At 70.6% G+C, this 43950-nt stretch carries 36 protein-coding genes and 1 pseudogene; 23 read left to right on the top strand and 14 right to left on the bottom strand.

What is annotated here, in order from left to right:
* A pseudogene (locus DVH02_RS07640) lies at window positions 1–247 on the bottom strand (bi-functional transferase/deacetylase); the annotation flags it as partial.
* Window positions 248–376: 129 nt separating this feature from the next.
* Between DVH02_RS07640 and DVH02_RS07635 the strand changes: the two are divergent.
* From DVH02_RS07635 to DVH02_RS07625, 3 genes are all read left to right on the top strand, one after another.
* On the top strand, window positions 377–2650 hold the full coding sequence (locus tag DVH02_RS07635) for a bifunctional polysaccharide deacetylase/glycosyltransferase family 2 protein (protein WP_199566200.1): 2274 nt from the start codon (window positions 377–379) through the stop codon (window positions 2648–2650).
* 83 nt (window positions 2651–2733) lie between these two features.
* Window positions 2734–3825, top strand: coding sequence for an acyltransferase family protein (locus tag DVH02_RS07630; RefSeq protein ID WP_267899052.1), 1092 nt, complete (start codon window positions 2734–2736; stop codon window positions 3823–3825).
* Window positions 3826–3863: 38 nt separating this feature from the next.
* On the top strand, window positions 3864–4556 hold the full coding sequence (locus tag DVH02_RS07625; RefSeq protein WP_114622936.1) for a demethylmenaquinone methyltransferase: 693 nt from the start codon (window positions 3864–3866) through the stop codon (window positions 4554–4556).
* Between the two features lie 103 nt (window positions 4557–4659).
* Here DVH02_RS07625 and DVH02_RS07620 read toward each other — a convergent pair whose 3' ends face one another.
* The gene (locus DVH02_RS07620) at window positions 4660–5190 is read right to left on the bottom strand and encodes a flagellar hook-length control protein (protein WP_114622935.1); all 531 of its coding nucleotides are present in this window, start codon (window positions 5188–5190) and stop codon (window positions 4660–4662) included.
* Window positions 5191–5464: 274 nt separating this feature from the next.
* Window positions 5465–5986 carry a GNAT family N-acetyltransferase gene (locus tag DVH02_RS07615; protein WP_114622943.1) on the bottom strand — a complete coding sequence of 174 codons (522 nt, stop codon included), beginning with the start codon at window positions 5984–5986 and terminating at the stop codon, window positions 5465–5467.
* Between the two features lie 107 nt (window positions 5987–6093).
* On the opposite strand from DVH02_RS07615, the gene DVH02_RS07610 reads away from it, so the two are divergent.
* The gene (locus DVH02_RS07610) at window positions 6094–7380 is read left to right on the top strand and encodes a geranylgeranyl reductase family protein (protein WP_114622934.1); all 1287 of its coding nucleotides are present in this window, start codon (window positions 6094–6096) and stop codon (window positions 7378–7380) included.
* Window positions 7381–7425: 45 nt separating this feature from the next.
* Here DVH02_RS07610 and DVH02_RS07605 read toward each other — a convergent pair whose 3' ends face one another.
* Window positions 7426–7977 carry a glycoside hydrolase family 25 protein gene (locus DVH02_RS07605; RefSeq protein ID WP_114622933.1) on the bottom strand — a complete coding sequence of 184 codons (552 nt, stop codon included), beginning with the start codon at window positions 7975–7977 and terminating at the stop codon, window positions 7426–7428.
* A 316-nt stretch (window positions 7978–8293) separates the two neighbouring features.
* Window positions 8294–9169, bottom strand: a complete 876-nt coding sequence (locus tag DVH02_RS07600; RefSeq protein ID WP_114622932.1) for a C40 family peptidase — start codon at window positions 9167–9169, stop codon at window positions 8294–8296.
* 718 nt (window positions 9170–9887) lie between these two features.
* On the opposite strand from DVH02_RS07600, the gene DVH02_RS07595 reads away from it, so the two are divergent.
* The 14 genes from DVH02_RS07595 to nuoN are packed head-to-tail and all read left to right on the top strand — an operon-like array spanning window position 9888 to window position 25891.
* On the top strand, window positions 9888–10247 hold the full coding sequence (locus DVH02_RS07595; RefSeq protein WP_114622931.1) for an NADH-quinone oxidoreductase subunit A: 360 nt from the start codon (window positions 9888–9890) through the stop codon (window positions 10245–10247).
* A 17-nt stretch (window positions 10248–10264) separates the two neighbouring features.
* On the top strand, window positions 10265–10819 hold the full coding sequence (locus tag DVH02_RS07590; protein ID WP_114622930.1) for a NuoB/complex I 20 kDa subunit family protein: 555 nt from the start codon (window positions 10265–10267) through the stop codon (window positions 10817–10819).
* Window positions 10816–11538, top strand: a complete 723-nt coding sequence (locus DVH02_RS07585; protein WP_114622929.1) for an NADH-quinone oxidoreductase subunit C — start codon at window positions 10816–10818, stop codon at window positions 11536–11538. The genes DVH02_RS07590 and DVH02_RS07585 overlap by 4 nt, the downstream gene beginning before the upstream one ends.
* Window positions 11538–12902, top strand: a complete 1365-nt coding sequence (locus tag DVH02_RS07580; RefSeq protein WP_114622928.1) for an NADH-quinone oxidoreductase subunit D — start codon at window positions 11538–11540, stop codon at window positions 12900–12902. The genes DVH02_RS07585 and DVH02_RS07580 overlap by 1 nt, the downstream gene beginning before the upstream one ends.
* A 35-nt stretch (window positions 12903–12937) precedes the next feature.
* Window positions 12938–13750 carry an NADH-quinone oxidoreductase subunit NuoE gene (gene nuoE / locus DVH02_RS07575; protein WP_114622942.1) on the top strand — a complete coding sequence of 271 codons (813 nt, stop codon included), beginning with the start codon at window positions 12938–12940 and terminating at the stop codon, window positions 13748–13750.
* A gap of 5 nt (window positions 13751–13755) precedes the next feature.
* Entirely contained in the window at window positions 13756–15111 is a 1356-nt protein-coding gene (nuoF, locus tag DVH02_RS07570; RefSeq protein ID WP_114622941.1) for an NADH-quinone oxidoreductase subunit NuoF, read from the top strand.
* The gene (locus DVH02_RS07565; RefSeq protein WP_114622927.1) at window positions 15108–17618 is read left to right on the top strand and encodes an NADH-quinone oxidoreductase subunit G; all 2511 of its coding nucleotides are present in this window, start codon (window positions 15108–15110) and stop codon (window positions 17616–17618) included. The genes nuoF and DVH02_RS07565 overlap by 4 nt, the downstream gene beginning before the upstream one ends.
* Window positions 17615–19015, top strand: coding sequence for an NADH-quinone oxidoreductase subunit NuoH (gene nuoH, locus DVH02_RS07560; protein ID WP_114622926.1), 1401 nt, complete (start codon window positions 17615–17617; stop codon window positions 19013–19015). Before DVH02_RS07565 ends, nuoH begins: the two co-directional genes overlap by 4 nt.
* A 28-nt stretch (window positions 19016–19043) precedes the next feature.
* The gene (gene nuoI, locus DVH02_RS07555; protein ID WP_114622925.1) at window positions 19044–19625 is read left to right on the top strand and encodes an NADH-quinone oxidoreductase subunit NuoI; all 582 of its coding nucleotides are present in this window, start codon (window positions 19044–19046) and stop codon (window positions 19623–19625) included.
* A complete protein-coding gene (locus DVH02_RS07550) occupies window positions 19622–20452 on the top strand; it encodes an NADH-quinone oxidoreductase subunit J (protein WP_114622924.1) in 831 nt (276 codons plus the stop codon). The genes nuoI and DVH02_RS07550 overlap by 4 nt, the downstream gene beginning before the upstream one ends.
* Window positions 20449–20748, top strand: a complete 300-nt coding sequence (nuoK, locus tag DVH02_RS07545) for an NADH-quinone oxidoreductase subunit NuoK (RefSeq protein ID WP_114622923.1) — start codon at window positions 20449–20451, stop codon at window positions 20746–20748. The genes DVH02_RS07550 and nuoK overlap by 4 nt, the downstream gene beginning before the upstream one ends.
* Window positions 20749–20762: 14 nt before the next feature.
* Window positions 20763–22658 carry an NADH-quinone oxidoreductase subunit L gene (gene nuoL, locus DVH02_RS07540; RefSeq protein ID WP_114622922.1) on the top strand — a complete coding sequence of 632 codons (1896 nt, stop codon included), beginning with the start codon at window positions 20763–20765 and terminating at the stop codon, window positions 22656–22658.
* 6 nt (window positions 22659–22664) lie between these two features.
* Window positions 22665–24242 (top strand): NADH-quinone oxidoreductase subunit M, encoded by a 1578-nt coding sequence (locus DVH02_RS07535; RefSeq protein WP_114622921.1) that lies wholly within the window; start codon window positions 22665–22667, stop codon window positions 24240–24242.
* Window positions 24239–25891, top strand: coding sequence for an NADH-quinone oxidoreductase subunit NuoN (gene nuoN / locus DVH02_RS07530; RefSeq protein ID WP_114622920.1), 1653 nt, complete (start codon window positions 24239–24241; stop codon window positions 25889–25891). The genes DVH02_RS07535 and nuoN overlap by 4 nt, the downstream gene beginning before the upstream one ends.
* Before the next feature lie 71 nt (window positions 25892–25962).
* Here nuoN and fahA read toward each other — a convergent pair whose 3' ends face one another.
* From fahA to DVH02_RS07515, 3 genes are all read right to left on the bottom strand, one after another.
* Window positions 25963–27186: a fumarylacetoacetase gene (fahA, locus tag DVH02_RS07525; RefSeq protein ID WP_114622919.1), complete on the bottom strand. Its 1224-nt coding sequence runs from the start codon at window positions 27184–27186 to the stop codon at window positions 25963–25965.
* 248 nt (window positions 27187–27434) lie between these two features.
* Window positions 27435–29438, bottom strand: a complete 2004-nt coding sequence (locus DVH02_RS07520; protein ID WP_114622918.1) for a CocE/NonD family hydrolase — start codon at window positions 29436–29438, stop codon at window positions 27435–27437.
* Between the two features lie 97 nt (window positions 29439–29535).
* Window positions 29536–31020 (bottom strand): peptide MFS transporter, encoded by a 1485-nt coding sequence (locus DVH02_RS07515; protein ID WP_114622940.1) that lies wholly within the window; start codon window positions 31018–31020, stop codon window positions 29536–29538.
* A 176-nt stretch (window positions 31021–31196) separates the two neighbouring features.
* Here DVH02_RS07515 and DVH02_RS07510 point away from each other — a divergent pair, with 176 nt between their 5' ends.
* From DVH02_RS07510 to DVH02_RS07495, 4 genes are all read left to right on the top strand, one after another.
* Complete coding sequence (locus DVH02_RS07510; protein WP_114622917.1) at window positions 31197–32207, top strand: polyprenyl synthetase family protein; 1011 nt, start codon at window positions 31197–31199, stop codon at window positions 32205–32207.
* Window positions 32208–32537: 330 nt separating this feature from the next.
* Window positions 32538–33869 (top strand): LolA family protein, encoded by a 1332-nt coding sequence (locus tag DVH02_RS07505; protein WP_114622916.1) that lies wholly within the window; start codon window positions 32538–32540, stop codon window positions 33867–33869.
* A gap of 125 nt (window positions 33870–33994) precedes the next feature.
* A complete protein-coding gene (locus tag DVH02_RS07500) occupies window positions 33995–35044 on the top strand; it encodes an ABC transporter ATP-binding protein (RefSeq protein ID WP_114622915.1) in 1050 nt (349 codons plus the stop codon).
* Window positions 35031–35930: an ABC transporter permease gene (locus DVH02_RS07495; protein ID WP_114622914.1), complete on the top strand. Its 900-nt coding sequence runs from the start codon at window positions 35031–35033 to the stop codon at window positions 35928–35930. Before DVH02_RS07500 ends, DVH02_RS07495 begins: the two co-directional genes overlap by 14 nt.
* Window positions 35931–36029: 99 nt before the next feature.
* Here the strand turns inward: DVH02_RS07495 and DVH02_RS07490 are convergent, their stop codons facing one another.
* The 3 genes from DVH02_RS07490 to DVH02_RS07480 form a co-directional block, all read right to left on the bottom strand.
* Complete coding sequence (locus tag DVH02_RS07490) at window positions 36030–36962, bottom strand: M28 family metallopeptidase (protein ID WP_114622913.1); 933 nt, start codon at window positions 36960–36962, stop codon at window positions 36030–36032.
* 237 nt (window positions 36963–37199) lie between these two features.
* Entirely contained in the window at window positions 37200–38222 is a 1023-nt protein-coding gene (gene rarD / locus DVH02_RS07485) for an EamA family transporter RarD (RefSeq protein ID WP_114622912.1), read from the bottom strand.
* 139 nt (window positions 38223–38361) lie between these two features.
* Complete coding sequence (locus DVH02_RS07480; RefSeq protein ID WP_114622911.1) at window positions 38362–39222, bottom strand: SDR family oxidoreductase; 861 nt, start codon at window positions 39220–39222, stop codon at window positions 38362–38364.
* 112 nt (window positions 39223–39334) lie between these two features.
* On the opposite strand from DVH02_RS07480, the gene DVH02_RS07475 reads away from it, so the two are divergent.
* Window positions 39335–39709, top strand: coding sequence for a winged helix-turn-helix transcriptional regulator (locus tag DVH02_RS07475; protein WP_114622910.1), 375 nt, complete (start codon window positions 39335–39337; stop codon window positions 39707–39709).
* A gap of 49 nt (window positions 39710–39758) precedes the next feature.
* Here the strand turns inward: DVH02_RS07475 and DVH02_RS07470 are convergent, their stop codons facing one another.
* The 3 genes from DVH02_RS07470 to DVH02_RS07460 form a co-directional block, all read right to left on the bottom strand.
* Window positions 39759–40835, bottom strand: a complete 1077-nt coding sequence (locus DVH02_RS07470) for a 2-oxoacid:ferredoxin oxidoreductase subunit beta (protein WP_114622909.1) — start codon at window positions 40833–40835, stop codon at window positions 39759–39761.
* Window positions 40828–42804 carry a 2-oxoacid:acceptor oxidoreductase subunit alpha gene (locus tag DVH02_RS07465; RefSeq protein ID WP_114622908.1) on the bottom strand — a complete coding sequence of 659 codons (1977 nt, stop codon included), beginning with the start codon at window positions 42802–42804 and terminating at the stop codon, window positions 40828–40830. Before DVH02_RS07465 ends, DVH02_RS07470 begins: the two co-directional genes overlap by 8 nt.
* A gap of 345 nt (window positions 42805–43149) precedes the next feature.
* Complete coding sequence (locus DVH02_RS07460; protein ID WP_114622939.1) at window positions 43150–43809, bottom strand: response regulator transcription factor; 660 nt, start codon at window positions 43807–43809, stop codon at window positions 43150–43152.
* Window positions 43810–43950 lie beyond the last annotated feature (141 nt).

Genomic DNA, 43950 nt, shown 5'->3' with positions numbered 1-43950 from the left:
GCACGATGGTCTTGTCGGCCACGGACCCGGTGCGGGCCCGGCCGTTGTCGAAAGTGAGGAAGGGCCCGCCGTCGGCGACGGACTCGGGCACCTCGCTGCCGCTGGCGTCGGACCGTACGCGCTGGTCACCGCCGACCTCGGAGCGCAGATAGCCGTCGAGCAGCAACACGCTGACCAGGCCGACGAGGAGCAGCAGGGCGACGATCACGCGCGGCCTGGGTACCGCCTGCCTGCGGACGCGCTCCATGCGGCCGGGCGTGGCGTGACGGCGGCAACTGATCCCATGACGCAGCCCCGCCCCGCCAAGTCCCGCCCCGCCAAGTCCCACCCCGCCAAGTCCCCTCACGCCACGCGCCGTCACGCCACGCCCGGCCGCATGGAGCGCGTCCGCAGGCAGGCGGTACCCAGGCCGCGCGTGATCGTCGCCCTGCTGCTCCTCGTCGGCCTGGTCAGCGTGTTGCTGCTCGACGGCTATCTGCGCTCCGAGGTCGGCGGTGACCAGCGCGTACGGTCCGACGCCAGCGGCAGCGAGGTGCCCGAGTCCGTCGCCGACGGCGGGCCCTTCCTCACTTTCGACAACGGCCGGGCCCGCACCGGGTCCGTGGCCGACAAGACCATCGTGCTGACCTTCGACGACGGGCCCGATCCCACGTACACCGCGAAGGTCCTCAAGATCCTCGACGACCACGACGTGCCCGGTACGTTCTTCCTGATCGGCTCCATGATCTCCCGCTATCCGGGAGTGGTGAGGCGGATGGTCGCGGACGGCAACGAGGTCGGCGTCCACACCTTCACCCACGTCGATCTCTCGTATCAGAGCGCCTCGCGCGTCAAACGGGAGATAGCCCAGACGCAATTGGCGCTGGCGGGGGCCGCCGGGATCACGACGACGCTGTTCCGCGCCCCGTACTCCTCCACGAACGACGCGATCGACAACGAGAGCTGGCCGGTCTACAAGAGGCTCGGCGCGATGGGGTACACGAGCGTCTTCATCGACACCGACAGCGAGGACTGGCAGCTTCCGGGGGTCGACAAGATCATCAAGTGGGCGACCCCGAAGAAGGGCAAGGGCGCCGCCGTGCTCTTCCACGACGCGGGCGGCAACCGCGACGAGACGCTGGTGGCGCTGGACCGCTACATCAAGAAGATGAAGGCGAAGGGGTACACCTTCACCACCGTCAGCGGAGCCCAGCGGCAGAGCGAGGCTCAGGGCGACGGACAGGCCGACGGGCAGGGACAGAGCGACGGAGAGGGCGAGGGACAGGGCCAGGTACAGGGCCGGGACCGGCCGCAGGGCCGGGGACAGGCCCCGGGGCCCGGCCAGGACGCCCTGACCGGCAACCCCGAACAGGCCGCCCACCACAAGGCCACCGGCACCACCCTCTGGGAGGGGCGTGCCCTGCTCGCCGCCGTCGCCGTCGCCGAGTGGTGCGTACCCGGTCTCGCCGCCGGTCTCGCGGTCGTCGGAGTCGCCGTGATGGCCAGGTTCGGGCTGATGCTCCTGCTCGCCCGCCGCCACTACCGGCAGCGCAACAGACGGCGCTTCTCGTGGGGGCCGCCGGTGTACGAACCGGTGAGCGTGATCGTCCCCGCGTACAACGAGAAGGAGTGCATCGCCAACACCCTCAACTCCCTCGCCGCCAGCACGCACCCGATCGAGATCGTCGTCGTCGACGACGGCTCCACCGACGGCACCGCCGAGATCGCGGAGTCCCTGGGCCTGCCGAACGTCCGGGTGATCCGCCAGGAGAACGCCGGGAAGTCGGCCGCGCTCAACAACGGCGTACGGCAGGCCAGGTACGACATCGTCGTGATGATGGACGGCGACACCGTCTTCGAGCCCGACACCGTACGCCTGCTCGTCCAGCCCTTCGGCGACCCGGAGGTCGGCGCGGTCGCGGGCAACGCCAAGGTCGGCAACCGGGACACGCTGATCGGCGCCTGGCAGCACATCGAGTACGTGATGGGCTTCAACCTGGACCGCCGGATGTACGACCTGCTGCGCTGCATGCCCACCATCCCCGGCGCGATCGGCGCCTTCCGCCGGGAGGCCGTCCTCGCGGTCGGCGGGATGAGCGAGGACACCCTCGCCGAGGACACCGACATCACCATCGCCCTGCACCGGGCCGGTTGGCGCGTCGTCTACGCGGAGCACGCGCGCGCGTGGACGGAGGCGCCCGCGAGCGTCGGGCAGCTGTGGCGCCAGCGTTACCGCTGGAGCTACGGCACGATGCAGGCGCTGTGGAAGCACCGGGGGTCGGTCCTCGACAAGGGGCCCTCGGGGCGGTTCGGCCGGGTGGGGATGCCGCTGGTGGTGCTCTTCCAGGTGGTGACGCCCGTCTTCGCGCCCCTCATCGACGTGTTCACGGTCTACGCGATGATCTTCGTGGACTTCCGGGCGTCGCTGCTGGCGTGGCTCGCCGTGCTGCTGGTGCAACTGCTCTGCGCGGCCTACGCGTTCCGGCTGGACCGGGAGAAGTACCGGTATCTGCTGATGCTGCCGTTGCAGCAGGTCGCCTACCGCCAGCTGATGTATCTCGTGCTGATCCACTCGTCGGTCACGGCGCTCACCGGCGGCCGGCTGCGCTGGCAGAAGCTCAAGCGCACGGGCGAGGTCGGCACGCCGCGCGCGGGGACGGGGGCGGCCTGATGGCGGGCGCGCACCGCAGGGCCGCGCACCGCAGGGCCGCGCCGTCGGGGGCGCCGTCGGGGGCGCCGTCGGCAGTGCGACCGGTGGCGTCCTCGGGAACGTCCTCCGCCGCGCCGTTCGGAGCGCCGTCCGGAGCGCCGTCCGTCGCGCCGTCCGGCGCCGGACGTGACCGGTACTTCGACGCGCTGCGCGCCTTCGCGCTGGTCCGCGTCGTCGCGTACCACACCTTCGAGTGGCCCTGGCTGGGGTTCGTCTTCCCGTCCATGGGGGTGATGTTCGCCCTCGCCGGATCGCTGATGGCGCGCTCCCTGGAGCGGCCCGCCGCCCGGGTCGTGCGGTCCCGGCTGCGGCGGCTGCTGGTCCCGTTGTGGGTGTTCGGGGCCGTCCTGGGCGTGGCCATGGCGAAGCACGGCTGGCTGCCGGGCGCCGACGCCCTCTACTGGGTGCTGCCCGTCGGGGACCCGCCGGGCGACGCGTGGGGCGAGCAGGCGTGGGCGGTGCTCTGGTACCTGCGGACGTATCTGTGGTTCGTGCTGCTCTCGCCCGTCCTGCTGCGGGTGCTGAGGCTCGCGCCGCTGCCCGTGCTGCTGCTCTCCCTCGTCCCCGTCGTGCTCTTCGAGACGGTGTGGAGCGTGCCGGACGGGCGGCTGGGCTCCGCGCTCAGCGATCTGTCGGTCTTCCTGTTCTGCTGGCTGCTCGGGTTCGCGCACCGCGACGGCGTGCTCGACCGGCTGCGTCCGGCCGCCGTGCTCGCGGCGGCGGCGCCGCTGATGGCGGCCGGCGCGTGGTGGGCCTTCGGCCACCGGGTGGACGGGACGTACGACCTGGACGACATCCCGCTCGCGCAGGCGCTCTGGTCGGCGGGGTTCGTGCTGCCGCTGCTGCGGTTCCGGCCGGACTTCGGGTGGCTGGCGCGGCGGCCGGTGGCCGACCGGATCGTCTCGGTCTTCAACGCGCGCGCGGTGACGGTCTACCTCTGGCACGAGGTGGCGCTGATGGCGAGTGTGCCGCTGATCGACCTGATGTGGGACGTTCCCGCCTTCGAGCGGGATCTGCCGCTCGACAGCATGTGGTTCCAGTTCGGCATCGCCTGGGTGCTGATCGCGCTCGCCGTCGCGCTCTTCGGCTGGGTGGAGGACGTCGCCGCGAAACGGCGGCCGAGGCTGCTGCCCTGAACGCGGGCGACGGGTCGCGCACTGCCACAATGGAGTGCGTGACCCGAGCCTCCCTGGACAAGCAGCCGCACGAAGTCGCCTCGATGTTCGACGACGTGGCGGCGAACTACGACCTGACCAACGACGTGCTCTCGCTCGGCCAGGACCGCCGGTGGCGCAAGGAGGTCGCCAGGGCGGTGAACGCGCGCCCGGCGGAGAAGGTCCTCGACCTGGCGGCGGGCACCGCCACCTCCTCGATGAGCTTCGCCGCCACCGGCGCGTACGTCGTGCCCTGCGACTTCTCGCTCGGCATGCTGCGCGAGGGCAAGAAGCGGCACTCCTGGATGCCGTTCACGGCCGGGGACGCGACGAAGCTGCCGTTCGCCGACGGGGTCTTCGACGCGGTGACGATCTCCTTCGGGCTGCGCAACGTCCAGGACACGGACCTCGCGCTGCGCGAGCTGTACCGGGTGACGAAGCCGGGCGGGCGGGTCGTGATCTGCGAGTTCTCGCATCCGACCTGGGCGCCGTTCCGTACCGTCTACGAGGAGTACCTGATGCGGGCGCTGCCGCCGACCGCGCGCGCCGTCTCCTCCAACCCCGACGCGTACGTCTATCTCGCCGAGTCGATCCGCGCCTGGCCCGACCAGCCGGGTCTCGCGGCGCGGCTCCAGGGCGCGGGCTGGTCCAAGGTGGCCTGGCGCGACCTGACGGGCGGGATCGTGGCGCTGCACCGGGGCGTACGCGCCTGACGCCGCGCGCTCGCCGTCCGTGCCGTCCGTGCCGTTCCTCCGCCGTCCCCCGCGGGGGCGTGCGGTACGCGCGTGACGCACGTACCGCACGCCCGTCGCCGGGTCAGCTCCAGGGGTTGGCGTTCGTGTCGTTGATGGCGGTCCAGAAGCGGGTGTTCTCCGGCAGGTAGCCGTGGGCCCAGAACGCCCAGCCGCCCGAGCCCTCCAGGTTCGCGCCGTAGCGGCCGTCGTGGAACTCGGCCGTCCGCCAGCCCTCTCCGTAGTACTGCGCGCACAGGGCGTCGGCGACGGCCCGGCTGGTGAGGGCGGTGCCCTGGACGGGCGGGGTCGCCGCGACCGTGCCGCGCGCCCAGCCGATGTAGAAGGTCGGGGTGATGCCGGCCGGGACGGGGGCGTTGGTGATTCTCAGGCACAGCACCGGCAGCGAGGCGGTGGCTGGGGTGTCACCGTTGTAGGCGTCGGTCACCGAGTCGGATCCGACGTGGACGGTGCCGTCGCTTCCCTTGCCGGCCACGGTCCAGGTCATCCCGGCGTGGTCGGCCGTGACGGCCGCCTGGGCGGAGGCGATCGGGGACAGGAGAGTGAGCGAAGCGGCGGCGAGGGCGGCAGCGCCTCGGGCCAGGATCTTCTTCAAGGAAACCACTCCTTCGGTGGGACCGGCCCGGAGTGGGCCGGTGCCCGGACAGCATCCGAGGAAGTGGGAGATCCCTTCCGCGTGTTCGCTCGACTTGGCCGCAAATGACAGAGGCATGCCCGAGGGGCAGTTCTTGCGGGCCGGTTCCCGGGTGTGCTGGGAGGGGTGTGCCGGTACGGATGTGCCGGTACGGGGGCGCCGGTGTGGGGGCGCCGGTACGGGGGCGCCGAGGAGCGCACCCCCGTACCGGCACCCCCGGGAACCGGGCGTCAGCTCACAGCTCCAGCCGGAAGCAGAGTGCCCGCTGCTCCGTCTCGTACTTCGGCGAGGTGAACGGATAGGTCTCGGTCAGCTCCATGCCCAGCCGCCGCGCCACCGCCGCCGAGCGCTCGTTGCGCGAGTTGACCATCGCCACGACCCGCTCGACGCCCGCCGCCCGTGCTCGCTCGACGGTGGTCCTTGCGGCGGCCGTCGCGTAGCCCCGGCCCCAGTGCGCGCGCCCCAGCCGCCAGCCGATCTCGATCTCGCCGACCGGCCCGAAGGTCTCGTGCGGCCAGGGCTGCGCGCCGGTGAAGCCGATGACCTCGCCGTGCTCGTCCAGCACCGTCCAGAGGCAGAAGCCGCGCTCCGCGTCGTGTCTGCGCTGGCGCGCGGTCAGCTCCGCGTACACCGACCGCTCGGCCGGGGCGCCGCCGTGGAACTCCATCACCTCGCGGTCGTTGAAGACGTGGTGCCAGTGGAACGCGTCCTCGTCCGTCGGCACGCGGAGCCGCAGCACGGGGAGCGGCTTGGTCATGTGGTCCACGAGGGCAGCCCTTCACTGGAGAGATCGGTACGCACCCATAGACTGCACATGTCGAGTGCCAGTCGGTACACCATTTCGAGTCTTCGGGAGAACCCGCTGTGACCGAGCCCCTCTCCGAGAACACCGCGGATGTGATTGTCGTCGGCGCGGGGCCGGCCGGCTCGACCACCGCGTACTACCTGGCCAAGGCGGGTCTGGACGTCCTGCTGCTGGAGAAGACGGCGTTCCCGCGCGAGAAGGTCTGCGGCGACGGCCTGACGCCGCGCGCCACCAAGCAGCTGGTCTCGATGGGGATCGACATCTCCGAGGAGGCCGGCTGGCTGCGCAACAAGGGCCTGCGGATCATCGGCGGCGGCGTACGGCTGCAACTGGACTGGCCCGACCTCGCCACCTATCCGGACTACGGACTGGTCCGCAAGCGCGACGACTTCGACGAACAGCTCGCGCGGCAGGCGCAGAAGGCCGGCGCGCGGCTGCACGAGCGCTGCAACGTCGGCGCCCCGATCCTGGACGGGCGCACCGGCCGGATCACCGGAGTGCACGCCAAGCTCGGCGAGGAGAAGACCCCGGTCACCTTCCACGCCCCGCTGGTCGTCGCCGCCGACGGCAACTCGACACGGCTGTCGCTCGCCATGGGGCTGCACCGGCGCGAGGACCGGCCGATGGGCGTGGCCGTGCGCACGTACTTCACCTCGCCCCGCCACGACGACGACTACCTGGAGTCGTGGCTGGAGCTGTGGGACCGGCGCGGTCCCGGCGAGGACAAGCTGCTGCCCGGCTACGGGTGGATCTTCGGCATGGGCGACGGTACGTCCAACGTCGGACTGGGCATCCTCAACTCCTCCTCCGCGTACAAGGAGCTGGACTGGCGCGAGGTGCTCAAGGCGTGGTGCGCGTCGATGCCGGAGGAGTGGGGGTACGTCCCCGACAACATGACGATGCCGATCCGGGGCGCCGCGCTGCCGATGGCCTTCAACCGGCAGCCGCACTACACCAAGGGCCTGCTGCTGGTCGGTGACGCGGGAGGCATGGTCAACCCGTTCAACGGCGAGGGCATCGCCTATGCCATGGAGTCGGGGCAGATCGCGGCGGACGTGATCGTCCAGGCCCATGCCCGCGCCACCCCCGCCCAGCGCGAACTGGCCCTGCTGCACTATCCGAAGGTGCTCAAGGAGACCTACGGCGGCTATTACACGATGGGCCGTGCCTTCGTGAAGCTGATCGGCAACCCGAAGATCATGAAGATCGCGACCGAGCGCGGGCTGACCCATCCGCTGCTGATGAAGTTCACCCTGAAGATGCTGGCGAACCTGACCGACCCGACGGGCGGCGACGCGATGGACCGTGTGATCAACGGGCTGTCGAAGGTGGCTCCGAAGGCCTGAGCGGCCGGTGGGGCGGTGAGCGGGGCGGCGCGCGGGCACGGTCCCTCAGCCCTTCTTCGCCCAGCCGCGCAGCGCGGCCCGGTCGGCGAACGCTCCGATGTTCGTGTCGACCGGGCTGTCGGTGTACTGGTGGAACTTCCACGCGGCCTTGATGCGGGGCTTCCCCGCGGTTACGTAGTCCGCGATCCACAGGGCGTCGCCCGCGTTGCTCGTCGTGTCGCGGTGCAGCCAGTAGTACTGGCCGCAGTAGAGACCGACGCGGTGGGTGGCGCCGCGCAGCCGCTTCACCTCGGCGAGGAAGGCGTCCTTCTGGGCGTTGGAGACGCCGTCGTCCTCCCAGTCGGCGAACAGCGGGTCGTGCTCGATGCTGGCGCACTTCTCCACGAAGTACTTCGCCTGCGCCTTCATGTCGCCGGGCCGCAGGAAGTGGTAGAAGCCGACGACGAGTCCCGCGGCGCGGGCGTGCGCTGCCTGGGCGGTCATGCGGGGGTTGATGTACGACGTGCCCTCGGTGGCCTTGACGAAGACGAAGTCGAGGCCGGCCGTGCTGTAGGTGGCGCTTTGGTGGGACGAGACGTCGATGCCTTTGGTGGTCATGTGGGGGGTTCCTCCCGGGCGTCGAGATCGCCCTTGGTGCGAGGCGTGATCCAAGGCGGTGCTGACTCACTACTACGCGCGAGCGATCTGATCCGTTCACCGCCGTCCCGTTGGACGGCTGTACCTCTCATACCCACGTGGGGCGTCCCGGCGCGCTTCTGTCCGGTGTCCGCCATTCGTGTCGCGTACGTCTCGAACGCGGGTACGGCCGCGGCGCGTACGGCGTCGGGTGCCGTCCCGGGTACGACTGAGGCCCGTACCCCCCGAGCAGCGGGGTACGGGCCTCAGGTCTGATGCCGCGCGGTCGCGGTGCGCGTCAGAGGACGCGGACGGCGCCGCTCGGCGGGTCGTAGTCCAGCGACGCCTGCACGACGCCCTTGCTGGGGTTCTGCGCGCCGACGAACTGGCCGTCGCCGATGTAGATGGCCGTGTGGTAGGCGCTGCCCGCACCGCCCCAGTAGAGGATGTCGCCGGGCTGGAGGTTGCTGAGGGAGACCTGCGTGCCGGCCGTCGACTGCGACTGCGAGACACGCGGGAGGTTCACACCGATCTGGTTGTACGCGGCCTGGACGAGACCCGAGCAGTCCCACGCGTTGGGGCCGGTGGAGCCCATGATGTACGCGTCGCCCACGTGCGACTGCACGAAGGCCACGACGGCGGCGGCCGAGCCGGTGGCGGTCGAGGTGGTCGGGGCCGAGGCGGCGGTGGTGCCGGTGCTCGAACCCGAGGAGCTGGAGCCCGAGCTGTAGTTCGAGCCCGAGTCGGCGGCGGCCAGCGTGGTGCGCTGGGCGTCGCGCGAGGCGCGCTCGGCCTCGGCCGCGGCCTTGGCGCGGGCCTCCGCGGCGGCCTTCTTCTTCTTTTCGGCCTCGGCCTTGCGCTCCGCCTCGGCGTGCGCCGTCTTGGCGGCCTTCGTGGCCTTGGTGATGGCGGCGCTCTCCTGGGCCCGCAGGTCCAGGTTGTTGGCGACTCGCTGGGTGGCGTCGGCGGACTTGGCGAAGTCGCTCGCGAGTCCGGAGGTGAGGGTCGGCATCTCGATGGTCTGGGTCACCGGCTCGGCGTTGGCCGGTCCGGCGGCACCGGCCACCGCGATCGTGCTGAGAACGCCACCGGCGACTCCGGCACGGAGAACGGTGACCTTGGGCGCACTCCGGCGGGGTTTCCGGTGGCTGGGTATGTGAGCGGTGTGGGACATGAGTACACGGCTATCAGGCCGGACCCGGTTCTCGTCAAGAAACGTGGGTTGCGCCACAGTTACGTTCGGAATCTGTGAATCCGCTGAGCGGAGACCCTTATTGACGCCGTAACGGTCAAAACGGGCATGGGCGATCAAGGGCTTGATCATGGTCTTTCCGTTAAAGGTCCGAATTGCCCGCCGCTTACCACCCCTTCGAACTCATGGCCAAGCCCGCTTCTCCGGGGGGTGGGGGTGAGTGGCACAGGTCACAGAAGGGTCACTGTTCGGGAGGTGTCGTGATCACGGCACTCGCTCGTGAACGCGTGCACGTGTCCACTTCTGTCCCCGCCCTCCCCTCGTGCGGGTGAGTGCGGCGCCATATCACTCACAAGTGTCTCATTGCCAATTTGTTTGTAGGTTGCATCTCTTGATAGAGCGCCAAGGCTCCGACCAGCGGTAACGAGCCCGAATGTCACATCTGGTGATCACGTGGCGGCTTCGCGTACGAAGATCACCGCTCATCCGACTTCATGATCCTTCGTCAGGTGGTGGAGATCACAAAGACGTTGCTGTACCCCGTGTCGCAGATCACAGACCACTCGGCATAGGATGCGGGGCAGTCGGGCTTGTGAACTGCCTCACATGTACGCGATCTTCAGCGATCCGTGCCGGGGCGGCGACGTGAACCGCCCGGTGCGATCCAACGGTCAAGGACGACTGGAAGGAGCTGAGGGGCGTGAATGCCTACGCACCCATCCTCGTGCTCGGCGCCCTGGGGGCCGGGTTTGCGATCTTCTCCGTGGTCATGGCCACGCTTATCGGCCCAAAACGCTACAACCGGGCGAAAATTGATGCGTACGAGTGTGGCATCGAGCCCACGCCGACGCCCGCCGGGGGCGGCCGATTCCCCATCAAGTACTACCTGACGGCGATGCTCTTCATCATTTTCGATATCGAGGTCGTCTTCCTTTACCCCTGGGCGGTCACCTTCGACTCCCTGGGCATTTTCGGGCTCGTGGAGATGCTCCTCTTCGTGCTCACCGTCTTCGTCGCCTACGCGTATGTGTGGCGGCGCGGCGGTCTGGAATGGGACTAAGGCGCTGAGGGGAACCCATGGGACTCGAAGAGAAGCTGCCGAGCGGCTTTCTGCTGACCACCGTCGAACAGGCATCCGGCTGGGTGCGGAAGTCGTCCATGTTCCCCGCGACCTTCGGCCTCGCCTGCTGCGCCATCGAGATGATGACGACCGGCGCCGGCCGTTACGACCTGGCGCGGTTCGGCATGGAGGTCTTCCGCGGCTCGCCGCGCCAGGCCGATCTGATGATCGTGGCCGGACGGGTGAGCCAGAAGATGGCGCCGGTGCTGCGACAGGTCTATGACCAGATGCCCAACCCCAAGTGGGTCATCTCCATGGGGGTTTGTGCGTCATCAGGCGGAATGTTCAACAATTACGCGATTGTGCAGGGTGTGGATCATGTCGTCCCGGTTGACATCTATTTGCCCGGCTGCCCGCCCCGACCGGAGATGCTGATGGACGCCATTCTCAAGCTCCACGAGAAGGTCCAGGGATCCAAGCTCGGGGTCAACGCGCAGGAGGCGGCCCGCGAGGCGGAGGAAGCCGCCCTCAACGCGCTGCCGTTGATCGAGATGAAAGGGCTTCTCCGGTGAGCGACGAACAGCGACCCGGCGACGGCGTTCCCGTCCCGCGCGACGACACCGGCGAGCCCATCCGCGTCCAGAAGGGCATGTTCGGCGCCAAGAACGGCGCCGACACCTCGGGCTACGGCGGTCTGGTCAGGACCGTGACGCTCCCGGGCGCGACCCCCCGGCCCTACGGCGGCCCCGGCGGATCCTTCGACGAGATCGCCGACGAACTCGAAGGCGCGCTGGAGGAACAGGGCCTGCCGCCCGGCAGCGCCATCGAGAAGACGGTCGTCGACCGCGGCGAACTCACCTTCCACGTCGCCCGCGAGCACCTCCTCCAGGTCGCCCGCACCCTGCGCGACGACCCGGCGCTGCGCTTCGAGCTGTGTACGGGCGTCTCGGGCGTCCACTACCCCGGCGACGAGGGCCGCGAGCTGCACGCCGTCTACCACCTGCGCTCGCTCACCCACGGCCGGCTGATCCGGGTCGAGGTCTCCGCGCCGGACGCCGACCGGCACGTGCCGTCCCTGGTCCCGGTCTATCCGACCAACGACTGGCACGAGCGCGAGACATACGACTTCTTCGGCCTGATCTTCGACGGCCACCCCGCACTGACCCGGATCCTCATGCCGGACGACTGGCAGGGCTTCCCGCAGCGCAAGGACTACCCGCTCGGCGGCATCGCCGTCGAGTACAAGGGCGCCCAGATCCCGGCTCCGGACCAGCGGAGGTCGTACTCCTGATGTCTGCACCCCACGCACCCCAAGGCGAGGCACCCGGCGACACGTTCCCCGAGGACGCCACCCCCAGGGAGACCACCGAGGGCACCGTGTACACGGTCACCGGCGGCGACTGGGACGAGGTCGTCCAGTCCGCCGCCAAGGCCGACGACGAACGCATCGTCGTCAACATGGGCCCCCAGCACCCCTCCACCCACGGCGTGCTGCGGCTGATCCTGGAGATCGACGGCGAGACCGTCACCGAGGCCCGCTGCGGTATCGGCTATCTGCACACCGGTATCGAGAAGAACCTCGAATTCCGCAACTGGACGCAGGGCACCACCTTCGTCACGCGCATGGACTACCTGACGTCGTTCTTCAACGAGACGGCGTACTGCCTGGGCGTCGAGAAGCTGCTCGGCATCGAGGACACCGTCCCCGACCGGGCCACCCTCATCCGCGTCCTGCTGATGGAGCTGAACCGGCTCTCCTCGCACCTCGTCTGCATCGCCACCGGCGGTATGGAGCTGGGCGCGACGACGATCATGATCTACGGCTTCCGCGATCGTGAACTGATTCTCGACGCCTACGAGCTGATCACCGGACTGCGGATGAACCACGCGTTCATCCGCCCCGGCGGACTCGCCCAGGACCTGCCGCCCGGCGCCACCGACCAGCTGCGCGAGCTGCTGAAGACGCTGCGCAGGAACCTGCCGGAGTACGACAAGCTCGCCACCGGCAACCCCATCTTCAAGGCCCGTATGCAGGACGTCGGCCACCTCGACCTGACCGGCTGCATGGCACTCGGCGCCACCGGCCCGGTCCTGCGCTCCGCCGGGCTCCCGCACGACCTGCGCAGGAGCGACCCGTACTGCGGCTACGAGACGTTCGACTTCGACGTCCCGACCGCCGACACCTGCGACGCGTACGGCCGCTTCCTCATCCGGCTCGAAGAGATGCGCCAGTCGCTGCGGATCGTGGAGCAGTGCCTCGACCGGCTGGAGCCGGGCCCCGTGATGGTCGCCGACAAGAAGATCGCCTGGCCCGCGCAGCTCGCGCTCGGCCCCGACGGGCTCGGCAACTCGCTCGACCACATCAAGAACATCATGGGCACGTCCATGGAGGCCCTGATCCATCACTTCAAGCTGGTGACGGAGGGCTTCCGGGTCCCGGCCGGCCAGGCGTACGCGGCCGTGGAGTCGCCCAAGGGCGAACTCGGCGCGCACGTCGTCTCCGACGGCGGCACCCGCCCCTACCGGGTCCACTTCCGCGATCCGTCCTTCACCAATCTCCAGTCCATGGCGGCGATGTGCGAGGGCGGCCAGGTCGCCGACGTCATCGTGGCCGTGGCGTCCATCGACCCCGTGATGGGAGGCGTCGACCGGTGACAGCCACACCGCCCAACTCCGAGGTCAGCCTGGGCATGCCCCAGCTGCCCGCCCCGGACTACCCGGCCGATGTGCGCGCCCGGCTGGAGACCGACGCGAAGGAGATCATCGCCCGGTACCCGGACAGCCGCTCCGCGCTGCTCCCGCTGCTGCACCTGACGCAGTCGGAGGAGGGCTTCGTCTCCCGTACGGGGATGGCCTTCTGCGCCGGGCTGCTCGGCCTGACCACCGCCGAGGTCACCGCCGTCGCCACGTTCTACTCCATGTACCGGCGCCGGCCCGGCGGCGACTACCAGGTCGGCGTCTGCACCAACACGCTCTGCGCGGTGATGGGCGGCGACGCCATCTTCGACACGCTGAAGGAGCACCTCGGCGTCGGCAACGGCGAGACGACCGAGGACGGCGGCATCACGCTCGAACACATCGAGTGCAACGCCGCCTGCGACTTCGCCCCCGTGGTGATGGTCAACTGGGAGTTCTTCGACAACCAGACCCCGCAGAGCGCCAAGCGGCTCGTCGACGACCTGCGCGACGGCCGCACCGTCGAGCCCACCCGGGGCGCGCCGCTGTGCACGTACAAGAAGACCGCGCGGATACTGGCCGGCTTCCCCGACGAGCGCCCCGGCGCCGTCGAGGCCACCGGCGGCGCCGGGCCCGCCTCGCTGGTCGGGCTGCGCCTCGCCAAGGGCGAGGCCCCGCAGCGGGTGGTCCGTCCCCGGGACGGCGCGTACCCGAGGGACGAACCGCGCCCCGGTGCCGAGCACCTCAGCTCGCACGACGCGCCGCAGCAGACGTCGGCCTCCGACCCGGACCACCCGGCCGGACCCGCCGCCGAGGAGGGGGAGTGACGACCATGGCGACTCAGCTCGGCGAGAACGGAACCAGCCCGGAGAAGCTCCTCGCCCCGGTCCTGTCGGCCTTCTGGGACCAGCCCGAGTCCTGGACCCTGGCCACCTACGAACGGCACGACGGCTACCAGGGCCTGCGCAAGGCCCTCGCCATGGCGCCCGACGACCTCATCGCGTACGTCAAGGACGCCGGACTGCGCGGCAGGGGCGGCGCGGGCTTCCCCACCGGGATGAAGTGGCAGTTCATCCCGCAGGGCGACGGCAAGCCGCACTATCTCGTCGTCAACGCCGACGAGTCGGAGCCGGGAACCTGCAAGGACATCCCCCTTCTCTTCGCCAACCCGCACGCCCTCATCGAGGGCATCGTGATCGCCTGCTACGCGATCCGCTCGCAGCAGGCGTTCATCTATCTGCGCGGCGAGGTCGTCCCCGTCCTGCGCAGGCTGCACGAGGCGGTGCGCGAGGCGTACGCGGCGGGCTACCTCGGCACGAACATCCTCGGCAGCGGACTCGACCTCGACGTCGTCGTGCACGCGGGCGCGGGCGCGTACATCTGCGGCGAGGAGACCGCGCTGCTGGACTCGCTGGAGGGCCGTCGCGGACAGCCCAGGCTGCGACCGCCCTTCCCGGCGGTGGCGGGTCTGTACGCCTGCCCCACCGTGGTGAACAACGTGGAGTCCATCGCGTCGGTTCCCTCGATCCTCAACCGGGGCAAGGACTGGTTCAAGTCGATGGGCAGCGAGAAGTCCCCCGGCTTCACGCTGTACTCGCTCAGCGGCCATGTCACCAGCCCCGGCCAGTACGAGGCCCCGCTCGGCATCACCCTGCGCCAGCTCCTCGACATGAGCGGCGGCATCCGGGCCGGCCACCGCCTCAAGTTCTGGACCCCTGGCGGCTCCTCCACACCGATGTTCACCGAGGAGCACCTCGACGTCCCGCTGGACTACGAGGGCGTGGGCGCCGCCGGTTCGATGCTCGGCACCAAGGCGCTCCAGTGCTTCGACGAGACGACCTGCGTCGTACGGGCCGTCACCCGCTGGACCGAGTTCTACGCCCACGAGTCCTGCGGCAAGTGCACACCGTGCCGCGAAGGCACCTACTGGCTGGTCCAGCTGCTGCGCGACATCGAGGCGGGCAAGGGGCGGATGTCGGACATCGACAAGCTCAACGACATCGCCGACACCATCAACGGCAAGTCGTTCTGCGCGCTCGGTGACGGCGCCGCCTCGCCGATCTTCTCCTCGCTCAAGCACTTCCGCGCGGAGTACGAGGAGCACGTCACCGGCAAGGGCTGCCCCCTCGACCCCGCCAAGTCCACCGCGTGGGCTGACCAGAACCCGCACCCGGAGGTGAACGCATGACAGTCACCGCATCCGCCCCCGCGGGCGGTGGCGAGGCGGCGGTCCCGCCCCAGGACCTCGTCTCGCTGACCATCGACGGCGTGGAGATCTCCGTCCCCAAGGGAACGCTGGTGATCCGCGCCGCCGAACTGCTCGGCATCGAGATCCCGCGCTTCTGTGACCATCCGCTGCTCGACCCGGCCGGCGCCTGCCGCCAGTGCATCGTCGAAGTCGAGGGCCAGCGCAAGCCGATGGCCTCCTGCACGATCACCTGCACCGACGGCATGGTCGTCAAGTCGCAGCTGACCTCACCGGTCGCCGAGAAGGCCCAGCGCGGGGTGATGGAGCTGCTGCTCATCAACCACCCGCTGGACTGCCCGGTCTGCGACAAGGGCGGCGAGTGCCCGCTGCAGAACCAGGCGATGCAGGTCGGCTCCGCCGACTCCCGCTTCGAGGGCAAGAAGCGCACGTTCGCCAAGCCGGTGCCGATCTCCACGCAGGTGCTGCTGGACCGTGAGCGCTGCGTGCTGTGCGCGCGCTGCACCCGCTTCTCCAACCAGGTCGCGGGCGACCCGATGATCGAGCTGATCGAGCGCGGCGCGCTCCAGCAGGTCGGCACCGGCGAGGGCGACCCGTTCGAGTCGTACTTCTCCGGGAACACCATCCAGATCTGTCCGGTCGGCGCGCTCACCTCGGCGGCGTACCGCTTCCGCTCCCGCCCCTTCGACCTGGTGTCCTCGCCGAGCGTGTGCGAGCACTGCGCGGGCGGCTGCGCGACCCGTACCGACCACCGGCGCGGCAAGGTCATGCGGCGGATGGCGGCCGACGACCCCGAGGTCAACGAGGAGTGGATGTGCGACAAGGGGCGGTTCGGCTTCCGCTACGCGCAGAAGCCCGACCGGCTCACCACCCCGCTCGTACGGAACGCGGACGGGGTCCTCGCCCCGGCCAGCTGGCCCGAGGCGCTGGAGGCCGCCGCGCGCGGGCTGAGTGCCGCGCGCGGCCGGGCCGGAGTGCTCACCGGCGGCCGGCTCACCGTCGAGGACGCCTACGCGTACGCCAAGTTCGCGCGGGTCGCCCTCGACACCAACGACATCGACTTCCGGGCCCGCGTGCACAGCGGCGAGGAGGCCGACTTCCTGGCCGCGCATGTCGCGGGCAGGGGCCGCGATCTGGACGGTACGGGGATCACGTACACCGCGCTGGAGAAGGCACCCGCGGTCCTGCTCGCCGGATTCGAGTCCGAGGAGGAGGCGCCCGGCGTCTTCCTGCGGCTGCGCAAGGCGCACCGCAAGCGCGGCCAGCGCACCTTCTCGCTCGCGCCGTTCGCCACCCGGGGCCTGGAGAAGGCGGGCGGCACGCTGCTGCCCGCCGCGCCCGGCACCGAGACCGAGTGGCTGGACGCGCTGGCCGGGCGGACGGGGCTCGACGCGGACGGTGAGCGGGCCGCCGCGGCGCTGCGCGAGCCCGGCGCGGTGATCGTCGTCGGCGAGCGGCTGGCGGCCGTGCCCGGCGGGCTGACCGCCGCCGCGCGCGCGGCCACCGCGACCGGCGCCCGGCTGGTGTGGATCCCGCGCCGGGCGGGTGAGCGCGGCGCCCTGGAGGCGGGCGCGCTCCCCTCGGTGCTGCCCGGCGGGCGCCCGGCGACCGACCCGCGCGCCCGTGAGGAGACCGCGGCGGTCTGGGGCGTACGCGAACTGCCGCACCGGTACGGGCGCGACACCGGCCAGATCGTGGAGGCCGCCGCCACCGGCGAGCTGAGCGCCCTGCTCGTCGCGGGCGTCGAGGTCACCGACCTGCCCGACCCGGCTGCCGCGCGGGCCGCGCTGGACGCGGTCGGCTTCCTCGTCTCGCTGGAGCTGCGGCCCAGCGAGGTCACGGAGCGGGCCGATGTGGTCCTGCCGGTCGCGGCCGTCGCGGAGAAGCCCGGCACCTTCCTCAACTGGGAGGGCAGGGCCCGGCTGTTCGAGGCTTCGCTGAAGCCCGAGCAGATGACCCGGCGCCTCGCACCGAGCGACGCGCGCGTGCTGCACATGCTGGCGGACGCGCTGGACACCCATCTGGGCCTGCCGGACCTGCGCGCCGCACGCGGTGAGCTGGACCGGCTCGGCGGCTGGGACGGGCCGCGCGCCACCGAGCCGCGGGAGTCGGCCCGGCCGGTCCCGCGCGCCGCCACCGGCGAGGCGGTCCTCGCCGGCCACCGGCTCCTGCTCGACCTGGGCCGGCTCCAGGAGGGCGACGACGCGCTGGCGGGCACACGCCACGCGGCGGTCGCCCGGCTCTCGGCCGCGACGGCCGAGGAGACCGGCGTCAAGGACGGCGACGAACTCGCCGTCAGCGGACCGGCGGGCGCGGTCACCTTCCCGTTGCGGGTGACGGTGATGCCCGACCGGGTGGTCTGGCTGCCGCTGAACTCCACGGGCTCGGGCGTCCTCGCGGACACCGGAGCCGCCCCCGGCACCCTGGTCCGGATCGCCCCAGCAGGCTCGGCCGCCCCGGCCGACGCGACACCGGAGGTGCGCGCATGACCGCCCTCGACCGACTCGCCGCGGCGCAGCCGACCGTACTGGCCGCCGAGGACCTGTCGATGTTCGGCCGGGACCCGTGGTGGCTCGTGGTCGTCAAGGCCGTGTTCTGCTTCGCGTTCCTGCTGGTGACCGTGCTCTTCTCGATCGTGTGGGAGCGCAAGGTCGTCGCCTGGATGCAACTGCGCATCGGCCCCAACCGGCACGGCCCCTGGGGCATGCTCCAGTCGCTCGCCGACGGCGCCAAGCTGATGTTCAAGGAAGACGTCATCGTCAAGCGCGCGGACAAGGTGGTCTACGTCCTCGCGCCGATCGTCGCCGCGATCCCCGCGTTCATGGCGATCGCCGTGATCCCGTTCGGCCCGTCGGGCAACGAGGTCTCGATCTTCGGCCAGCGCACCACGATGCAACTCACCGACCTGCCCATCGCGATGCTGTACATCCTCGCGGTGGCCTCGGTCGGCATCTACGGCATCGTCCTGGCGGGCTGGTCCTCGGGGTCCACGTATCCGCTGCTCGGCGGATTGCGCTCCTGCGCGCAGATGATCTCGTACGAGATCGCCATGGGCGCCGCGTTCGCCTCCGTCTTCCTCTACTCCGGGTCGATGTCGACCTCGGCGATCGTGGAGGCGCAGGCGGACCGCTGGTACGTGCTGCTGCTGCCCGTCTCCTTCGTCATCTACATCATCACGATGGTCGGCGAGACCAACCGCAACCCGTTCGACATGCCGGAGTCCGAGGGTGACCTCGTCGGCGGCTTCAACACCGAGTACTCGTCGATCAAGTTCGCGATGTTCATGCTCGCCGAGTACATCAACATGGTCACCGTGTCGGCCGTCGCCATCACGCTCTTCCTGGGCGGCTGGCGCGCGCCGTGGCCGATCTCCACCTTCTGGGAGGGCGCGAACCACGGCTGGTGGCCGATGCTCTGGTTCGTCCTCAAGGTCCAGCTGCTGCTGTTCTTCTTCATCTGGCTGCGCGGCACACTGCCGCGCGTGCGCTACGACCAGCTGATGAAGCTCGGCTGGAAGGTGCTGATCCCGGTCTCGCTGGTCTGGCTGATGCTCGTCGCGACCGTACGGGTGCTGCGCAACGAGAACTACGGCTTCCAGCAGATCCTGCTGTACGTCGCCGGGGCGATCATCACGCTCCTGCTGCTCTCCTTCGTCGTGGACATCTTCCGCGACCGCAAGGACAAGGCCGCGGCGGAGAACGAGCCGGAGCCACCCGCCTTCGACCCGATGGCCGGTGGGTTCCCGGTGCCTCCGCTGCCCGGCCAGACGCTGCCGCCCGTACCGCGCAGGCAGCCCCGCCGTGAGCGGGAGCTGATTGTCAGTGGCGGGGGCAATACTGTGAGTGACGGATCCGAGAGTGACGGAAAGGAGGCTGACAGTGTCTGACTCTTCGCATGAGTCCCATGAGGGAGACGTGCCACGTCCCCCTCGCAATCCGGTGGCCGGCTTCGGGCTGACCTTCAAGGCCATGTTCAAGAAGCGGCTGACCGAGCAGTATCCGGAGCAGCAGAAGGTGACGGCGCCGCGCTTCCACGGCCGCCACCAGCTGAACCGGCACCCGGACGGCCTGGAGAAGTGCATCGGCTGCGAGCTGTGCGCCTGGGCCTGCCCGGCGGACGCGATCTACGTGGAGGGCGCGGACAACCAGGAGGAGGAGCGCTACTCCCCGGGCGAGCGCTACGGCCGCGTCTACCAGATCAATTACGCGCGCTGCATCTTCTGCGGGCTGTGCATCGAGGCGTGCCCCACCCGGGCGCTGACGATGACCAATGAGTTCGAGCTGGCCGACAGCTCCCGCGAGAGCCTCATCTATACGAAGGAGCAGCTCCTCGCGGGACTTGACGAGGGCATGGTCGAGTCGCCGCACTCGATCTTCCCTGGCATGGACGAGCAGGACTACTACCGGGGCCTGGTCACCGAGGCCGCGCCGGGGACGGTGCCCCAGGCCGCCGTCTCCAAGGGCGAGAAGCCGCAGGACGAGGGGGCCGAGGCATGAACTCCCTCGCCGCTTCCGCCACGCTCGCGGCTTCCGCCACCTCGACCGGTGAGGCCGTCCAGTTCTGGATCCTCGGCACGGTCGCCGTGGTCGGCGCGCTCTGCACGATCCTGATGAAGAAGGCGGTGCACAGCGCGCTCTGTCTGGCCGCGACGATGATCGTCCTCGCGATCTTCTACCTGGCCAACGGGGCGTACTTCCTGGGCATCGTCCAGGTCGTCGTCTACACCGGCGCGATCATGATGCTGTTCCTGTTCGTGGTGATGCTGGTCGGTGTCTCCGCCGCGGACTCCCTCACGGAGACGCTCAAGGGCCAGCGCTGGTGGGCCGCCGCCTGCGGGCTCGGCTTCGGCATCCTGCTGATCGCCGGTATCGGCAACGCGTCGCTGCACTCGTTCACGGGTCTCGGCCAGGCCAACGCCGGGGGCAATGTACAGGGCCTGGCCGCGCTGATCTTCACGAAGTACGTGTTCGCCTTCGAGATCACCGGCGCGCTGCTGATCACCGCGGCCGTCGGGGCGATGCTGCTCACCCACCGCGAGCGCACCGAACGCGCGCTGACGCAGCGGGAGATGGCCGAGGCCCGGGTCCGCGCGGGCGTCCAGCTGCCGCCGCTGCCCGCCCCCGGCGTCTACGCCCGGCACAACGCGGTGGACATCCCCGGCCTGCTGCCGGACGGCACCACGTCCGACCTGACGGTCAACAGGACGCTGAAGGACCGGGGCCAGATCCGCGACGTGTCCGCCGAGGCCATCGCCGACATCAAGGCGCTGGAGCAGCGTTCCGCCGACCGGCTCGGCCGGGACGAGGAGGAGGCGAAGCGATGAATCCGGTCAACTACCTCTATCTCGCGTCCCTGCTGTTCACCATCGGCGCGGCCGGTGTGCTGATCAGGCGCAACGCGATCGTGGTGTTCATGTGCATCGAGCTGATGCTCAACGCCTGCAATCTCGCGTTCGTGACCTTCGCCCGCATGCACGGCAACCTCGACGGCCAGATCATCGCCTTCTTCACGATGGTCGTCGCCGCCGCGGAGGTCGTGGTCGGGCTCGCGATCATCGTGTCGCTGTTCCGTTCCCGCCACTCGGCCTCGGTCGACGACGCCAGCCTGATGAAGCTCTGAGGGGTCGCTGAATCGTGGAGAACTTGATTGCGCTGCTCGTCGCGGCGCCTCTGATCGGAGCGGCGGTCCTGCTGTGCGGCGGGCGCCGGCTCGACCGCGCGGGCCACTGGCTCGGTACCCTGCTGGCCGCCGCGTCCTTCGTGATCGGCGTGGTGCTCTTCAGCGACATGCTCGGCAGGAGCGCGGACGACCGCTCGCTGCACCAGCACCTGTTCAGCTGGGTCCCCGTCGAGGGGTTCCGGGCGGACATCGCCTTCCAGCTCGACCAGCTGTCGATGACCTTCGTCCTGCTGATCACCGGTGTGGGCACGCTGATCCACCTCTACTCCATCGGGTACATGGAGCACGACGAGCGGCGCCGCCGCTTCTTCGGCTATCTCAACCTGTTCCTGGCGGCGATGCTGATCCTGGTCCTCGCCGACAACTACCTCCTGCTGTACCTGGGCTGGGAGGGCGTCGGGCTCGCCTCGTACCTGCTCATCGGGTTCTGGCAGCACAAGCCCAGCGCGGCCACGGCCGCGAAGAAGGCGTTCCTCGTCAACCGTGTCGGTGACATGGGCCTTTCGATCGCCATCATGCTGATGTTCACCACCTTCGGGACGTTCGCCTTCGGACCGGTGTTCGCCGCCACGGGGGACGCGTCCGAGGGCAAGCTGACGGCGATCGGCCTGATGCTGCTGCTGGCCGCCTGCGGCAAGTCCGCGCAGGTGCCGCTCCAGTCGTGGCTCGGCGACGCGATGGAGGGCCCGACCCCCGTCTCGGCCCTGATCCACGCGGCGACGATGGTGACGGCGGGCGTCTATCTGATCACCCGGTCGAGCGCCGTCTTCAACGCGGCCCCCGACGCCCAGCTGGTGGTCGTGGTGGTCGGCGCGGTGACGCTGCTGTTCGGTGCGATCGTCGGTTGCGCCAAGGACGACATCAAGAAGGCCCTCGCCGGTTCGACGATGTCGCAGATCGGCTACATGATCCTCGCGGCGGGCCTCGGCCCGATCGGCTACGTCTTCGCGATCATGCACCTGGTGACGCACGGCTTCTTCAAGGCCGGGCTCTTCCTCGGCGCCGGTTCGGTCATGCACGGCATGAACGACGAGGTGGACATGCGCAAGTACGGCGGTCTGCGCACGTACATGCCGGTCACCTTCGTCACCTTCGGCCTCGGCTATCTGGCGATCATCGGCTTCCCCGGACTGTCCGGCTTCTTCTCCAAGGACAAGATCATCGAGGCGGCCTTCGCCAAGGGCGGCACGGAGGGCTGGATCCTCGGCGCCGTCACGCTGCTCGGCGCCGGGATCACCGCTTTCTACATGACGCGCGTGATGCTGATGACCTTCTTCGGCGAGAAGCGCTGGCAGCCCGACGCGAAGGGCGACGCCCCGCATCCGCACGAGTCCCCCCGGTCCATGACCATCCCCATGATCGTCCTGGCGGTCGGCTCGGTGTTCGCCGGCGGGTTCTTCTCCCTCGGTGACCGCTTCCTGCACTGGCTGGAGCCCGTCACCGGACACGACCACGGGGACGCGCCGCTCAGCGCGGGCGTCATCACCGGCGCCACCATGGTCGTCCTGGTGATCGGCGTCGCCGTCGCCTGGCTGATGTACGGACGCGCGTCCGTGCCGGTCGCCCCGCCGCGCGGCTCGCTCCTCACCCGCGCCGCCCGCCGCGACCTCCTCCAGGACGACTTCAACCACGTCGTCCTGGTGCGCGGCGGCGAGCACCTCACCCGCTCGCTCGTCTACATGGACCACACCCTGGTCGACGGAGTGGTCAACGGCACCGCGGCCTCGTTCGGCGGGCTCTCCGGCCGGCTGCGCAAGCTGCAGAACGGCTACGCCCGCACCTATGCGGTCTCGATGTTCGGAGGTACGGCAGTGCTCATCGCCGCGACCCTGCTGATGAGGGCGGTGTAACCGGATATGTCGTTCCCTCTCCTGACCGCGACGGCGGTCCTGCCCGCGGTCGGCGCGATCGCCACGGCGGCCGTCCCGGCCGCCCGGCGCACCGCCGCCAAGTGGCTGGCGCTGCTCTTCTCGCTGGCCACGCTCGCGCTGGCCGTTCTCGTCCTGGTCCGCTTCGAACCCGGCGGCGCCCGCTACCAGCTCACCGAGTCCCACGCCTGGATCGCGGACTTCGGCGTCCGCTACGAGCTGGGCGTGGACGGCATCGGGGTCGCGCTGCTCGCGCTGACCGCGCTGCTGATCCCGTTCGTGATCCTGGCCGGCTGGCACGACGCCGACCCGCTCGAAGACGCCAGGCCCAACCGCCGCTGGCGTCCGACGCAGGGCTTCTTCGCGCTGATCCTGATGGTCGAGGCGATGGTGATCCTCTCCTTCGAGGCCACCGACGTCTTCCTCTTCTACATCCTGTTCGAAGCCATGCTCATCCCGATGTACTTCCTCATCGGCGGGTTCGGCGACCGCGCCCATGCGGGGGGTGACGAGGCGGCGGCCACCCAACGTTCGTACGCGGCCGTCAAGTTCCTCCTCTACAACCTGGTCGGCGGGCTCATCATGCTGGCCGCCGTCATCGGCCTCTACGTCGTCGCCGGGACCTTCTCGCTCTCCGAGATCGTGGCGGCGCGGGCCGACGGCTCGCTGTCCATGGCGACCGGCACCGAGCGGTGGCTCTTCCTGGGCTTCTTCTTCGCGTTCGCCGTGAAGGCGCCGCTCTGGCCGCTGCACACCTGGCTGCCCAACGCCATGGGCGAGGCCACCGCGCCCGTCGCCGTACTGATCACCGCCGTGGTCGACAAGGTCGGCACGTTCGCGATGCTCCGCTTCTGCCTCGGGCTCTTCCCCGAAGCCTCCACGTGGGCCACGCCCGCGATCCTCGTCCTGGCGCTGATCAGCATCGTCTACGGGGCGCTGCTCGCGGTCGGCCAGCGCGACATCAAGCGGCTGATCGCCTACGCGTCGATCTCGCACTTCGGCTTCATCATCATGGGCATCTTCGCGATGACCAGCCAGGGCCAGTCGGGCGCCACGCTCTACATGGTCAACCACGGGATCTCGACGGCCGCGCTGATGCTGGTCGCCGGATTCCTGATCTCGCGGCGCGGCTCGCGGCTCATCGCCGACTACGGCGGGGTGCAGAAGGTGGCCCCGGTCCTCGCCGGGACCTTCCTGATCGGCGGCCTCGCCACGCTCTCCCTGCCGGGACTCTCCCCGTTCGTGAGTGAGTTCCTGGTCCTGGTCGGGACGTTCAGCCGCTATCCGGTGGTCGGCGTCATCGCCACCGTGGGCATCGTCCTCGCCGCGCTCTACGTCCTCGTCCTCTACCAGCGCACGATGACCGGGCCGGTGAAGGACGCGGTCAGGACCATGCCGGATCTGCGGATCCGGGAGCTGGTGGTGGTCACCCCGCTGATCGCGCTGCTTCTCTTCCTCGGCGTCTACCCGAAGCCGCTGACCGAGATCGTCAACCCGGCGGTGGAGCACACGATGTCCGACGTCCAGAAGACCGATCCCAAGCCCGAGGTGGAGGCCGCTCCATGAGTGCGACTGTCGTCCACAGCCTGTGGACAACCGCGGCGGCCGACCGAGTCGCCACGATCCCGGCTCCCAAGATCGAGTACGCGCAGCTGTCCCCGGTGCTCATCGTGCTGGGCGCCGCGGTCCTCGGCATCCTGATCGAGGCGTTCGTGCCCCGCAAGGGGCGCTACCACACCCAGCTGTTCCTCTCCCTGGTCGCGCTGGCCGCCTCGTTCGCGGCGGTGGTCGCCCTCGCCGCCGACGGATACGGCACGACGAGGAAGCACATCGCGGCGATGGGCGCCATCGCGGTCGACGGACCGGCGCTCTTCCTCCAGGGCACCATCCTGCTCGCCTCGGTCGTCGCCGTGTTCACCTTCGCCGAGCGCGGGCTCGACCCGGAGAGTCACGGCAAGCGTGTCGACTCCTTCGCCGCGCAGCCCGCGTCCGTGCCGGGCAGCGACAGCGAAAAGGCCGCGGTCAGGGCCGGGTTCACCACCACGGAGGTGTTCCCGCTCGCGCTGTTCGCGGTCGCGGGCATGCTCGTCTTCCCGGCGGCCAACGACCTGCTGACGCTCTTCATCGCGCTGGAGGTCTTCTCCCTCCCGCTCTACCTGCTGTGCGCGCTGGCCCGCCGCAAGCGGCTGCTGTCCCAGGAGGCGGCGGTCAAGTACTTCCTCCTCGGCTCCTTCTCCTCGGCGTTCCTCCTCTTCGGTATCGCCCTGCTCTACGGGTACGCCGGCTCCGTGTCGTACGCGCGCATCGCCGAGGTCGTCGACGGCACCGTGCAGAACGTCAGCCCGGCCCTCGCCGACACCATGGGCAACGACGCGCTGCTGCTCATCGGCGGCGCGATGGTCCTGATGGGGCTGCTCTTCAAGGTCGGCGCGGTGCCGTTCCACATGTGGACGCCCGACGTCTACCAGGGCGCGCCCACCCCGGTCACCGGCTTCATGGCCGCCGCGACCAAGGTCGCCGCGTTCGGCGCGCTGCTGCGCCTGCTGTACGTCGTGCTGCCGGGGCTGCGCTGGGACTGGCGGCCGGTGATGTGGGGCGTCGTCATCGTCACCATGCTGGGCGGCGCGATCGTCGCCATCACCCAGACCGACATCAAGCGGCTCCTCGCGTACTCCTCCATCGCGCACGCGGGCTTCATCCTGGCCGGTGTGATCGCCGGGACGGCCGACGGCATCTCGTCCGTCCTCTTCTATCTGGCGGCCTACTCGTTCGTCACGATCGGCGCGTTCGCGGTGGTCACGCTGGTGCGCGACGCGGGCGGCGAGGCGACGCACCTGTCCAAGTGGGCCGGGCTCGGGCGGCGTTCGCCGCTGGTGGCCGCGGTCTTCGCGGTCTATCTGCTCGCCTTCGCCGGTATCCCGCTGACCTCGGGCTTCTCGGGCAAGTTCGCCGTCTTCAAGGCGGCGGCGGAGAGCGGCGCGGGCGCGCTGGTGGTGGTCGGTGTGATCGCCTCGGCGATCGCCGCGTTCTTCTACATCCGCGTCATCGTGCTGATGTTCTTCAGCGAGCCCAAGCCCGAGGGCCCGACCGTCGCGGTGCCCTCACCGCTGACCATGACGGCCATCGCCGTGGGTGTCCTCGTCACCCTGGTCCTGGGCGTGGCCCCGCAGTACTTCCTGGACCTGGCGGGCCAGGCGGGGGTCTTCGTGCGGTAGCGGCGCGGCGGCGCGCGTGGCGGGGCCCGGCACTCCAGGTGCCGGGCCCCGCCGGTTGTACGGGGCCGGGTTCACGCGGCGGCGATCCGACCCGTCACCTCGCCCAGGCCGACCCGGGTGCCGTCCGGGCCCGGGGCCCAGGCCGTCAGGGTCACCACGTCGCCGTCCGCCAGGAACGCCCTTTTCCCGGAGCCCAGTTCCAGCGGTTCTGTGCCGTTCCAGGTCAGCTCCAGCAGCGAGCCGCGCTGCGCGCGGTCGGCGCCGCTGACGGTGCCCGACGCGAAGAGGTCGCCCGTGCGCAGGGAGGCGCCGTTGACCGTCATATGGGCCAGTTGCTGGGCGGCCGTCCAGTACATCGTGGAGAACGGCGGCTCGGAGATCACCTCGCCGTTGAGCGCGACGGAGATCCGCAGGTCGAAGCCGCCCGGCTCCTCGTCGTCCGCGTCGTCCAGATAGGGCAGCAGCGGCTCCGTACGGGCCGGGGGAGCGACCCGGGCCGCGTCCAGGGCCTCCAGCGGAGTCACCCACGCGGAGACGGACGTCGCGAAGGACTTGCCCAGGAACGGGCCGAGCGGCACGTACTCCCACGCCTGGATGTCCCGCGCCGACCAGTCGTTGAGCAGCGACAGACCGAAGACGTGGTCGCGGAACGAGGTGAGCGGCACCGGGTCGCCCTGCCGGGACGGTGTGCCGACGACGAAGCCGACCTCCGCCTCGATGTCCAGCTTCACCGAGGGCCCGAAGGCGGGCGCCGCGTCGGTGGGCGCCCTGCGCTGCCCGGACGGGCGCCGTACCTCCGTACCGGAGACCACGACCGTGCCGGCCCTGCCGTGGTAACCGATCGGCAGATGCTTCCAGTTGGGGGTCAGCGCCGCTCCGTCGGGGCGGAAGATCCGGCCCACGTTGGTGGCGTGGTGTTCGCTCGCGTAGAAGTCGACGTAGTCCGCGACCTCGTACGGCAGATGCAGCGTCACCGTGTCGAGCGGGTACAGGAGCGGTTCTATGGCGGGCCGGTGCGCGGGCACCGTGACCCACGCGGTCAGGGCGCGGCGCACATCACGCCAGGCCGTACGCCCCGCGCCCATCAGGGGGTCGAGGCTCGGCCGGTCGAGCAGCGCCGAGTACGGGGAGCCCAGGGCATGTGCCGCCGCTCCCGCGTCCAGTACGTGGTCGCCGATGCGGACCCCGAGCCGGCGGCGGTCGGGCTCTGCGGGGGTGGAGAACACTCCGTACGGGAGGTTGTGCGGGCCGAAGGGGTCGCCTTCGGCCGGTTCGAGCGGGCTCTGCTCGGGCATGGGGTACTGCCTCGCTTTCCGGATCGATGCAGGACACGTTACGTCGGTGTTGCCCTGTGGCGGCAGTGATAAAAAGCCCGCATTGCCCGAACGGACGCGGGTGTTCCGGACGGCCGGGAGGAGCTACCGGCGGTAGTACCGGCGGCGGCCCCTCCTCGGCCCCTCCTCGGCCCCTCCTCAGCTCCTCCCCGGCGCCTTCCCGTCTCCTCACCGGTGTCTCCCGGCCGGTCCCGGTCCCCCTGCGCGTCTCAGCCCGCCGTGCGCGGAATCCTCTTCTCCCAGGTCCGGTGGAAGACCACCTCGTCGCCGTCGTGGCAGACCACCTCGTTGGTGGTGAGGAAGGACTCGGCGTCGCAGCTGATCTCGGAGCGCGTCCGCACCCGGGTGTCCCACCCCAGTTCGGGCCGGTGCAGCCGGATCGTCCAGTCCGAGCGGGTGTGCGCCGACAGCGGGTCGCTCTCCTGGATCGTGTACGTCTCCAGCGCGTCCTCGGTGAACTCGAGCCCGTCCGGGTAGACGCGGGAGCCGCCGTAGCGCGGGTCGACCTCCAGCCGCCAGGTGCCCTGCGCGACGTCGCGCACCACCAGCCGCTCGGGCCGCTCCTCGTCCAGCGTCGCCGGGAAGACCACGCCCAGCGGCTCCGCCTGCTCGGCGGGCTCGAAGGTGAGCGGGCGCGGCTCAGCGACCGGTGCCCGTACGGGCAGTTCGAGCGAGCTGCCCGCCGGGTCCAGTGTGAAGCCCGCCGACTCCGCGCGCGGCCAGATCCACGGCCAGTACGCGGACGAGACGGCGAGCCGGATGCGGTGGCCGGGCGGGAAGGTGTGCCCGATGCCGTTGAGTTCGAAGGTGACGTCCTCGGTCGCGCCCTCGGGCCACGGTTCTGCCCGGTCCCGGCCGTTCCTGGCCGAGAGGTTGAGCACGCCGCGCGTGACCAGGGTGGAGGAGCCGTCCGGCGCGACGTCGCACAGCCGGGCGATGGCCTGTCCCGCCGGGACGTCCAGCCGCAGCCGCAGCGTGACCCGGGGCCGCCCGAGGATCTCGATGCGTTCGCCCGTGACCTGGAAGTCGAAACAGGCCGACTTGGCGTCCTCGTCCCGCTGGTCGGGCGGCAGGTCCGCGTCGTTGCCGAACGGGAAGAAGCGGCCCGCGTCCAGCCCCGTGTGGTGCGGCGAGTCGACGACGACCGGCTCGCCCCTGAAGGCGTACGGCACGACGGTGACATGGGGCGAGGGCCAGGCGGTGTCGCCGACCCAGCGGCCCGGCAGCTCGGGGTAGCCGGTCGCGGGCGGGTGCGAGGCGCTGATCCAGGAGCGCAGCAGCGGCTCCTCCATGATCCCGGTCTCGGCGCCCTTGAGGTGGTGGTCCCACCAGCGCAGCGTCTCCTGGAGGAAGCCGATGGCGGGCCCCGGCGGCAGGCCCCGGTCCGGGTACTGGTGCGACCAGGGCCCGATCAGCCCCCGTACCCGGCCCGGTTCCAGCCGCTCGACCAGCCGCAGCACGGTGTCGCGGTACGGGTCGTGCCAGCCGCCCACCGCGAGGACGGCCGCCTTGATCGCGCCGTAGTCCTCGCAGACGCTGCCGTGTTTCCAGTACGCGTCCCTGGTCTGGTGGTCCAGCCAGGTGTGGATGAACGGATCGACGGCTTCGAGGCGTTCGAGCCACATCGCGCGCCAGCCGGCCCCCGCGTACAGCGGGTCGGGCGGGCGGGAGACGAAGGCCAGCATGGTGGCCGCCCAGGCGTGCATGTCGACGGCGAGGACCGAGCCGCCCATGTAGTGGACGTCGTTGTCGTACCGGTCGTCGGTGGAGCAGACGGTGACGACCGCCTTCAGCGCCTCGGGTGCGAGCGCGGCGAGCTGGAGCGAGTTGAAGCCGCCCCAGGAGATGCCGAACATGCCCACCTTGCCGCTGGACCAGGGCTGTGCGGCGAGCCAGTTGACGACCTCGACGCCGTCGGCCAGCTCGGTCGCGTCGTACTCGTCGCCCGGCAGCCCCTCGCTGTTGCCGTGCCCGCGTACGTCGACGCGTACGGAGGCGTAGCCGTGGCCCGCGTACCAGGGGTGGCGCTGCCAGTCGCGCGGCGCCGTCCAGTCGCTCAGCCGGTAGGGCAGGTATTCGAGCAGGACGGGGACGGGCTCGTCGGTGACCGGGCGCCAGATCCGGGCGTAGAGGCGGGTGCCGTCGGAGAGCGGGACGCGTACGTCCTCGCGGGTCGTCCCGTACGGGAAGTCGGTGCGGACGGTGGGGGACATGCCGGTCACCTCGGACGGAGTCGGGGGCGGTGGAACGGGGGCGGCGGGCGGCGGGGGCGGCACGGCCCGGGGTGCGACAGGAAGCGGATCAGGCCGTTCAGCGGACGGGGTGCATCGTGCGGCGCATCCAGGGCGCCGCGGCGATCACGGCGAGTCCGGCCACGACGGCGATGGCGCCGTTGACGCCGAAGTACGCGGGCTGCGAGACCTGGCCGTACAGCTTCACCGTCTGGGCCTGGATGCCGTTGGCGAGCGCCAGCGAGAGGAACCAGAGCGCCAGGGTCTGGCTGGCGAACGCCTTCGGCGCGAGCTTGGTGGAGGCGGACAGACCGGAGGTCTCCACCAGGATGTCGCCGAGGCCGAGCAGCAGATACGAGCCGACGATCCACCAGGCGGCCATCCGGTAGTCGCTCCCGCCGTGCCCTGAGGTGGGCAGGACCATGAGCAGGAACGACAGCCCGCCGAGGATCACCCCGATCGCAATCTTGTTCGAGGCGTGCGGCTGGTTGCGGCCCATCCGCACCCAGACCGCCGCGACGACGGGCGCGAGCGCCACCTCGAAGGCGCCCAGGGCGGACGCGTACCAGCCGGCCGGGAAGGTGAAGCCCAGGATCGAGGTGTCGGCGTTGGTGGAGGCGAGCAGGATCATCGTCGAGTACGCCTGGAAGAGGATGAAATTGAAGAAGACGGACGCCAGGAACAGCACCACGTACGGGCGCAGCCTGCCGCGCTCCTCCGCGCTCACCCGGGGGCTCTTGAACATCACGGCGAAGTACACGACCGGCGCGAGCACCGAGATCACGGTGAGCACGTCGGCGAAGCGGGCGATCGTGAGCCACCCGGCCAGCGAGAGCGTCACCGCGACGACGGCGACGACGGCCGCGCCCGCGGCCATCAGCCGGACGGCGCGGCGCATCGGCTCCGGCGCGAGGGCGAACTCGGCGGCGTGTCTGCGCCCGGCCAGGTGACGGCGGCCCGCCACGTACTGGATCAGTCCGAGCGTCATTCCCGCGGCGGCGGCCGAGAACGCCCAGTGCCAGCTGACGTGGTCGCCGAGCCAGCCGGTGACCAGCGGCCCCAGGAAGGCGCCGATGTTGATCGCCATGTAGTAGAGGGCGAAACCGGCGTCCCTGCGCTCGTCCTCCGTACGGTAGAGCTTGCCGACCATGGCGGAGACGTTCGGTTTGAGCAGTCCCGTACCGGCGCTGATCAGGCCGAGGCCCACCCAGGTCATGGCCGCCGCGGGGACGGCCATCGCGTAGTGCCCGAGCGCGATGAGGACGCCGCCCCAGAGCACCGCGCGGTACGAGCCGAGGATCCGGTCGGCCAGCCAGCCGCCCGCCACCGAGAGCAGATAGACGAGGGTCCCGTACGCGGCGGAGATCGAGGCGGCGGTGCCGGGCTCCATCCCGAGGCCGCCGTTCCTGGCGGTGGCGACGAAGAAGAGGACCAGGATCGCCTGCATCCCGAGGAACGAGAAGCGCTCCCAGACCTCCAGGCCCGAGAGGGTCAGCAGTCCCCGGGGGTGGCCGAGGAAGGCGCGATCGTCGCGAGGGGGCGGGGTGTCCTCGCCGGCGTGCATGTCGGTCGTGGTTCCGGACAAAACGGCTACTCCTGATCGTATGGCCGATCTCGAACATACCGGCGGTGCCGGGAAGCCGCCCATGGTGATCGAAAGGGGACCGGATACGCTGACTTGAGTGGTGACAGCGACACATCGACAATCCGTGTGATCGTCAGCAGACAGGAGTACCTCTCGTGACCGTCGTCGGGCCGTTCGGGCTGAGCGTGCGGGACCAGGCTCTTGAGGCCGATGTCCAGACCGGATTGGCGGCCGTCGAGGCGGGGCTGCTCGATGCCACCAAGAGCGACGTGCCCTTCATCACGGAGGCCGCCCAGCATCTGGTGCGGGCCGGAGGCAAGCGTTTCCGGCCCCTGTTGGTCATGCTCGCGTCACAATTCGGCGATCCTTACGCGCCCGGTGTCGTCCCGGCGGCCGTGGTGGTCGAGCTGACGCATCTCGCGACGCTCTACCACGACGACGTGATGGACGAGGCGGACGTCCGCCGCGGGGTGCCCAGCGCCAACGCCCGCTGGGACAACTCCGTCGCGGTCCTCACCGGCGACTTCCTCTTCGCCCGCGCCTCGCACATCCTGTCCGACCTGGGCCCCGAGGCCGTACGGGTCCAGGCGGAGGCGTTCGAGCGGCTGGTGACGGGCCAGATCCTGGAGACGGTGGGGCCGCGCGACGGCCGCGACCCGGTCGACCACTACCTCGACGTCATCGGCGGCAAGACGGGCTCGCTGATCGCGGTCTCCGGCCGCTTCGGCGCGATGACCTCCGGCGCGGACGAGTCGGTCGTCGACATCCTCACCCAGTACGGGGAGCGGCTCGGGGTCGCCTTCCAGCTCGCCGACGACGTCCTCGACATCGCCAGCGACTCGCACGAGTCGGGCAAGACCCCCGGCACCGATCTGCGCGAGGGCATCCCGACGCTGCCGGTGCTGCTGCTGCGCGCCCAGGCCGAGGCGCACGGCCGCCCCGAGGACCTGGAACTCGTCGCGATGCTGGACGGGGACCTGGCGGACGACGCCCGGCTCGCCGAGGCCCTGGAGGGGCTGCGCGCCCACCCGGCGCTGGAGCAGGCGCGCCGCGACACCGTGCGGTACGCGGAGGAGGCGCGGGCGACCCTGACGCCGCTGCCCGAGGGGTACGCGAAGTCGGCGCTGGTGGAGCTGTGCGACGCGGTGGTCCACCGCGCGGGCTGAGCGTCCTGGTCGCCGCCGGTCGCGGGTGGGCCGGATCGCGCCGGTCGCGGGTGGGCCGGTCGCCCGCAGGTCTCGGGTGGGGCCGGGAGTCCCCCGGTCGGCCGTGTGCCGCGCCGCGTTCGGGGCATCCCCTAAGGGATGCCCGGTGGGCATCTCATCGTCACGTCATCCCATAGGGGTACGGGAAGTTGCTCCCGGGGGCTGACGCTTCGGCCGTGCCGATTTGGTCCTATGGACAACACCACTCCTGACCAATTCGGGTGAGAATGGCGGCAAGGGGTGGACGAGTGCAACGGACGGAAGGCCGCCGACCACGGAGGTAGGGCACACATGGCACCGAACGACAACACGCGGATCACCGAGACCGAGGGTGAGCCGAGCGCGTTCCGCCGCAAGGCGACGCGTTACGCGCTTCCCGTCGCGGTGGCGGGGGTGGCCGCGGCGACCATCGGGCTCGTACCGGCACTCGCCGCGGCCGGTGGCAGCGGACCCCAGCTGGCGGACATCAGCGCGCAGCAGCTCATCGAGAAGATCGCCGCGTCGGACACCCAGCAGCTCTCGGGGTCCCTCAAGATCACCACGGATCTGGGACTGCCCGCGCTGAGCGGTCTCGACAGCGTGGCCGGCGCGCTCGGCGACTCCGCGGGCGCGGGCGACGGATCCACCGCGGACCCGGGCACCAAGCTGATGGAACTCGCCTCCGGCTCCCACACCCTGCGGGTCGCGGCCGACGGCGCCGACAAGCAGCGCCTCTCCATCGTGGAGGGCGCCGCGGAGTACAGCCTCATCCGCAACGGCGACGAGGTGTGGGCGTACGACAGCGGCTCCAACCAGGCGTACCACGCGACGGAGAAGGACGCGGGCGGGCACGGCGGGAGCGAGGGCACGAAGGGCGAGGGCGCCCAGGGCGCCAAGGACCTGGACGTGACGCCTTCTGAGCTGGCCGCGCAGGTGCTGAAGGCGGCCGGCGACACGACCTCCGTGACGGTCGACGGGACGGCGCGGGTCGCCGGGCACGACGCGTACCGGCTGCTCGTCAAGCCGAAGCAGAGCGGTTCGACGGTCGGTTCCGTCACGATCGCGGTCGACGCGAAGACCGGCACTCCGCTCAAGTTCACGCTCGCCTCCAGCGGCGGCGGCAAGCCGATTGTCGATGTGGGCTTCACCAAGGTCGACTTCGCCAAGCCGGACGCCTCCACCTTCGACTTCACCCCGCCCAAGGGCACGAAGGTGACGCGGGCCGATGAGAGCGACGCGGCGCACGGCAAGGACGCGAAGAACGAGGCGAGCGGCGCGGACCAGGGCGAGGGCCGCTTCGGCGGGCTGCTGGGCGAGCTGAGCGGAGCCGACGACTCCGGCGACGTGAAGACGATCGGCAAGGGCTGGAGCACGGTCTACGAGCTGACGTCCCCGAAGGACGAGAGCGGCGCGGCGGGCAAGGGCTCCGAAGCCGCCGGGTCCGGCGCCTCGAAGCAGGACGACCTGCCCGCCGAGGCAGAGGGCCTGATCGGCTCCCTGGGCTCCAAGGTCACCGGGAAGTTCGGCTCGGGCATGGTCTTCGAGACCCGGATCGTCAACGCGCTGATGACGGACGACGGAAAGGTCTACGTCGGCGCGGTCACCAAGGACGCGCTGCTCAAGGCCGCGAACCAGGCGAACTGACGCCACGGCCGACCGCCCCGCCGCGCGTGTCGCGCGGCGGGGCGGAACGCTGACCGGGGCCGGTCCGTTCTTGGGGTGACCGGGCGCGTGGCGCCCGGGAGGCGGAGAGCGAGGAGGCGCGGGAGATGACGGATTCCCCCGGTTCGGACGGCGCGGGGCCGGTCGGCGGCGAGGCCGTCGACGGCGCCGGGCCGGCCGACAGCACCGGGCCGGTTGACAGCACCGGGCCGGTTGACGGCGCCGGGCCGGTCATCGAGACGCGCGGCCTCACCAAGCGCTTCCGGGGCGGACAGCTCGCCGTGGACCGCCTCGACCTGACGGTGCCCGCCGGGAGCGTCTTCGGCTTCCTGGGGCCCAACGGGTCCGGCAAGACCACCACCATCCGGATGCTGCTGGGCCTCATCGAGCCGACCGCAGGCTCCGCCGCGCTGCTCGGCCGCCCGGTGCCACGCGCGGCCCGCGCCGTGCTGCCCCAGGTGGGGGCCCTGATCGAGGGGCCCGCGCTGTACGGCTATCTGACCGGCCGGGACAACCTCGTACGGTACGACGCGGCCGACCCGAGCGCCGACCCCCGTACCCGTGGCGCCCGGGTCGCCGCGGCCCTGGACCGGGTCGGGCTGGGCGCGGCGGCGGGAAAGCGGGCGCGGGCGTACTCCCTCGGCATGAAGCAGCGGCTCGGGCTGGCCTCGGCCCTGCTCAGACCGCGTCGGCTGCTGGTGCTCGACGAGCCGACGAACGGGCTCGACCCGCAGGGCATGCGGGAGATCAGATCGCTGGTGCGGGAGCTGGCGGCGGACGGCACGACCGTCTTCCTCTCCTCCCACCTCCTGGACGAGATCGAGCAGGTCTGCACGCATGTCGCGGTGATGACCGGCGGTCGGCTGATCACCCAGGGCACGGTCGCCGGGCTGGCGGCCGGGGTCCGGGGCAGGCTCGGCGTCACCACCCCCGATCCGGGCGAGGCCGCGCGGGTGCTGAAGGAGCGCGGCGCCACCGACGTGGTGGTGACGGAGTCCCGGCTGACCTGCGAGGCCCCGCCGGACGCGGATCTCGCGGAGCTGAACGCCGCGCTGGTGCTGGCCGGGGTACGGGTGCGGGCCTTCGGCCCGGAGCGCGCCTCGCTGGAGGACGCGTTCGTCGCGCTGACGGGGGAGGGCTTCGATGTCGCGGGCTGAACCGACGGGGCGGGCACCCGCGGCCCCCGCCGCCCGCGCGCCTCGGCCGTGGTGGACGCTGGGGCTGCTCCGCTCCGAGCTGGCCCTCACCTTCGGGCGGGCGCGGACCCTGGCCCTGCTGGGGGTGCTCGCCGCCGTACCCGTCCTCATCGGTGTCGCCGTGAAGACCGAGACGGGTGGGGGCGGCGGGGTGAGCGACGCGGGCGCGGCGCACGGGCCCGCCTTCCTCACGCAGCTCACCAACAACGGGCTGTTCCTCGTCTTCGCCGCGCTCGCCGCGACGCTGCCCGTCTTCCTCCCGATGGCCGTGGGCGTGGTCGCGGGCGACGCGATCGCCGGTGAGGCCCACGGCGGCACCCTGCGCTACCTGCTGGTGGCACCGGCGGGCCGGACCCGGCTGCTCCTCGTCAAGTACGCGGCCACGATGGTCTTCTGCCTGGTCGCGACGGCGGTCGTGGCGGTCTCGGCGCTCGTCGTCGGCGCGCTGCTCTTCCCGCTCGGTGACGTCACCACGATCTCGGGCACCCGGATCTCGTTCGGGGACGGGCTGATACGGGCCCTGCTGATCGCGCTGGTCGTCGCCGCCTCACTGATCGGTCTCGCCGCGCTCGGGCTGTTCGTCTCCACGCTGACCAACAGCGGGATCGCGGCCATGGCGGCGACGGTCGGGCTGCTGATCACGGTGCAGATCCTGGACACGGTCCCGCAGCTGCACGCGATACAGCCGTACCTCTTCTCGCACTACTGGCTGTCCTTCGCCGACCTGCTGCGCGCGCCGTTCTACTGGGACGACATCGTCAAGAACCTGGAGATCCAGGCGCTGTACGCGGCGGTGTTCGGCTCGGCGGCCTGGGCGCGGTTCACGACACGGGACATCACGGCCTGAGACGGCCGCCGCGTCCGGCCCCGGACCCGTACGCCGACGCGGCACCGGTCCGTACCGCGGCCCGGTGTCCGCCGGGCGGTACGGGCCGATGCCGACGGCTCAGCTGGCGCCGGACAGCGACCACACGGCGTACGCGATGGCGTCGCTGTTGCGGTCGAGCGCGGTGTCGTCGATGTTCGCCGTGGTGTCGCACGAGCGGTGGTAGCAGGCGTCGAAGGCCCTCCCGGAGGTGCCGCCCCACTTCTGCGCCTGCGCGGCCGTCTTGATGTAGTCGGCGCCGCTGAACAGCCCGCCCACCGGGATGCCCACGTTCTTGAACGGGGCGTGGTCCGAGCGGCCGTCGCCCTCGGTCTCGATCTCCGTCGGGATGCCGAGGCCCGCGTAGTAGCTCTTGAAGGTCTGCTCGATGGTGGGGTCGTCGTCGTAGACGAAGTAGCCGGGGTTGGGGGAGCCGATCATGTCGAAGTTGAGATAGCCGCTGATCTTCGCCCGGTCCGCGGTCGGCAGGTTGTTGACGTAGTACCGGGAGCCGACCAGGCCCAGCTCCTCCGCGCCCCACCAGGCGAACCGGAGGTGCTTGGTCGGCTTGAGCTGCGCCCGCGAGACGGCGAGCGCCGTCTCCAGCACGGCGGCGGAGCCCGAACCGTTGTCGTTGATCCCCGCGCCCGCCGTCACCGAGTCAAGATGCGACCCGGACATGACAACGCTGTTCGTGTCGCCGCCCGGCCAGTCCGCGATCAGGTTGTAGCCGGTGGATCCGCTGGAGGTGAACTGCTGCACGGTGGTGGTGAACCCGGCCGCGTCCAGCTTGCCCTTCACGTAGTTGACGGAGGCCAGATAACCGGCCCGGCCGTGGGCACGGTTGCCGCCGTTGGCCGCGGCTATGGACGACAGCTGGGTCAGATGGGCCTTGACGTTGGCGAGGGGTATGTCGGGCGCGGCGAGGGTGGTGGTGGCGGACGCGCTCGGCGCGGTGGTGGCGATCAGCCCCGCGAGCGCGAGACCGACGACTGCGGGAACGGAGAACTTCATGGGGGGCTCCGGATTCCGAACGGGCAGGAGATGGGGGGCGGAACGTGCGGGACGCCTCGCCGCGGAAGCGGCGTGAGGCGCTGGAGCTGCTGGAGCTGCTCGCGCTGGTGGTGCGCTGCGCGTGGTGAATGGTGGGGGAGAGCCTGACGTACCGTCAAGAGCGGGAATCGGTCAGGGGTGTCCGCTGAGCGGAGAGGGGCCCGGTACGGGGAGCGGGGAGCGGGACCGGTCCCGGCCTCAGGCGCGTGCGTCCGGTGATGTCGGCGTCGGCGCCGCCGTCGATGCCGACGCCGCCGACGGCGCCTCCGCCTCGGCCTCCGCCTCGGCCTCCGCCCGCTGCCCGGCCTCCGTCTTCAGCCGCTGTGCCTCGGCCCGGTTGCGGTGCGCCGTGCGTAGCGCGTCCCAGGTCAGGAGGGACAGCGCCAGCCACACCAGCGCGAACCCGGCCCAGCGCTCGACCGGCATCTCCTCGTGGAAGTACGTGATGCCCAGCAGGAACTGGAAGACCGGCGCCAGGTACTGGAGCAGCCCGAGCAGCGAGAGCGGCACCCGGATGGCCGCCGCGCCGAAGCAGATCAGCGGCAGCGCCGTGATCAGGCCCGTGCCGGCGAGCAGGGCGAGATGGCCCGCGCCCCGGGAGCCGATGGTGGCCCCGCCGGTCGCGCTCAGCCACACCAGATAGCCGAGGGCGGGCAGGAACAGCACCGCCGTCTCGGCGGCCAGCGACTCCAGACCGCCGAGGTTGATCTTCTTCTTGACCAGTCCGTACGTCGCGAACGAGAAGGCGAGGATCAGCGAGATCCACGGCGGTCGCCCGTAGCCGACCGCGAGGACCAGCACGGCGCCGACGGCGATGCCGACCGCCGCCCACTGGGCCGCCCGCAGCCGCTCCTTGAGCAGCAGCACGCCCATGGCGATGGTCACCAGCGGGTTGATGAAGTAGCCGAGGGACGCCTCCAGGACCCGGCCGGAGTTGACCGCCCAGATGTAGACGCCCCAGTTGACGGTGATCGTGGAGGCGGCCACCGCGATCAGGGCCAGCTTGCGCGGCTGCCGCAGCAGCTCCCGTATCCACGCCCAGCGGCGCAGCACCAGCAGTGTGATCACGACGACGCCCAGGGACCAGACCATCCGGTGGGCCAGGATCTCCATCGCGTCGGCCGGTCGCAGGAGCGGCCAGTAGAGCGGGACCAGCCCCCACATCCCGTAGGCACCGATCCCGTACAGCAGTCCCGCCCGCTGTTCGCCTTCCGTCTTCACTGGCCCTCCCCGTCCCACGCGCGCGCCGTCCCCCGTCGGGACAGTCGAAACCCCGATGAAGGTAGCGCCGCGCGGGCCGCGATGTCATGTTCGTATCGTCATACGGTCATGACGCGAAGAGGGGGCGGTGGCGGCGAGGTCAGCCCTTGAGCGCCTGCGCCACCGCGTCCGCGAGCGGCGTGGTCGGACGGCCGGTCAGCCGCGCCAGGTCGCCGCTCGTACCGGCGAGCAGCCCGCGCTCGATCGCCGCTTCCACGTTCACCAGGATCGCGGCGAACGGCTCCGGCAGGCCCGCGCCGACGAGGATGGAGCGGTGCGTCTCGGCCGGGACGTTGTTGTGGACGATCGTCCGGCCGGTCTGGCGGGACAGCTCCGCCGCGTACTCCTCGAACGACCACGCCGTGTCGCCGCTCAGCTCGTACGTCTGGTTGAGGTGGCCCTCGCCGGTCAGGACGGCCGCCGCGGCGGCGGCGTAGTCCGCGCGCGCCGCGGAGGCGACCCGGCCGTCACCCGCGCTGGAGACGACGGCGCCGTGCTCCAGCACCGGCGCGAGGTTCTCCGTGTAGTTCTCGTGGTACCAGCCGTTGCGCAGGAAGGTGAACGGCAGGCCCGAGTCGAGGATCGCCTGCTCGGTGACCTTGTGCTCGGCGGCCAGGTCGAAGTCGGCCTCGGGGCCGCCCAGTACGCCCGTGTACGCGAGCTGCGCCACGCCCGCCGCCTTCGCGGCGTCGATGACGGCGGTGTGCTGCGCCACGCGCTGCCCGACCTCGCTGCCGGAGATCAGCAGGACGCGGTCACCGGAGCGGAAGGCGTCCTTCAGCGTCTCGGGCCGGCTGTAGTCGGCGACCCGCGGCTCGACGCCGAGCGCCACGAGGTCCGCGGCCTTCTCCTCGTTCCGCACGACGGCGGCGATGCCGTCGGCCGGGACGTCGGCGGCCAGCAGGGCCCGCACGACGAGACGGCCGAGGTGTCCGGTGGCTCCGGTGACGACGATGCTCATGGGGGAGATTCTCCAGTTCGTACGCGTTTGTCAGGTTTCGTAGCGCTCTGTCACTCACCTTACGACGCACACTAACCAAGTGAAAGTACCCACCTTGAAGTAAGGTACTGGCATGAGCGTTACCGCGAGCCCGGACGTCAACCGGGTCATGTGCCCCTCCAGGCTGATCCTGGAGCACGTCACGAGCCGCTGGGGCGTGCTGGTGCTCGCCGCCCTGCTGGAGCGCTCGTACCGCTTCAGCGAGCTGCGCCGCGAGGTCGGCGGCGTCAGCGAGAAGATGCTCGCGCAGACCCTGCGCACGCTGGAGCGCGACGGCTTCGTCCACCGCGACGCCCGGCCCGTCATCCCGCCGCGCGTCGACTACACCCTCACCGAGCTGGGCCGGGAGGCCGCCGAGCAGGTGTGGGGGCTGGCGCGCTGGACCGAGCGGCGGCTCGACGCGGTCTTCCTGGCGCGCGAGGAGTACGACAAGGCCCGGACCCCCTGACGGAACAGGGGATCCGGGCCTCGGTGGCGCCGGTGCGCTTCGGTCCGGGTCAGCCGACGACGGTCCAGGTGTCGCCGCCCGCCAGCATGGCCGACAGGTCGCCCTTGCCGTGCCGCTCGACCGCCGCGTCCAGCTGGTCCGACATCAGCGTGTCGTAGACGGGCCGCTCCACGCTGCGCAGCACCCCGATCGGGGTGTGGTGCAGCGTGTCGGCGTCGGCGAGCCGCGACAGCGCGAACGCGGTGGTGGGGCTCGCCGCGTGCGCGTCGTGGACCAGGACGTCCGCCTCGTTCTCCGGCGTCACGGCGACGACCTCCAGGTCGCCGGTGGCCCGGTTCCGTACGACACCCTTCGCGCCGTCGGCGCCGAAGCGGATCGGCTGCCCGTGCTCCAGCCGGATCACGGCCTCCGCCGCCTGGTCCTTGTCCTTGAGGACCTCGAAGGCGCCGTCGTTGAAGATGTTGCAGTTCTGGTAGATCTCCACCAGCGCCGTGCCCGGGTGTTCGGCGGCCTGCCGCAGCACCTCGGTGAGGTGCTTGCGGTCCGAGTCGACCGTACGGGCCACGAACGACGCCTCCGCGCCGATCGCCAGCGACACCGGGTTGAAGGGCGCGTCGAGCGAGCCCATCGGCGTCGACTTGGTGATCTTCCCGACCTCGGAGGTGGGGGAGTACTGCCCCTTGGTCAGTCCGTAGATCCGGTTGTTGAACAGCAGGATCTTCAGATTGACGTTGCGGCGCAGCGCGTGGATCAGATGGTTGCCGCCGATGGAGAGCGCGTCGCCGTCGCCGGTGACGACCCAGACGGACAGGTCCCGGCGCGAGGTGGCGAGCCCGGTGGCGATGGCGGGCGCGCGGCCGTGGATGGAGTGCATCCCGTACGTGTTCATGTAGTACGGGAAGCGGGAGGAGCAGCCGATGCCCGAGACGAACACGATGTTCTCTTTGGCGAGGCCGAGCTGCGGCATGAACCCCTGTACGGCGGCGAGCACCGCGTAGTCACCGCAGCCGGGGCACCAGCGGACCTCCTGGTCCGACTTGAAGTCCTTCATCGACTGCTTGCCCTCGGCCCTGGGGACCAGGGTCAGCAGCTCGTTGGTGATCGCCGAGGTCGTCGTGTCAGGCATCGATGGCCTCCTTGAGGGCCGTGGCGAGCTGTTCGGCCTTGAACGGCATGCCGTTGACCTGGTTGTACGAGTGGGCGTCCACCAGGTACTTGGCTCTGAGCATCGTGGCGAGCTGACCGAGGTTCATCTCCGGCACCACGACCTTGTCGTAGCGGCTCAGCACCTCCCCGAGATTGCGCGGGAAGGGGTTGAGGTGGCGCAGATGCGCCTGGGCGATCGGGACGGGCTCCTTGCGCAGCCGCCGTACGGCCGCGGTGATCGGCCCGTACGTGGACCCCCAGCCCAGCACCAGGGTGCGGGCGCCGTCCGGGTCGTCCACCTCCAGATCGGGCACCTCGATCCCGTCGATCTTGGCCTGGCGGGTGCGCACCATGAAGTCGTGGTTGGCCGGGTCGTACGAGATGTTGCCCGTGCCGTCCTGCTTCTCGATGCCGCCGATGCGGTGTTCGAGACCGGGCGTACCGGGCACGGCCCACGGGCGCGCCAGCGTCCCGGGGTCGCGCTTGTACGGCCAGAACACCTCGGTGCCGTCGGCCAGCTGGTGGTTGGGACCGGTGGCGAACTGGACCCGCAGGTCGGGCAGTTCCTCGGTCTCCGGGATCCGCCAGGGCTCGGAGCCGTTGGCGAGGTAGCCGTCGGAGAGCAGGAAGACCGGCGTCCGGTACGTCAGCGCGATCCGGGCGGCGTCCAGGGCCGCGTCGAAGCAGTCCGCCGGGGTCCGGGGCGCGACCACCGGCACGGGGGCCTCGCCGTTGCGCCCGTACATCGCCTGGAGCAGGTCCGCCTGCTCCGTCTTGGTGGGCAGCCCGGTGGAGGGGCCGCCGCGCTGGATGGCGACGACGAGCAGCGGCAGCTCCAGCGAGACGGCGAGCCCGATCGTCTCCGACTTGAGCGCCACGCCGGGGCCCGAGGTGGTGGTGACGGCGAGCGAGCCGCCGAAGGCCGCGCCCAGCGCCGCGCCGATGGCGGCGATCTCGTCTTCGGCCTGGAAGGTCCGTACACCGAAATTCTTGTGTTTGGACAGCTCGTGCAGGATGTCGGAGGCCGGGGTGATCGGGTACGAGCCGAGGTACAGCGGCAGGTCCGCCTGGTGCCCGGCGGCGATCAGACCGTACGAGAGCGCCAGGTTCCCGGAGATGTTGCGGTACGTGCCGGCCGGGAACGCGGCGGCGGCCGGGGCCACCTCGTAGCTGACCGCGAAGTCCTCGGTCGTCTCGCCGAAGTTCCAGCCCGCGCGGAACGCGGCCACGTTCGCCTCGGCGATCTGCGGCTTCTTGGCGAACTTGGCGCGCAGGAAGCGCTCCGTGCTCTCCGTCGGCCGGTGGTACATCCACGACAGCAGCCCGAGCGCGAACATGTTCTTGCTGCGCTCGGCCTCCTTGCGGGAGAGCCCGAACTCCTTGAGCGCCTCGATGGTCAGTGTCGTCAGCGGCACCGGGTGGATCTGGTACGCGTCGAGGGAGCCGTCTTCGAGGGGCGAGGTCAGATAACCGACCTTGGCCATCGGGCGCTTGGTGAACTCGTCGGTGTTCACGATGATGTCCGCGCCGCGCGGCACATCGCCGATGTTGGCCTTGAGCGCCGCCGGGTTCATGGCGACCAGTACGTTCGGCGCGTCACCCGGGGTGAGGATGTCGTGGTCGGCGAAGTGCAGCTGGAACGAGGAGACACCCGGCAGGGTCCCGGCGGGCGCCCGGATCTCGGCGGGGAAGTTCGGCAGGGTCGACAGGTCATTGCCGAACGACGCCGTCTCCGAGGTGAACCGGTCTCCCGTCAGCTGCATCCCGTCACCGGAGTCACCCGCGAAACGGATGATCACCCGGTCAAGACGGCGGACTTCCTTCTCGCCCGTACCCTCTCGCGCGAGGATGTGTCGCTCGGCACGCTGTTCACCGACGGCGCGGTCGTTCTCGTTCGCGTCGTCGGCCTCATCGGCCTGCTCGGCCGGGCTACTGACCTGGCTGGTCACTGAACTGGACCTCCCTCGAGGCGGCGGCTCGGGACCGGCGGCCGCCCGGCGGTCCCGGAGGCCACCCTACGTCGGTAAGGGTCGCCTTCCCTTGACCGGTTGGATAGTGGACATCATTTTGAGACGTCCTGGCACGCTAATTTGTCATGGTTTGTCGCTGTATTGAGTTGTGCGGGGACCGATCCTGTCCTCATCCTTTAGTTCTAGGGCTTCGGTCGGTCAGGGCCCCGGACCGACCGGGTCCGTGCCCCCGGAACCGAAGGGTCCCTGACCCCGGAACCCGGTCCGTTCCGGGCTCGGGGCCGGTCAGGACGTGAGGTATCAGGACTTGAGGTACGTGAGGTATCAGGACTTGAGGTAGGTGAGGACCGCCAGCACCCGGCGGTGGTCCCCGACGCTCGGGGAGAGACCGAGCTTCAGGAAGATGTTGCTGACGTGCTTCTCGACCGCGCCGTCGCTGACCACCAGCTGCTTCGCGACCGCGGAGTTCGTCCGGCCCTCCGCCATCAGCCCCAGCACCTCGCGCTCGCGCGGCGTGAGCCCGGCCAGCACGTCCTGTTTACGGCTGCGGCCGAGCAGCTGCGCGACCACCTCGGGGTCCAGCGCCGTACCGCCACCGGCCACCCGCACCACGGCGTCGACGAACTCCCTGACCTCCGCTACCCGGTCCTTCAGCAGATAGCCCACGCCCCGGCTGCTGGCGGCCAGCAGCTCGGTGGCGTACTGCTCCTCGACGTACTGCGACAGCACCAGCACCCCGAGTCCCGGGTGGTCCTTGCGCAGCCGCACCGCCGCCCGTACGCCCTCGTCGGTGTGGGTCGGCGGCATCCGTACGTCCGCGACCACCACGTCCGGCAGCTCGCCGCGGTCCGCCAGCTCGCCGACGGTCTTGACGAGCGCCTCGCCGTCCCCCACCCCGGCGACCACGTCGTGGCCCCGGTCGGTCAGCAGCCTGGTCAGCCCCTCCCGGAGCAGCACCGAGTCCTCGGCGATGACCACCCGCACTCTGTCGTCCGTGTCCCTCATGAGTCCCGAAGCCCCCACTGCCGAAGTCCGTCCCGCCACCGCGGCGCCCCGATGGCGCATCCGCGGACTCCAGCATCCCAGCTCCGGGCCGCGCGCGGGGCCCGGAGCTGGGATGCTGGA

Source organism: Streptomyces corynorhini, from assembly GCF_003346515.1.
In the GTDB taxonomy this organism is placed as follows: domain Bacteria; phylum Actinomycetota; class Actinomycetes; order Streptomycetales; family Streptomycetaceae; genus Streptomyces; species Streptomyces corynorhini.
The sequence above is the reverse complement of the archived record's forward strand: the minus strand, read 5'-3'. Positions and strand labels throughout refer to the sequence as shown.

Coding starts and splice junctions, on each gene's coding strand:
- DVH02_RS07505 (WP_114622916.1), top strand. CDS start 32,538: ATGGCACCGAACGACAACACGCGGATCACCGAGACCGAGGGTGAGCCG.
- DVH02_RS07550 (WP_114622924.1), top strand. CDS start 19,622: ATGAACTCCCTCGCCGCTTCCGCCACGCTCGCGGCTTCCGCCACCTCG.
- DVH02_RS07635 (WP_199566200.1), top strand. CDS start 377: ATGGAGCGCGTCCGCAGGCAGGCGGTACCCAGGCCGCGCGTGATCGTC.
- nuoH (WP_114622926.1), top strand. CDS start 17,615: ATGACCGCCCTCGACCGACTCGCCGCGGCGCAGCCGACCGTACTGGCC.
- DVH02_RS07500 (WP_114622915.1), top strand. CDS start 33,995: ATGACGGATTCCCCCGGTTCGGACGGCGCGGGGCCGGTCGGCGGCGAG.
- DVH02_RS07490 (WP_114622913.1), bottom strand. CDS start 36,962: ATGAAGTTCTCCGTTCCCGCAGTCGTCGGTCTCGCGCTCGCGGGGCTG.
- nuoE (WP_114622942.1), top strand. CDS start 12,938: ATGCCCCAGCTGCCCGCCCCGGACTACCCGGCCGATGTGCGCGCCCGG.
- DVH02_RS07615 (WP_114622943.1), bottom strand. CDS start 5,986: ATGACCAAGCCGCTCCCCGTGCTGCGGCTCCGCGTGCCGACGGACGAG.
- DVH02_RS07515 (WP_114622940.1), bottom strand. CDS start 31,020: ATGCACGCCGGCGAGGACACCCCGCCCCCTCGCGACGATCGCGCCTTC.
- nuoK (WP_114622923.1), top strand. CDS start 20,449: ATGAATCCGGTCAACTACCTCTATCTCGCGTCCCTGCTGTTCACCATC.
- DVH02_RS07535 (WP_114622921.1), top strand. CDS start 22,665: ATGTCGTTCCCTCTCCTGACCGCGACGGCGGTCCTGCCCGCGGTCGGC.
- DVH02_RS07565 (WP_114622927.1), top strand. CDS start 15,108: ATGACAGTCACCGCATCCGCCCCCGCGGGCGGTGGCGAGGCGGCGGTC.
- DVH02_RS07605 (WP_114622933.1), bottom strand. CDS start 7,977: ATGACCACCAAAGGCATCGACGTCTCGTCCCACCAAAGCGCCACCTAC.
- nuoN (WP_114622920.1), top strand. CDS start 24,239: ATGAGTGCGACTGTCGTCCACAGCCTGTGGACAACCGCGGCGGCCGAC.
- fahA (WP_114622919.1), bottom strand. CDS start 27,186: ATGCCCGAGCAGAGCCCGCTCGAACCGGCCGAAGGCGACCCCTTCGGC.
- DVH02_RS07600 (WP_114622932.1), bottom strand. CDS start 9,169: ATGTCCCACACCGCTCACATACCCAGCCACCGGAAACCCCGCCGGAGT.
- DVH02_RS07480 (WP_114622911.1), bottom strand. CDS start 39,222: ATGAGCATCGTCGTCACCGGAGCCACCGGACACCTCGGCCGTCTCGTC.
- DVH02_RS07495 (WP_114622914.1), top strand. CDS start 35,031: ATGTCGCGGGCTGAACCGACGGGGCGGGCACCCGCGGCCCCCGCCGCC.
- nuoF (WP_114622941.1), top strand. CDS start 13,756: ATGGCGACTCAGCTCGGCGAGAACGGAACCAGCCCGGAGAAGCTCCTC.
- DVH02_RS07520 (WP_114622918.1), bottom strand. CDS start 29,438: ATGTCCCCCACCGTCCGCACCGACTTCCCGTACGGGACGACCCGCGAG.
- DVH02_RS07475 (WP_114622910.1), top strand. CDS start 39,335: ATGAGCGTTACCGCGAGCCCGGACGTCAACCGGGTCATGTGCCCCTCC.
- DVH02_RS07470 (WP_114622909.1), bottom strand. CDS start 40,835: ATGCCTGACACGACGACCTCGGCGATCACCAACGAGCTGCTGACCCTG.
- DVH02_RS07580 (WP_114622928.1), top strand. CDS start 11,538: ATGTCTGCACCCCACGCACCCCAAGGCGAGGCACCCGGCGACACGTTC.
- DVH02_RS07590 (WP_114622930.1), top strand. CDS start 10,265: ATGGGACTCGAAGAGAAGCTGCCGAGCGGCTTTCTGCTGACCACCGTC.